We start from the raw sequence: 57,105 nt of genomic DNA, 5'->3' as shown, positions 1-57,105 counted from the left end.
GCGCGCGGCGTGGGCGCGCATGCGGGCGCGCAGAGCGAAGCCGTTGCGGCCGGGGGAGGGGAGTCGTCCGACGCATCTCTCGGCCAGCCGGGCCCACTGCTCCACCGATCCCGGGTCACCCATGGCGAGCGACGCCTGTGCCAGCGTGTCGCACCAGCGTGGCTGGCGCCAGGAGGTGAGCCTGGACAACTCGGCGCCGCCCGCGGCCTCCGTCAGAAGCCACCGGGCCCGCGCGGGATCCCCGGTACGCAGGACGAGCTCGGCGTGGAAGCAGCGGACGGCGACCGCCCACGCGGTCGGCGTGTCGCCGCAGACGGCCAGGGCGCGTGCGGCCGACGCCTCCGCCTCCTCCAGATCCCCCGCCCCGTCCCGCCAGAAGAGGATCTCGGCCCGCACCATGGCGCTGACGGCCTCCTCCGCCGGACTGACGACCCGGTCGCCACGGAGGGTGATCTGGGCAAGGGTGGCCAGCGCGCCGTCGAGGTTTCCGCAACGCAGCCGCGCGTTGGCGAGCACCGTGAGAATCTGCGGCTCGATGTACGTCTGCCGGGTCCGCCGGGACAGTACCGCGGCGCGCGTCAGGTGCCGGTCGGCGTCCAGCAGCCGTCCCAGCATCCCTTCGGTCATCCCCACCTGCACCGAGGCGTCCAGGTGGGTGAGCAAAGAGGTGTCGGAGGAGGAGTCGATGAGCTCGGCCGCGGCGGCCGCCCGTGCCTGCGCCGTGGTGACGTCACCTGTGAACAGGTAGCCGAGCGCAGCCTGTGCCAGGGCCCGCGCCTCACCGACGTGGTCGCGGTACCGGTGGGCGATCGCTGCGGCTGTGTCGGCGTGCTCGCGGCAGGTCTCGTACTCCTGGACGTCGTAGGCGTGGTCGGCCAGTTCGGCGTGCAGGGCGGCCGCGATCGCCGCGTCCTGGTCGGCCAGCACCGCGAGACCTGAGCGTGCCAGGGCACCTGCCTCGGTGTACCGGCCGAGGCGCCGTTCGATCCGGCTGGAGTCGACGAGCGCGGTCACCTCGCCGGGGCGGCCCGGCAGGGCCGACCGCAGGGCGTCGAGCAACTCCCTGCCCTCGGCCGCGTCTCCGGTCAGCAGGCGGGCGCGGGCGAGGAGGACCTGGGCCTCGTGCCAGTGCTCCTCGCCCTCGCGCAGCAGCGGCGATGCGGCCTTCAGGTAGCCGCTCGCGACCGCCGGCGAGCTGTACAGAATGCTGCGAGCGGCGGCGATCAGGATGGTCACGTGCTCCGGACGGTTCGGATCGGCGGCGCCGGCGACATGACGGACCCGCCTGGAGACGGGGGCGGCCTGCTCGGCCAGCGCGGCGTCGGCCCGGCGGTGCAGGTCGGTGCGCCGGCTGGGTGCGAGCCGTTCGTAGACGACCTCGCTCACCGCTCGGTGGCGCACCGCGAGGTGCGGGGCGGGCTCGGCGGACCGGACCAGGTCGAGACGGGTGAGGGTGTCCAGTACGCGCAGGGTGGCGGCCGTGTCCTGCCCGGCGACGGCGGCCAGCAGCTCCGGGTGGAACGGTTCGCCGAGGACCGCCGCGGCCTGGAGCAGGGCGAGGGCCCCGGGATCGAGACCGGCCAGCTCCCCGAGGACCGCCGTCACGGCCTCGGCACCGGTTAGGCCGTGCGCGCCGAGGATCTTCAGATACTGCGGATTGCCCATGGCCTCGCGGCAGATCTCGTCCGCGCTCGGATGATCCCCGAGCAGCTCCGCGGCCTGCTCTGGGGAGAGCGGCCCGAGGTCCCACACCTCCAGCAGACCGTCGGACGCCGCCCGCGAGGCCGTTTCCGCTGCCATGGCGGAGAGCTGGCGCTGCCGGTATGCCACGAGGCACAGCACCTGACCGCCGGCGGTCGCCTGGAGCAGTTGCTCGATGTACGGCAGTTGGCCGGGCGCGAGGAGGTGGACGTCATCCACCACGGCGAGCAGCGGGCCGCCCTCGGCCGCACGCGCGACCACCTCACGGAGATCCTGCGGGGCCGGAGCGCCGTCCTGCAAGGAAGCGGTGGCGGATCGTCCCCGGGCCGCGCGGACCGGTATCCCAGCGGCTCGTGCCTCGGCCGCGACCGCCCACATGAGAGCACTCTTGCCGATGCCCGGGTCCCCGACCAGCGCCACGGTCCGCCCCGGCCCCTTCTCAAGGCCGGTCAGGGCTGCCACCAGCTCCCCGACCTCGGTCTCACGCCCGGTCAACGGACGTGCGCCGCCGGACCCTCGGCGGGCGGGGGGCGGTATGGGACCCCGCAAGTCATCGGTCATGAAACGGCAGATTAATGGCTTCCTGTGACAGTGGGCCAAGCCGGGAAGCGCCGGGGGCGGTGCCGCTCGGGCTCGCTCGGATTCGACGGGTCCGTGATCGGCGGCCACGTGGGTGAGGAGCGCCGTACCGGCCTGGCCCGTCCACCTTCCCCCTGGCGGCCCGCTGCCGCCGCCCCGGGGGAACCGCTGGTGGGCGGTCCCGCGGGTCGTGCAGACGCTCTCACGGAACGAGGACCGTTATGCCCCGATAAGATAAATTCGTGATCAGGATTGGACGGCCTCGGCGCCACCGCCCTCCCCCCGGTGGCCGACGCGAGACCGTACTGCTGTCCCCCGTGCTTCTCACCGTCCTGATCACCGGCCTGGCCTTCGCCACCCCCAGGGAGATCGCCTTCAGCCGCCTCCTGCCCGCCGCGCCCGCCCTCGCCGCCGCGATGTGGCCCGTGCTCCCGACGATCCTGCTGGGGGCGTTCTGCCTGCTGGTCATGATCGGGCTCAGCCTCGTCTACACCGACCTGGGGACGCCCTACACGGCGGCCGCGATCGTCGCGGTCACTCTGGCGGCCGCCTATACGAGCCATCTCCGCATCCAGCGGGAGGAGACACTCTTCCAGGTCCGGCTCGTCGCCGACGCGGCGCAGCAGGTGCTGCTGCGTCCGCTGCCGCGCCGGGTCCAGGACGTCGACATCGAGTCGCTGTACCTGGCGGCCCAGGAGCAGGCCCGGATCGGAGGTGACTTCTACGAGGTGGCCGACACGCCGTACGGGGTTCGGCTGCTCATCGGTGACGTGCGCGGCAAGGGACTGCCGGCGGTGGGGGCCGCCTCGGCGGTGATCAACTGCTTCAGGGAGAACGCGTACGACCAGCCCGACCTGAGGGGCATCATCCATCGCCTGGAGACGAGCATGGGGCGCTACAGCCTCGCGATCCTCGACCCGGACCAACCCGAGCACTTCGCCACCGCTCTGATCGCCGAGATCCCGTACGGGAGTGGACATGCCAAAATTCTCAACTGCGGGCACCCTCCGCCCCTGCTGATGCGGAGCGGAGAGGTCTGCGTCCTGGAGCCCACCGTCCCCTCGCCGCCCCTCAACCTCGCGACGCTTCTCGGGGACGACTACAACGTCGACACCATCGCCTTCACCTCGGGTGACCAGATACTGCTCTACACCGACGGCGTAACGGAGACCCGGGACCGCACCGGCACGTTCTTCCCGCTGCCGGAGTGGATGCGGCGGCTCGGCCCGGCGGCCCCCCGTGAGCTGCTGGACCGGCTTCACCAGGACCTGCTCCACTACAGCGGCGGACGACTCGACGACGACATCGCGGCCGTCGCCGTCCGCTGCAGCCGTCCCGTGACTCAAGAGGGCTCCGAGTAGGCGCCTGAACGCGTCGCGCCCCGGGGGTGGACCCGGCTTTCGGTGTTCGTGCCGGCGCTGTCGGCACCGGTACGACCGACGCTGCCGACCGGCGGTTGCCGCAATCGGTACATTTGTGAATGAAGGATCACGACTGTCGGCATGCGACGGTCGCGCCCATGCTCGGGAACCACGGGCGAGGACAACATGATCGACTTGAGTGCGCCGATCATGGCCACCTTCCTTGTGTATGTGGCCATCATGATCGCAACGGGTATCTGGGCCTACAGCCGCACTCACACCTTCGCCGACTTCGCCCTGGGCGGCCGCAGGCTCAGCGCGTTCGTCGCAGCCCTGTCCGCGGGGGCCAGCGACATGTCCGGCTGGCTGTTCCTCGCCTTTCCCGGCGCGGTGTACGCGGCCGGTGTCGGTGCCAGCTGGATCGCGGCCGGTCTGGTGGTCGGTACGTACCTCAACTGGCTGTTCGTCGCGCCGAGGCTGCGCACCTACACCGAGCGCGCCGGGAACGCCGTCAGCCTCTCGGCCTATCTGGAGGAAAGGTTCGAGGACCGCACCCGGACGCTCCGGATGGTCTCGGCGGCGGTCACCCTCGTGTTCTTCACCGTCTACGTCGCCAGTGGGCTGGTAGCCGGTGGCCTGCTGTTCGGGCACATCTTCGGTGTCGGGTTCGGGCTCGGAGTGACCCTGACCGCCCTGGTGATCGTCGTCTACTCGTGCCTGGGCGGCTTCCTCGCCGTGAGCCTGACACACGTCCTGCAGGCCACGCTGATGTTCCTCGCCCTGCTCGTGCTCCCCGTCGTCGGCATCGGGGCGCTCGGTGGCTTCGGGGCGCTGCGCGACGCCCTCGACGGCAAGACCCCCAGCCTGCTCGACATGGGCGCCAAGGCCGACTACGCGGACGGGCGGTGGTCCGCGGGCGGCTCCCTCGGCGCCGTCGCGATCATCTCGCTGCTCGCCTGGGGGCTCGGGTATTTCGGTCAGCCCCACATCCTGGCCCGCTTCATGGGCATCCGCAGCACCAGTGCCATCCCCGCGGCGCGCCGCATCGAGACCGGGTGGGCCGTCGTCGTGCTCGCCGGAGCCACCCTCGTCGGCCTGGTGGGCATCGCCCGGGCCGGCACGTCACTGAACGACCCGCAGACGGTGTACATCAGTCTCAGCCGGACCCTGTTCAACCCCTGGGGCGCCGGCGTGATGCTGATCGCCGTGCTGGCCGCGATCATCTCGACCGCGGACAGCCAGCTCCTCGTGTCCTCGGTCAGCCTCACGGAGGACTTCTACCACGCGTTCCTCCACCGGCGTGCCTCGGACAGGACCCTGGTCTGGGTCGGTCGCGCCGCCGTCGTCATCGTGATCGCCGTGGCCTTCGTGATCGCGCTCAGGGGCGGGGGGCTGCTGGGCATCGTCGCCTACGCCTGGGCGGGCTTCGGATCCGCGTTCGGGCCGGTCGTCCTGCTCTCGCTGTACTGGCCCCGTATGACCTGGGCGGGGGCCATGGCCGGGATCGTGTCGGGCGCGCTCACGGTGCTGCTGTGGAAGAAGATCAATCCGCTGCTCGGTCCCTTCGAGTCGGGCATCTACGAAATGGTGCCGGGCGTCCTGGCCGCCACGGTGGCCGCACTGGTCTTCGGCAGATTCGTCGGCCGGCCCCCGAAACGGGCCTTCTGGAGGATGCCGGGCGGCGGGGTCAGCCAGCTGATGCTCACCCCCTTCCTCACCCACGCCCCCGTCGGCATCGCGGTCCTCGACACGGACCTGCGGTACGTCTGGGTGAACGAGTCACTGGACCGCCGCATCCCCCTGGAACGTCGGCTGGGCCGGCGGATGGCGGAAGTGCTGCCGATCGCGGAGGCCGCGGCCTTCGAGGAGAAGATGCGCGGAGTCCTGGAGACCGGCGCTCCGGTCATGGACTACGAATACCCCAGCCCCAGCCAGATGGACACCGACGCCGGCCGCGCGTTCTCCTCGTCGTTCTTCGTCATGAAGGACCGCCACGGTCAGAACGTCGGTGTCTGGTACATGGTCATCGACGTCACCGAACGCCGGCGGGCCCAGGAGCGCCTGGCCCTTCTCAACGACGCCGCCACCCGCATCGGCAGCACCCTGGACGTGACGCGGACGGCCCAGGAACTGGCCGACGACGCCGTGCCGGCCGTCGCCGACTTCGTCGCCGTGGACCTGCTGGACTCGGTCATGAGGGGCGAGGAACCGGCACCCGGGCCGGTCGGGATGTCGCCCGTCATCCGGCGCGCGGGGCAGCAGTCGGTACGCGAGGGCTGTCCCGAGGGGAGCCTGGCCGTGGGGGAGGCGGTCCGCCGTGCCGCCTCGTCGCCGGTGACCCGCTGCCTGATGGAAAGCAGGACCCTCGTCGAACGGACCCTGGACCGCACGGCCAGCCCGTGGGTGACCGAGGACGAGTCGCTCGGCGCATCCTTCCGTGACTACGACTTCCGCTCGGTCATGGTGGTCCCGGTGCGAGCGCGCGGTGTCACCCTGGGTGCGGCGACGTTCGCCCGGTCCGGTCGGCGGGGCCCGTTCGAGGAGGACGACGTACGTCTCGCCGAGGAACTCGTCTCCCGCGCGGCGGTGTGCATCGACAACGCGCGCCGTTTCACCCGCGAGCGCACCGCGGCCCGCTCCATGCAGCGCTATCTCCTGCCGCAGGAACTGACGGGAGGTTCCGCGCTCGCGGTGGCGTCCTGGTATCTCCCGGCGGACGCCCCCACCGGTGTGGGCGGCGACTGGTTCGACGTGATCCCGCTGTCCGGGGCACGGGTCGCGCTGGTGGTCGGGGACGTGGCCGGGCACGGCCTCAACGCCGCGGCGACGATGGGACGCCTGCGCACCGCGGTACGCACCCTCGCCAACCTGGATCTCTCCCCGGACGAACTGCTGGCCCATCTGGACGACCTGGTCATCGGCCTCATGGGGGCGGACGGCAGCGAGGCTTCGCCGGCGACCGAGGGCGAGGCCGCGGGCACCGCGTTCCTGGGCGCCACCTGCCTGTACGCCGTCTACGACCCGGTCAGCGGGCGGTGCACGCTGGCCCGCGCCGGTCACCTCCCGCCGGTGATCGTCTCTCCGGCCGGCGGCGCCGACGTCCTGGACATGCCTGCCGGACCACCACTCGGCCTCGGGTACCTGCCTTTCCAGGCCGTCGAACTGGAGCTGGCCGAGGGCAGCCTCATCGCGCTCTACACCGACGGCCTCATCGAATCCGTCGACAGGGACATCGGTGTCGGGCTGTCCCGACTGGGCGATGTCCTCGCCGCGCCCCGGCCGACTCTGGAGGAGACGGGCCGCGGAGTGATCGATGGTCTGCTGGCCGGTCAGCCCTCCGACGACGCGGCCCTGCTCCTCGCCCGGACCCGTGTCCTGGCCCGGGACCGGGTCGTCTCCTGGGACCTGCCCAGCGATCCGGCCGCCGTCGCGCGCGCCCGCTCACTCGCCGCCCAGCAGCTGGCGGAGTGGGGCGTACCCGATCTGACGTTCACCACGGAGCTCATCGTCAGCGAACTGGTCACCAACGCCATCCGTCATGCGACCGGACCGGTCTGTCTCCGCCTGATCAGGGACCGTGGCCTGATCTGCGAGGTCTCCGACGCCAGCAGCACCTCGCCGCGCCTGCGCCATGCCCGGACCACCGACGAGGGAGGGCGGGGCCTGCTGATCGTGGCCCAGCTCGCCCACCGGTGGGGTACCCGCTACACCACGAACGGCAAGATCATCTGGACGGAGCAGGTCGTTCCGGCGGACGCCGCCGTCGAGGACCCCCCTGGCCGCTGATCCAGCGGGTCGTGGCGGCTCGCCAGGCCCTTGCCGGCTGCCAGGTGCCCACCACCCGTCAACTGAGCTTCATGTCTTGTGTGTTGGCGCGCGGACCCCTACATTAACTGCGACATTAAATCCACTTAACTGAATACTTGAGCGAGGGTTGCCGTGCCGCACCGCGCAAGACCGCGTATGCGCTGGATCACCGCTGCCGGGACTGTCCTCGCCGCCGTGGCGGCGCTGGCAGGGGGAGTGAACTCAGGGTCGGCCGAGGCGGCTGCCCCACCGGTCCGCACTCAGCACGTCGAGTACTTCCCCGGACCCCGGGCCGAGCCACGCCAGGTGGCCGTCCCGGCGAGCGGCCGGGTCTCCCGCGACGGGCCGAGCCTGGCGGGCACCACCCCGGCGGTGAAGGCGCTCCAGCGCTCCGGACCGGTGTCCGGGCGGCTCGATCTGGTGGTGATGGGGGACGGCTACACGGCCGACGAACAGGGCGAGTTCGCCGCCGACGCCGAGGAGAAGCTGGACGCGATCTTCGATGTGGAGCCGTACCGGAGCTACCGCGGCCTGTTCAACATCTGGCTGGTGGACACCGTCTCCCACGATTCCGGCGTCTCCGGTGACCCGGGGGCCGACGCCGTGAAGGACACCGCGCTGGGCTCCTCCTTCTTCTGTGACGGCATCGAGCGCCTGCTGTGTGTCGACACCGACGAGGTCGCCCGGTACGCCGGCCTGGCCCCGGACGCCGACATCGTCTTCGTCATCGCCAACTCCGCGAAGTACGGCGGCGCGGGCTACTCCGCCGCCGACCTGCCGGCAGGCTCGGCCTTCCACGGGGTGGCGACGATGTCGTCCGACAACGACAGGTCGTACCTCATAGGCGCCCACGAACTGGGCCACTCCATAGGCCACTTGGCCGACGAGTACCAGTACACGGGCTACGGCACCTATCCCTCCGCCGAGGAACCGGCCGCCGCGAACCTCACCATCCACCGCGACGTCGGCGCGACGAAGTGGTACCGCTGGCTCGGTACCCAGGACCCGTCCGGGTCGGTCGTGGGCACGTACGAAGGCGGGGGGTACTACGAGGCGGGCATCTACCGGCCGACCGAGACATCCATCATGCGCTCCCTGGCCTCGACCGACTTCAACGTCGTCGGCCGGGAGGCGATGATCGCCGGCTTCTACGCCGACGCGGACGCGCTGACCTCCTCCCTCCCCACGACCCGGCCGATCGGGCAAGGGCGCCTGATCACGGTATGCCTGGCGCCGCTCACCGGCCTCGCCGACGTCGAACTGACCTGGTACGTCGACGACAGGCAGGTTCTCGCGGCGACGGGCGATCAGTCGGTGACGCCGCGCGAACTGGGCGTCCGGGGCCGCGGCCACAAGGTCACGGCGACCGTGACCGACCTCTCGACGGCCATCCGGGATCCCGCGGTCCGGGCAGCGGCGACCACCTCGCTGACCTGGGCGGTACGGTGACACCGTGGCCTTCACGGGCCTGCGTCCAGGGATTCCCGCCTGGTGGGGGACCCTGTGACGAGCGGAGTCCGTCCGGGTGTGGCGAACGTCACCCATCGTGACATACCTACTGGTCGGTACCCTGCTTCGAGGCTGTGAACGACAGGAGGCGCGATGTCCGTGACCAACCACCAGATCCGTCTGGCCGCCCGCCCCGTGGGCGAAGTGAAGCCGGAGGACTGGGAGCACTGCTCCGGGCCCGTCGAAGAGCCGGGCCCCGGTCTTTTCGCCGGCCGGACGCGCGTCATCTCGCTGGACCCGGCCATGCGGGGCTGGCTGGACGACCGCCCCTCGTACCTGCCGCCGGTGGGCATCGGAGAGGTGATGCGCGCCGGATCGGTCATCGAGGTCACCGCGTCCCAGCACCCCGACTTCCAGCCGGGCGACCACGTGGTCGGGACGTTCGGCGTCCAGGAGTACGTGGTCTCCGACGGCAGGGGTGCCATGAAGATCGACACTTCCCTCGCCCCGCCCTCCACCTACCTGGGCGCGCTGGGCATGCCCGGGATGACCGCCTACTTCGGCCTGCTGGAGGTAGGGGCACTGAAGGACGGCGAGACCGTCGTGGTGTCGGGGGCGGCCGGTGCCGTCGGCAGCATCGCGGGTCAGATCGCGAAGGCGAAGGGCTGCCGCGTCGTGGGCATCGCCGGAGGGCCGGAGAAGTGCGCGCTGCTCACCGGCGAACTGGGTTTCGACGCGGCGATCGACTACCGCGCCGAAGACGTCAGGAAGGCGCTGCGCCGCGAGGCTCCCGACGGCATCGACGTCTACTTCGACAACGTGGGAGGGGACATCCTCGACGCCGCCCTGACCCGGCTCGCCATGCACGCGCGCGTCGTGATCTGCGGTGCGATCAGCCAGTACAACAACGCCACGCCGGTCCAGGGTCCCTCCAACTACCTCTCGCTGCTGGTGCGCCGCGCCCGCATGGAGGGCTTCGTCGTCTTCGACTACGCCAAGCGCTACGCCGAGGCGGCGCAGGACATCTCCGCCTGGATCGGCGCCGGCCGCATCAAGGTCAAGGAACATGTGGTGCGGGGGAGCGTGGACGACTTCCCCGAGACGCTGCAGATGCTCTTCCGCGGGGACAACGTCGGCAAGCTCGTCCTGGATCTGGGATGACCGCGGTCACGCGTGGGGCAGCCGTGTCCGGGTGACACGGGCGGACGGCGTGGTGCTCCCGCCTCCCGGCACCGCGCCCCGACCGCGCGTCCGGGCCCGCTGACCGTTGCGCGCGAGGGCCTGGGCGGGGAACTCCCGCGCCCAGGCCCCGGCGCCAGGGCGGCGAGCCTCTTCGGTACGGCAGCGGCCGCGCGGACGGGGTCCGCCGGCCGCGCGCCCGCTCAAGGGGCGTGCTTCGCCCCCGTCGCCGTCTTCGAGTAGGCGTCGTGCCAGGCGGCCTTGGCTCCGGAGTCACCGATCCGGTAGACGTCCACGACCGCTCCCACCGCGACGGCCAGCGAGAGCACACCGACGACGATCCGCACGGGCAGGGCGGACCAGCGCGTGCCGCCCTTCCGGCCGGGCTCCGCCGGGGTGCGCCGCCCGGCCCACCACACGACGGCGGCCAGCGCGAACAGGCCCAAGGCCCAGGGCAGCAGCCCGTCGCCCAGTTCGGTGTGCCGGCGTACGAGGGCATCGTCGTCCACGTGCCGCTCCAGCCATTCGCCGGCGTGCGTGGTCAGCGGCACGCTGGCCAGGGCCGCGAGGGCGAGCACCGGCAGCAGTGCGCCGAGCCGCCGGGCGGCGCGCGGCCACAGCGCGGCCGTCACCAGGGCCAGCGCGGTGAGGGGTATCAACACGACGACCACATGGACGAACAGCACATGGGCGGGCAGACCGTTGATCAGGGTCATCCAGGAGCTCCTCAGGGGGTGTGGGCGCGCCAGCGTGGCACAGACACCTCTCAGTTACCTCTCAGCCGATGAGCTACGAGGTGGGTACCGGGGCCGCACGTTCGTCCGCCGCGGGGGCTCTCCCGCCCTTGAGGAGCGTCCCCACCGCGTACGCGCCGGGGCCGAGGCAGGCGATCAGCAGGAACGCCCAGCAGAACATGACAGCCGGCTCGCCGCCGTTGTCGATCGGGAACAGCGCGTTGGACTGATGGACGCTGAAGTAGGCGTAGGCCATGGACCCGGAGCAGATGACGGCTGCCGTCCGTGTGAGCAGGCCGAGCGCTACGAGAGCGCCCCCCACCAGTTCGATGACCGCGGCCCACCAGCCGGGCCACTGCAGGGCCGGGACCGTGCCGCCGCCGTGGGCGCCGCCCAGGACACCGAACAGGGACGCGGCGCCGTGACAGGCGAAGAGGAACCCGGTCAGCAGGCGGAAGACGGCCTGCACGACGGGCCGCATGCTGCGTAACGTCAGTGCCGGTGAGAAGTTCATGGGGGTTACTCCTCGGTCTCGGAAACCTGGCGGCGACAGGTTCAGGCATGTGCATGTCATGAATGGTGTAGCGCGGGACGCGGGCACGCACCAGTCGCCCGACGCTCCGGGTTTCCTCTGAAGCAGGCGGTCCGGCCCGGCCAGGCCTACCGGCGGAAGCCGAGGCTCCCGCCCGGCTCGCCACAGCGCCGCGCGGCAGGCGCGACGGGGCTCACCCGAGGCGTCACGCACGACGGCGGAGACGTACCGCCAGGGCCGGGCACTGGTTCACGGCGCGGCGGGCGTCGTGCTCCTGCCAGGGGGCGACCGGGACGCTGGTGGAGGCGGGGTAGCCGTGCGGGCCGAGGCGCATGAGGTCGGGGGCCAGCACGGCACACAGACCATGCCCCGCACAGCGCGACCAGTCCACCTCCAGCCGGGCGCCCTGCGCGGGCGGGAGGGGCAGGACGCCGCGCACCGGACGACCGCAGCCGGGGCCGGACAGGTGGGCGTCGACGTCCTCGGAGAAGACGTCCAGCGCGGTGAGCAGGAAGCGGGCCGTGCCGTCCGGGTGCGAGCAGGCTCCGCCGGCCTGGGCCGCGCCGAGGGCACGCCGGGCGTCCTCCAGCACCACCGGCTCGGCGGCACCGGCGGCCAGCAGGGCCAGGGCCTCGGCGGCAGCGGGCAGGCCGCGCCTGCACGGTCCGCACTGGCCGGCGGACTCGGCCGCCAGCCAGGCCGCGACCCGCGCGACCTCGCCGAGAGGGCAGGTGCCGCCGGGAATCGTCACGATCGCGCCCGCGCCGAGGGATGCGCCGAGTCCGGCGAGTCCGGCGCGGGAGAGCGGCGCGTCGATGGCGTCCGACGGGCGGAGCCAGGCGCCGTGGTAGCCGCCCACCAGCACTCCGGACCCCGGCTGGAGGCCGCAGGAGTCCAGTACCGCGCCCAGCCGGGTGCCGGTCGCAACCTCGACCACCAGTGGATCGGCGCCTGGCCGGTTGACGGTGAGCAGCATCGTGCCGGGTTCGGCGGCGGTGCCGACGGCGGCATAGGCGTCGGGCCCGAGCCGGGCCGCGACGGCGAGCTGGGCCCAGGTCTCGGCGTTGGAGAGCAGCGTCGGACGGCCACGCACCCCGCCCGTTCCGCCGTCGGTCGCGCGGGCCCTCAGCGATGGCGGTGCCACCGGAAGACCGTTGATGCCGCGGATCAGGGCCCCGGATTCGCCGGAGACGAAGCGCTCGGGCAGGCACATGGTCCGGGCTGGGCAGGGAAGATCACGCTCGGCGAGGGCAGCCGGCACCGATATCTCGCCGGGGCTGCCCGCGACGACGCCGATCACGATCTCCTCGGCGCCGAACGCGGCCGCGGCCAGGCAGGCGCCGTCCAGCACCAGGTGCGGTGCGCGGGCGAACAGCATCTTGTCCTTGGCGCTGGCGGGCTCGCCCTCCGCGCCGTTCACCACGATGACCGGCGGCGCCCCGGTGCGGTCTGCGGTGGCGAGCGCGGCCCGGGCCTTACGGGCGAACGGGAAGCCGGCGCCCCCGCGGCCGGACAGGCCGACGGCTTCCGCCAGGGTGAGCAGACCGTCCCGGTCCGGTGGGCGGAGCGGCGGGTGGACACGGGTGTGGGCGGCGAGGTCCAGGCGCTGGTGGCGGTCCAGACCGGAGGTCAGCCGGGCCGCGTCCAGCCGGCGCACCTCGGGCAGCTCCAGCGGGGCGTGCTTCACTCGCCGCTCCCCGGCTGGGCCAGGTGGAGCGGCCGGGGCCCCGGTCTCGCGGCGTGCTTCGGCCCGGGCAGGCCGGCACTGTGCACGGACCGGCGAGCCGCCGTCGTCGCTGCCGCGGGACGGGCGGCCCTGGCGATCGGGCGGGTGCCGGTGCCGGTGCCGGTGTCGGTGTCGGACAGGGCGGACAGCGCGGCCGGGCGGACAGCAGCGGGCCGGTACGCCTTGGCGCCGCGCCGGCGGCGACTCAGACTGCGGTGGCGGCCGACGTAGGACAGGGCACGCACCAGCAGGGCGAGCGCCACCAGGGCCGCGCACAGGCCGTAGCCCCAGAACACCCATGCGTGTGCCTTGCGCCCCGCCGTCAGTCCGTGCGCCAGTGAGACCGGCCAGCAGACGTACGCCAGCGAGTGCAGCACCCGCCATACCCAGGGACGGCGGCTGCCGGCGAACCGACCGCGGAGCACGCCGGTGGCCGTGATCAGGACGAGCAGGTCGGCGGCGAGGGTGCCCAGGCTCACCGCGAGGGCGGCGCCGCCGGTGAAGGGGACCACCGCGGTCTGCGTGGCGGCGTGCCGCTCGACGACCTTGACCGCGATGTGGGAGCCCAGGAAGCCGAGCGCCGCGACGGCGCTCGCCCGGTGCAGCGACTGCACGGCCACCCGCAGCCGGGGGGTCAGCATCAGGCGGTCGGTGGCGGCGAGCCCGCACGTCACCACGGCGGTCAGCGAGAGCAGGGTGAAGACACCGGCGAAGTAGTCCAGGAAAGCCATCACCCGGCCGACCGCTCCGGCCGACGCGGCGCCGACCGCAGGACGGGCCAGCAGGACGACGCTGGACATGGGGCACCTTCTTCCTCGTACTCGGGTCTCGGCCGGCCCGTGTACTCGGGTCACAGCCGGGCCGTCGCGGGCCGGATCCGCACGCCCACGACGGGAAGGCACCCACGGGGAGCGGGGCACCGGCGGTACCGCACGACAGGGGCCATCGTTAGCCCGTGCACCAGCCCGATGACAAAGGCGCTGATACGGCCGACGACCGTAGGAGGACCCGGTGGCGGCGCCGTTTTCTCGGGCCTGGGTGGCACTTGTGCACCACGATCGTGCGTAGTAGACGCCGGAAACGGGGTGACCAGGCTCACCAGCGCGCCCCGCCTCGCGCTCCGCGAGCGGATCGAGCGGTGGCCGGGGTGGACAGCGGTCGTCCCGCGCTCCGCGGAGCACGTTCTCGTCCGCCGGACGCAGGAGGTCCCGGGGCGGGAGCCCGTGCAGAGGGCCGTCCCCCTGGTGTCAGCAGGCCGACGGCCGCCCGGACCGCCTCCGCGCCGCGCCCTGGACCTGCCCCTCATGACGAGCGCGGGATGCTCCACCTCAAAGCGTCGCGGGTGATACGCGTGGCGGCGTATCCGGTCCCGGCGACAAAGCGCATCATCGGACCGAACACCGGAGCGGCCAGCGATCCGGTGAAGTACAGACCGCGGACGGCCGATTCGAAACTCCCGCTCAGCTGGGGGGCGTTCGAGCCCGGTACACGGACCAGGGCCCGGCGGAAGGCGAGGGACAGGAACGGCAGGGCGTCCAGGTCGATGCGGTAACCGGTGGCCGCGAGAACGTGGTCGACGGTGAGGGTGTCCGGGGACCCGCTGCCCGGCACGGCCAGTTCCAGGCGCACGGCCCGCTCGGGGGTCACCTCGGCACGAGCGACACGACAGGAGGTGTGGACCGGGACGACACCCTCGACCCGGTCCCTCAGCCACCAGCCCCCGGACGGGCCCAACGCCCGTCGGTGCAACAGCAGCCGGGCCGCCGCGGGAAGCCGTCGTACTCCGCCCGGAGCCCGGCAGACCGCTGCCAGGACCCAGCCGGTGCCGAGTGGCGAGGCGGGCTGGGCCAGCCGCCGCATCCGGGGTCGGGACAGGTCCGGTGTCACTCCCCACCGGACCTGCCCCTCGCGGACCAGCACGCGCACCTCGGCGCCTGCCTCGTGCAGCAGCGCGGCGCTCTCCAGCGCGGACTGGCCGCCGCCGATCACGGCGATCCGCCGGCCGGCGTACCGCGACAGGTCGGTGTGGTGGCTCGTGTGCGACACCGGGGATGCCTGTCCCGGCCCCTCAGGGGCGAGCCGCCGCAGTTCCTCCGGGATGTGGGCCAGGCCGTTCAGACCCGTCGCCACGACGACGGCTCCGGCCGCCAGAGCCTCCCCACCGGCCAGCCGGACGACGAACCCCGGGCCGTTGCCCGTACGGTCGACGCCTGTGACTCGGGTGGACTCCACCTCGCCGACGTACCGCTTCTGGAACCACTGCCCGTAGCGCACGAAGACGTCGCACGGGATCGGCGTCAGTTCGGTCAGTTCCGGCTCACCGTGCACACGGCGGAAGTCAGCCAGCCGTCCGCCCGGCTCGGGGGCGGAGAGATCGGTGGCGTCCGGTGTCGACTTCAGGAACATCCCGGTGGCCATGGCGTGCCGCCAACTGCCCATCACCTCACCGAAGATGCGCACGGGTACGCCGGCCGCCCGCAGATGGGCGGCCACCGACAGCCCGTACGGACCGGCCCCGATCACGACGACGGGCCGTCCGGCACGCCCGTTCGACTCCCCGTCCGTCACCAGGCGTTGGCCCGGAAACGACTGCGTCATGCGTCCCCCCACCGACTCCCGCGCGGACTTCCCCGAGTCGGCGCAGCACTTCGGGAAGCGCGCCGGCTGACAACCGCCGCACTCATTCCCCCACCCGGGCTCAGTGTGATCCCTCGGCGCGGTGTAGGGGCCCGATATCATCACACGTTGCCCGAAACATGGCTGAACCGTAGGCCGCGTATTGCCTCGCGACCGGCGCGTTGACGTCCGGTGCGGACGTGGCCCGGGACCGTCGTCCGGGGGCGTGGCGCGGTACCACCTCAGTGCTGCGGGCGCCATTCGAAGAGCAGGATGGTCAGGTCGTCCCGCAGCCGGTTGCGCTGGTGGTCGAGGATGGCGTGGATGAGCAGCCGCAGCACCTCGGCCGGGCGCTGTCCGGCGGCGGAGGAGCGGATGATGAAGTCGGTGAACCGGTCGAGGCCGAACTCCGCACCGGCCCCGTCGCGAGCCTCCACGGCACCGTCGGTGTAGAGCAGCACGCTGTCGCCCGGCTCCAGGGTCGTCTCGTGGACCTGCCGGGCTGCCGGGGCCAGCGGTCCGGCCAGGCCGATCGGCGGCTGCGGGGGACTGTCCAGCACGCCGGCGCGCACCCGCTCGGCACGGATCAGCAGCGGTGGGGGATGACCGCAGTTGACCCAGTGCAGCACCCCGGTCTCGGCGTCGAGCCGGCACAGCACGCCGGTGCAGAAGTGGTCGGGCACCCACTGGGCGAGCGCCCGATCGACGGAGCCGACGACATCGGCCAGGTCCCCACCGCCGCGGCGGGCGTTGCGCGCCGCCGCCATGGCGACCGACGTGGTCAGGCCGGCGGTCAGATCGTGACCCATCGAGTCGAGGATCATGGTGTGCAGCACGTTCTTGACCACCGAGTGGTCGAACGCGTCGCCGGCGATGTCGTACGCCGGTTCCAGGACCGCGGTCGACACGCACCTGCGGCTGCCGACGGTGTGGGGCGGCAGGAAGGCCCGCAGCATCTCGGCGGGCAACCCCATGGGCACCGTGCGGGTGCGGGCGGCGAGCCAGTCGCTGTAGGCGCGCTTGGAGGTGATCAGCATGGCGAAGAGATGGGCCAGCATCCGGCTGCGGCGCACGCGCACCTCGTCGAGCGAGGCGGTCCGCACCGCCAGCACGCCCAGCCGCTCCGCGCCGTCGACCAGAGGCATCCAGAGGACCAAGCCGTCGTCGGTCTCGGTCACCCGCGGGGAAACCGTGCGGTACGCCCTGCCGGCCGACGAGCGGTCCACCGGCAACGGGTCCAAGGTCTCTTCGAGGGGGACGAGCAGCCGTTGCTGCAGGTCGACGAGATAGATCAGCGCGGTGTCCAGGCCGAGGGAGGAGGCGCACCGGTTCGCCAGGGCCGGCAGTTCGACCGGCAGCGCGGTCTGAGCCTCGATGATCAGCTCTTCCAGCCGATTCTCGTCGACAGCGGTGTCGGGACCGGAGGACGCGTGCGGTGGGTCCGACACGGGGATCACCCCTTCCGTGCCCAGTCTCACACCGATCCCGGGCCCTCTCACGTCGGGCTGGCCCGCGGCGAGGGCCGCCAGGGCGGGCGGTACGGCAGAGGCAACCGCTGTCCGTTACAAGACAGGGACATATCGCCGATGAACGCCCGTCTCCAGGGTGACGTCACTTCTGATGACCGCACCAAACGGCATGTACAGCACCTTTGGTGCGAACGTTTCTCCTCTCACGGAAAGGGATGTATCAGTGATGGTCTCGAAGCGGCGCTCCCTGCGCATAGCCGTCGTCGGTGCCCTCGGCGCCGCCTCCCTCGCCCTCGCCGGCACCGCCATGGCGGCCACCCCGCAGGCGCACACCGCCTCCCCGGTCGCCGTTGCGCACAAGGCGCAGGCTCCCAAGGCCGGCATCACCGCCACGCCGTCGGCGACGTCCGTCCGCGCATGGCAGCTGTTCCGGGTCACCGGCAAGACGACCGGCCTCACGGCGGGCAGCAAGGTGACCCTGCAGCAGAAGCAGCACGGCACGTGGGTCAGCCTGCCCGCCACCACACCCGTCCTGCGCAACGGCTCCTACTCGCTGGGCGTCAAGCTCGGCCTGAAGGGCAAGAACGACCTGCGTGTCGTCAGCGGCACCACGGCCTCACCGGTCTTCACCGTGACGGTCCGCTGAGCCGCGGTCACCCCTGTCGGGCCGGCGCGCACCGTGCCAGGTGCGCGCCGGCCCTTCGGAGTGCGGGTCCCTCCCGAGCTCTTTGGCGTCCGCGGGGTGACGTGCGGGGTCAGGCGCCGGTCAGCGCTGCTGGTGCGTCGCCCGTCTCCCGGAGGGAGGCCGACAGGGCGCGGGCCTCGTGTTCGGTCATCCGGGGGTCTCGTACGACACGGCGTTGACCCAACGCTGAGTCAGCCAGGCGATCCGCTCGCCGTACCGCTCCGCGGTGACCAGGTCGCCGCGCGATCCGGCATCCTCCGCCCCGCGGTCAGCGTGGCTCTGGCTCATCAGACCCAGCCACGAGCCCAGCCGGTTCACGTCGTCGCGGTCGCCACCGCTCCAGTTGTTGCCCGGCATGTCGCCCACGCCGATCCACTGCATGCCCAACTGAGCGGCGAAAACCGCCAGTTGCTGCGGTACCGCCAGCTTGTCGCCGCTCTGCGAGGCGGACATGGTGAACCCTCCGGCCAGCTTGTCCTTCCACGCCTGCGTCGTGAACGGCGTGAACGCCGCCTCCATGAACGCCTTGAACACCGCCGACACGCTCCCCATCAGCGTCGGGCAGCCGAGCACGATCGCATCGGAACGCCCCAGCAGCGCCAGCACCCCCGCGTCGTGCCAACGGCCCGCGGTGACGTCCTCGGCCCGGATCTCCACGAGATGCACGCGGGCGCCCGGCACCAGCCGCGCCCCGTCGGCGAGGTGCTCGGCCAGGACCCGGGTGTGTCCGTGCACCGAGTGGTACCCGGAAGTGACGATCGTGCCGGAGGCCATGCCGACCACGGCCCAGCTCACCGCCCTGCGGGCGGAGACGATCGGGCTGGGCATCGGCTGGGCGACCGGCGACGTCACCGGCGTCCGCGCGAGGGTGCTGTCCACCGAGAGGTTCATGGCGCTCGTACCCGCGTCCCACCCCCTCGCCGGACACGCCGAGCTGAGCGCGTCCGAACTGTCCACCACCGGCCTGCTCACCTGGCCCCACCAGATCAACAGCGGTCTGTGCGACCGCCTCCTGTCCGCCTTCCACATCGGCGGAGCCGACCTGCGCATCATCAGAACCGCCGACAGCGTGCACGCCGTCGCCGCTCACGTCGCTGCGGGAACGGGGATCGGCATCACCGTCGAAGCCGCACTCGACCACCAGCCACCCGGCCTGCGTGTCATCCCTCTCACCGGCCCTTCGACCACCGTCGACCAGCTCGTCCTCACCCCCACCGAGCCGTCGGACACCGCCATGGCGCTGCGCGACCTGCTGCTGCACGCCTCGGCGGAGCCGTCCTCCGTCGATCGCTGAGGGGTGTGCTTCGCGCGACTACCAGGCTGCGACCCAACTTCCTGTTCTTCGTCGTGGAGGTACCGCCGTCGGCTGCGGGCGGCCGGCCTTCGCGGGCTGGGTTGCGGTGACCCGCCGGGTGTTCGCATATGGGTGGTGAGGCGCGGCACGGCCGAGCCGGCCATGCTCATGGCGACGGGAGGTGCGCATGTCCGTGCAGGACCCGGCGCGCAACGGGCCCGCGTCAGGGTTGGTGACGTGGTGGCGGGCGCACGACCCCGATCTCGCGGCGACCCGCCGGGCCGGGCGGACCGCACTCGTGATGCCGGCCCTGTTCGCGCTGTGCGGTCAGGTGCTGCACTCTCCGACGATGGCGAGCTTCGCCGCGTTCGGGTCGTTCTCGATGCTGCTGCTGGTCGATTTCAGCGGTCCGCTGGTGGAGCGGCTGCGGGCGCAGGCCGGCCTCGCGGTGGCCTGGGCGGTGCTGATCTGTGTGGGCACCGTCGTGGCGCACATGACCTGGCTCGCCGTCCTCACCACACTGGTGATCGGATTCGTGGTCCTCTTCTCCGGCGTCGTCAGCTCGGTCCTGGCCGGCAGCGCGACCGCGCTCCTGCTCGCCTTCGTCCTGCCGGTCAGCGCACCGGTACCGCTGTCCCAGCTCCCCGACCGCCTCGCGGGCGCGGGGCTGGCGGCAGCGGTGGCCCTGCCGGCGGTGTGCCTGCTGTGGCCGCGTCCCGTCGCCGATCCCCTCAGCGCGCCCGCCGCCCGGGTCTGCCGCGCCGCCGCCGCACATCTGCGCCTGGACGCGTCCGGCCTCGGTGCCTATGGCGTGACGCCCGATGCCACGCGGCGTCGGGCGGCGGCCGAACGCACCGCCGACGCGGCAGCGGACCTGCGCCGTGCCTTCGACACCGCCCCCTACCGCCCCACCGGCCTGTCCACGACCTCACGTGCCCTGGTCCGCCTGGTCGACGAGCTGACCTGGCTGACCGGCATCCTGGCCGACCGGCCGGCGTACACCGACGAGCCCCCGCCCTGCGACCCGGCCGCGCGAACGGTGCGCCTGGCCGCCGCCGACGTACTCGACCACGTCGCCGAGCTGCTCACGGATCCGCGCCGGGACGCGGCCCCGCTGCGCGCCCGCAGGGAGCGGCTGAGGGCGACCATGAGCGGGATGGAGCAGAGCTCCACGGTGCGCCTGCCCGCCGACCACCCGGTCGGCGGCAGTGCGGCGGAGATCTACGGCTTCCTGGCCACGCTCGATCTCTCCTTCGGCGCCCAGGAGGTCGGGTTCGCCGTGGTGCAGGTCGCCGGCAACGTCGAGCTGGCCGCCGCCGCATGGCAGCGCCCCTGGCCCGATCGGCTGCTCGGCCGCGAACCCGGTGCGCTGACCGAGCCGTTGGCATCCGCCCGCGAACGGGCCGCGGCGCATCTGGGACTCCGCTCGGTGTGGCTGCACAACAGCCTGCGCGGCGCCGCAGGGCTCGCGATCGCGGTGCTGCTCGCCGGCCTGACCGGCGTGGCGCACTCCTTCTGGGTGCTGCTGGGGACCCTGTCCGTGCTGCGGTCCAACGCGCTCAGCACGGGCCAGAACGCGTTGCGCGCCGTCGCCGGCACCGTGCTCGGCTCGGTCATCGGGGCCGGACTGCTGCAACTGATCGGGCAGCACGGCACCGCTCTGTGGTTCCTGCTGCCCGTCGCCGTACTGCTGGCCGGTATCGCTCCCGCCGTCATCTCCTTCGCCGCCGGGCAGGCCGCGTTCACCGTCACTCTCGCCGTGCTGTTCAACATCGGCCAGAACCCGGACTGGCACATCGTCCTGCTCCGGATCCAGGACATCGCCCTCGGCTGCGCGGTCAGCGTCGTGGTCGCGCTGTTCTTCTGGCCCCGGGGGGCCGCGGCGGCCGTGCGCAAGGCACTCGCGGACGCCTACCGCGACAGTGCCCGTTACCTGGCCGAGGCGGTCGCGTACGCGCTCGGCCACTGCACCCGAGCGGCCTCCGCCGCGGCCGGTGGCGAACCGGTGCAGCCGAGCCGCGAGGCGGCGGCGTCCGCCCGCCGACTGGACGACGCGTTCCGTACCTATCTGGCAGAGCGCGGCACCAAGCAGGTCTCCCTGGCCGACATGACCACCCTCGTCACCGGCGTCGTCGCCCTTCGCCTGGCCGCCGACGCCGTCGTCTCCCTGTGGCGGAGCGCCGGTCCGGCCAGCGGCGGCGCCGATCGGACCGAGGCACAGCGCGCCATCGTCGGCGCGGCCCACCACGTCACCGCCTGGTACGACGGCCTCGCCGAGAGCCTCGCCGAGAACACGCCCGTCCCGGACTCCGTCCGGCTCCGACCCGAGGCCCTCGCCCGCCTCGTCGAGTCCGTGCGCACCGACCTCGTCGACGGTGACGGCCAGGCCACCGCCATGGCGGTCCGCATCATCTGGACCGGCGACCACGTCGACGTCGCCCGCCGTCTCCAGCCGAGCCTCGCCGCGGCGGCGCAGGGAGACGGCCCTCGCTGACCTCCGAGGCCCACCGCCCCGGCACCGACCGCGGCCTTTCGACAGCTCACCGCTGGAGACCGCCCTTGGCCGACCGGTGCGCACCGCCCTCGCGTGCGGTGTCCCGGCAGCCGGTCCAGGTGTGTGCCTCCTCGGTTTGGGCCGACCATGGATGGAGACAGCACGCCCGCCGGTACGGCACAGGCCGAGGCGCCGAGCGGGAAGGAAAGTGAGACATGGGCACGACGGAGTCCTCCCGAGCAGGCGACGGCCGGTCAGCAGCGGGTCGTGCCGCGCCGCCCAGCGGCCTGCTCGATCTGCTCAGCGTCGCCGCGGTGGTGCTGAACTCCCAGGGCCAGGTGGTCTTCTGGAGCCCGAAGGCCGAGGAACTGTTCGGCTGGACCGCGGCGGAGGCACTGGGCCAGTACGCGGCTCCCCTGACGGTCCACGAGGAGCACCAGGACGAGGTGATCAAGCTGTTCGCCGAGGTCCTGGAATCCGGCGCGGACTGGGCCGGGGCCTTCCCGATCCGGCACAAGGACGGCAGCACCCGCCTCGTGGAGTTCCGCAACATGCGGCTGCTGGACGACCTCGGTGAGGCCTACGCCCTGGGTCTCGCCGCGGACCAGGCAGCCGTGGAGCGGGTCGAGCGGGATGCGGCCCTGGCCATGCGTCTGGTGTCCCAGTCCCCGGTCGGGCTCGCCATTCTGGATCCTGACCTGCGGTACCTGGCCGTGAATCCCGCGCTGGAACGCATCACCGGTCAGTCCGCCGCCGAGCGTCTGGGCCGGTCCGTCGGCGAGATCCTGACCTTCCTGGACACGGACCCCGAGGCGCGTCTGCGGCGCGTCCTGGAGACGGGCGAGTCGGTGGTGGACCGGGACATCATCTGCCGGCCACCCAACGATCCCGACCACGAGCACGCCTGGTCCGTCTCGTACTACCGGCTGGAGGACTCCGGCGGGCGGGTGCTGGGTCTGGCCTACTCCGTCATCGACGTCACCGAACGTCACCGAGCCGCTGCCGAGGCGGCACAGGCCCGGCAACGGCTGGCACTGATCGCCACGGCTTCCGGCTGCGTGGGCACCACCCTCGACGTGGAAACGACAGCGTGCGAGCTGGCCGACGTGGTGGTACCGGTCCTGGCCGATGTGGCCTGCGTGGACGTGCTCGACAGCGCCCTCGACGGCCGCACCGCCCCGAACGAGGGCCCGGCCGTATTCCGCGCCCTCGCCGTCAGCGCGGCCCACCCCGCAGAGGCGGTCCGCGCGGCCGACCTGCCCGGGGGACTCGCCCCCTATGACAGCGACCACCTGATCACCCGGTGCGTGCGCACCCGTGAACCGGTCCTGGTGCCCCACACCACCCGGCGGGACCTGGAGCGCATCGCCCTGCACGGCGAGGCCGCCTCCCGCCTCGCGGAGGCCGGCGTTCACTCCTACCTGGCCGTACCGCTCATGGCCCGGGGCGAAGTCCTCGGTGCCCTCGACCTCAAACGCACCCACAACCGCACACCCTTCGACGACGACGACGCCGTCCTCGCCTCGGAGCTGGCCGCCCGGGCCGCGGTCTCCATCGACAACGCCCGCGGATACCAGGCACAGCGCCGAGCGGCCCTCACCCTGCAGCGCAGCCTGCTGCCCGATCCCCCTTCGCGGCTGCCCGGCCTGGAGGTCGCCTGCCGCTACCAGCCCGCCGGCGCCGCGAGCGAGATCGGCGGCGACTGGTACGACGCCATACCCCTCCAGGGAGACAAGACCGCCCTGGTCGTGGGCGACGTCATGGGCAGCGGCATCAAAGCCGCCGCCACCATGGGCCAACTCCGCAGTGCCGCCCGCGCCTTCGCCGAACTCGACCTCGCCCCCGCCGAGGCCCTGCGTCACCTCGATCACCTGACCGAGGGCGCTGAGCAGGCCATCACCACCTGCATCTACTGCGTCTACGACCCTCACCAGGGCGAGTGCGAGATCTGCCTCGCCGGTCACCTGCCCCCGGCCCTGATGCGCCTCGGCCACGCAGCACAGCTGCTCGACCCGCCCACCGGCACACCGCTGGGCGTCGGCGGGGTCCCCTTCGAGGCCACCACCGTCGCCTTCCGCCCCGGCGACATGCTGGCTCTCTACACCGATGGCTTGGTGGAGACCCGGAGCGAACCCATCGACGCCCGCCTGAACACTCTCCTCGACGCCCTCACCGCGACCCGTGGCCACGATCTGGAAGACACCTGCGACCGCGTCCTGGACCTTCTGCGCTCGCCCGGCGGCGAGGACGACGTCGCGCTGCTCATCGCCCGAGCCCTGCCCTGAGCGTCGGCGAGGGCGGCCGGTGCCCTGCGCCGCCCCGGCCGCAGGGGAGCCCGGCAGCCGGATCGCTCGTAGATTGGTATCGGACAGTCGCGCTCGTCGGCTGAAGAGAGCGCGCCATGACAGCGGAAGTCAACTTCACGGCCTTCTTCGACGCCCTGCCGGAGAACCCCGGCGTACCCGGCGCCGCGGAACGGAACGTCAAGGCGTCACTGGACCGGGTGCTGGACACCGGGGCCCCGGACGCCCTGGTCCTGCAGCGGTACGACATCCCCGTCTCCGACCGGCAGGAAGGGTTCGAGGAACGGTGGTGGTCCGACATCCACACCCCGATCCCCGGACCGGACGGCAAGGTGAAATGGATCGTCCAACGATCCGAGGACGTCACCCCCTTCGTCCACTCACGCCGGGCACGCCGGCTCACCGAGGAGCTGACCGAACGGGAAAAGGGCCTGGCAGCGGAGCTGTACACGCGGGCCCGGGAGCTGTCCCGGCTGAACCAGGAACTGCGCCGGGCCCACGCGCGTGAACGCAGGGTCGCCGTCGCTCTGCAGGAGGCCATGCTCCAGGCTCCCGACCTGAACCAGCACAACGGCAGCATCGCCGTGCGGTACCTGCCGGCCACGAGGTCCCTCAACGTGTGCGGCGACTGGTACGACGTCGTCGACCTGCCACCCGACCGCTACGCCGCGGCGGTCGGCGACGTCGTCGGCCACGGCCTGCAGGCCGCGGCCGTCATGGGCATGCTCCGCAGCGCGCTGAGCGCGGCCATCCGGGCCATCCCCAGCCCGGCTCAGGCCCTGGAAGTCCTCGGCCTGTACGCCCGCTCCCTGGAAGGCGCCACGGCCGCCACCGCGGTGAAGGTACTCATCGACACCCGCAGCCGACTGATCGTCTACAGCAACGCAGGTCACCCACCCCCCGTCCTGCTCCACCCCGACAGGAGCTGCGAGCTGCTGGACCAGGCCACCGATCTGCCGCTCGGTGCCCGCCCGTACCACGTGCCCCGCCCCCAGGCTGGTCTGTCCTACACGCCGGGCGACACCCTCGTGCTCTACACCGACGGGCTCATCGAACGCCACGACGAGGACATCGACGTCAGCCTGGCCCGCCTGACCTCAGCCCTTGCCGGGGACAGCGCCCTCGGCCCCGACCACCTGGCGGACGCGTTGCTGGCCCGCCTCGGCGTCACCAGCGGTGCCCGCGACGACATCGCCCTGATCGTCATCCGCCTCTGACCCCCTCAGGTGCCCGTGGCCCGCAAGGCGCGGTGCGCGGTGGCGCGCAGGTGGGTGAGGACGTCCGGGTCGGCGTCCAGGGTGTGGTCGGTGTCGAGGCCGGCCAGGGTCTGGGCGATGCGGGGCAGGTGGTCGTCGGAGGCGTCGACGCGACAGGTGCGGTCGTCCATGGGCTGGAGGCGGGTGGCCAGACCGCGGGCGCGGACGTGGTCGGCGGAGGCGTGGACGGTGGCGATGGCGCGGGAGCGGGTCGGGGCGGCGGAGAGACGGGCCGCGACGAAGGCACCGGGGTCGTCGCCGGGGGTACGGGACGGGGCGGGACGCGCCGGCCGGTGGGACGGGTCTCCTCGATCCCGGCCAGGGCGCCGGCGGCGGTGCGCAGGGCGACGGCGAGGGCGACGGCCTCCTCGGCGTCGAGGAGGAGCGGCGGCAGGTCGCTGCCCGAGATGAGGCGGTAGCCGCCGGCGTGGCCGCGGGCGCTGCCGACGGGGTAGCCCAGTTCGCGGAGCCGGTCGCCGCGCAGCGCCGCGCCCGGCTCGTCCTCCGCCACAACGCCCGACCATCCGGTGGAACGGCCGCGTCATCGGCACCTGGGCCCAGCACGCGGACGGGCACATCAACCACCACCTCCTGACCGACCCCGCCAGCCAGGCCCGCACCGCCGTCGAGACCGAGATCCACCGCACCCTCGCCTTCCTCGACGGCACCCGTGTCACGCCCTGCTACCGCACCCCTTTGGAACGCAGCCTCGCCACCTGACAGCGGGAACATGCGCGGCCGGCGGCCGCCCGGCACGCCGCTGGGCTGGGGCGGGTTCCGGATCGCGCCCGGCCTGTCCGCCTACAGCGACGCGAGGTCGTCGGCCAGGTCGGCGAGGCCGAGCGAACCCTGGGTGAGCGCTTTCATGTGCCAGGTCCGCAGGTCGAACCCGGCGCCGAGGCGGCGGCGGGAGGCCTCACGCCCCTGCAGCCAGGCGCGCTCTCCCAGCTTGTAGCCGATGGCCTGGCCGGGCCAGCCGAGGTAGCGGTCGATCTCGCTGGTACGGCGGGCCGTGTCGCTGCCGTGGTGGGCGGCCATGAACGCCGTGGCGAGGCCGGGGGTCCAGCGTTCGCCGGGATGGAAGCCGGAGTCCGCAGGAATGGTGAGTTCCAGGTGCATGCCGATGTCGATGATCACCCGGATGATGCGGAGCATCTGCTTGTCGAGGTAGCCGAGGCGGCGGGCGGGGTCGGTCAGGAAGCCCAGCTCGTCCATCAGACGCTCGGCGTACAGGGCCCAGCCTTCCTTGTTGGCACTGACCGCGCCCAGGGTGATCTGGTAGCGGCTGAGGCGGTCCGCGGCGGCGGTCCACCGCGCGGTCTGCAGATGGTGCCCGGGGACACCCTCGTGGTACCAGGTGCTGACGAGCTCCCATGTGGGGAAGGACTGTTGGCCCAATGTGGGCAGGTAGGCGCGGCCGGGGCGGCTGAAGTCCAGGCTGGGACCGGTGTAGTAGGGGGCGCCGGAGCTGCCGGGCGGCGCGATCCTCGTCTCCACCCGGCGCAGGGGGCCCGAGATGTCGAAGTGGGTGCCGTCGAGGGCGTCGATCGCCTCGTCCGTGATCTGCTGGAGCCAGGCGCGGATGTTCTCCTCGCCCACGACGGTGTGTCCGTGCCGGTTGAGGTGGTCCATCGTCTCCCGGACGCCCCCGCCCGGGAGGATCCGGCCGGCCTCGGTCCGCATCTCGGCGACCGTCCGGTGGAACTCCTCCCAGGCCCAGGCGTACGCCTCGGCCGGGTCCACCCCCGCACCGTTGGCCCAGCGGGCCGAGCGGAGGTAGCGCTCACGCCCGACGGCGTCCGGGGTGCCGTCCGCGGCGGGCAGGTAGGTGTCGCGCAGCCAGTCGCGGAATCCCGCCACCGCGGTCGTGGCCCGGTCGGCGGCGGCGTCCAGTTCGGGCCTGAGCCCCTCCGGTCCACCGGCCACGAACGTGGCGAACCAGCTCGTGCCGCCGTTGTCCCGGCCGGTCCAGGCCGCGAGCTGCCCGATGACGGCCCGGGCCTGGCGGGGCGCGCACAGCAGCCCGCCGGCGATGCCCTCGGCCAGGGTCGTCCGGTAGCCGTCCAGCGCGCCGGGCAGGTTGCGCAGCCGCCCGGCGACCGTCGCCCAGTCCTCGTCCGTGTCGGTGGGCATCAGGGTGAAGATGCCCCGCACCTTGTGCAGGGGCGAGTTGACGTTGCGCAGCTCGCGGAAGTGGTCACCCGCCTCGTGCAGGGCCAGTTCCGCGGTCAGCCGTTCGCGCAGCAGACGCGCGCAGTTCCGCTCGACGTCCTCGAACACCACGCCGTCCTTCTCGGCGTTCCGCTCGACGGCGTCGAGCGCGGACAGTGTTCGCCGGGCCAGTTCGGCGAGCGCCTCGAAGCCCTGCGGAGACAGGTCCGGCTGCCGGCCGTCCCCAGGAGACAGGCCGAGTCGGGTCGCGATCATGGGGTCGAGGGCGGCGACCTGCGCGACGTGGTCGTCGGCGATCCGGCGCGGGGTGCTCAGCTTCTCGGACATGCCGCTCATGCTGACGTATCGTCGCCGACGGCGTCAGCCACGCGCCGTCGGCTTTCGGCCGCTGGGCGCGCGGCACGGAAACCACGATGCGGCCGGCGGCGGGGAGGGATGTCCGCTCTCCGGTGTGGGGCGACGAGGCCGGTCGCACCGGTGAACGCGCAGCCTCTCAGGTGGCGGCGGGCGGGATGTTCTGGTTGGCGTGGAAGAAGTTGTCGGGGTCGTAGGTGCGCTTGATCGCGGCCAGACGGTCGTAGTGGTCGCGGTACGTGCCCCGGACGCGGTCGGTGCTCTCCTGTTCGCCCAGGAAGTTGATGTAGGCGCCGCCCATGGAATGCGGGTGCAGGTCGGTCCAGTAGTCGACGCACCACTGGCGGATCAGACCGGCGTTGGCGGGCTCGGGGTCGATGCCGGCGATGACACCGGACCACACGGCGTGCCGGTAGGCCCAGGCCGTGTCGCCGGGCTCGACACGGCGGGTCGCCCCGTCCACCGGGTACATGTGCATCGTGGACAGGCCGGTGGGCAGGTTCTGTCCGTACTTCTCGTGCACGGCGACGGCGTCGTCGGAGATGGCGTCGAAGAAGTCGCCGCGCCAGTACCACTGCAGGCCCCGGGGGATGATCTCGTCGAACATGGTCTGCAGGGCGGGGTAGGGCATGGGCGTGGTGAGGTGGAAGGCGGGCGGACCCGGCGCGTTCACGACGGTGAGCACCTTCTCCAGGCGGTCCCCGTCCAGGTCGCCGGTGTAGCACCACACGACCCCGCACATCTTCTGCCCGTGGATCGGCTCGGGGAAGGGCGGCCCGGCCGGAATGGTCAGCAGGGCGAAGAAGCCGCTGAGGTCCTCGGGAGCGGCGGGCAGGAACTCCCGGTACCACTGCAGCACTTCTCGGGTGCGGTCCACGGGCCAGACGGTCACGGCGACGCCGACGGCGTCCACGGGGTGCAGCCGGAACGTGAAGGACGTGACCACGCCGAAGTTGCCGCCGCCGCCCCGTAGCGCCCAGAAGAGGTCCGGGTGGTCGTTCTCCGACGCGGTGACGAACGTGCCGTCGGCGAGGACGACGTCGGCGGCCAGCAGGTTGTCGATGGTCAGACCGTACCTGCGGGTCAGGTGCCCGTGCCCGCCACCGAGGGTGAGACCGCCGACCCCGGTGGTCGACATGATCCCGGCCGGCGTGGCGAGACCGAAGGTGTGGGCCGCATGGTCGAGGTCACCCAGCCGGCTTCCGCCACCCATCCGCGCGGTCCCCGCCTCCGGGTCGACGTGCACCCAGCGCATCGGCGACAGGTCGAGGGTCAGCGCGTCGTCGACCAGGCACAGCCCCGGACCGCTGTGGCCGCCTCCCCGCACCGCCAGCTCCACCCCCGTGTCCTGGGCGAAGGAGAGCACGGTCCGTACGTCCGTCACGTCGACGCACCCGGCGATCGCGGCCGGTCGCCGGTCGATCATGGCGTTGTAGATGCTGCGGGCTTCGTCGTATCCGGGATCTCCCGGCGCGAGAACGGGACCCCGCAGCGCCTCACGCAGACTTTCAAGAGCTGGTCCGTTGATACCGCCCATGGTTGACACCCCTGCTCACGCGCGTGACACGCGAACGGACGGGAGCGCGACGTCCGGGCAGGCAGCGAGGGCGTGAAACGCGGATCCGTGCGCGCCTGTGATGAGGACCGGCAGGGTGCCGCACCCGTCAGCGGCAGCATGCAGCATCCCGTCGGCAGCCATTGTCCGCCCGGCCGCATCCCGCCGCACGCCGGAACCGCGGCCCGGCACGGTGCCCCCGCCGTCCGCCAGAGGCGGGGCCAGCTCTCCGGGGCGTCACGGATACCGGCCCGCCTACGGGTCGGGGCGCCTCTCGTCGGCGTACTCGTCCGCGTATTCGCCGGTGACCAGGTAGACCATGCGCCGGGCGACCGAGACGGCGTGGTCGGCGAAGCGTTCGTAGTAGCGGCCGACCAGCGTGACGTCGACGGCGGTCTCCACACCGTGCTGCCAGCGGTCGTCCATCAGGTGAGGGAAGATCATGCGGTGCAGTTCGTCCATGCGGTCGTCGTCCTGCTCCAGCTGCAGCGCCGCGTCGACGTCCTTGGTGAGGAGCACCTCGGCGGTCTGCGCCATCAGGCGCTGCGCGAGCTGACCCATTTCCAGAACCGTCCGGTGCAGGTCGTCGGGCACCACGTGCTCCGGGTAGCGCAGCCGGGCGAGCTGGGCCACGTGCCGGGCCAGATCCCCGCACCGTTCCAGGTCCGCACTCATCCTGAGGGAGGCCACCACGGTGCGCAGGTCGGTGGCGACGGGTTGCTGCCTGGCCAGCAGGGCGATCGCCCGGTCCTCCAGGTCCCGCTGGAGGTCGTCGATCTTCACGTCGGCCGCGATGACGCCCTCGGCGACCTGCAGGTCGGCGTCGAGCAGAGCGGTGGAGGCGCGGCCGATCGCGGACCCGGCCAGCCGGGCCATCTCCACCAGTCCGTCGCTGAGCGCGGTCAGCTCCTCGTGGTACGCCTTACGCATCGCATGACCTCCTTGCTGCATGTGCGCTGCGCCCGGGCCCGTGCCGGACGCGCGTACGTCGCTGCGCCTCGGCGGCGGCACGGGGCGGCTCAGCCAGGGGCCGATCTGGCGCCGTGCCCGAACCCACCGACATGAAGTCCCGTCCCAGGCCGATGGGAGCGATGGGGCCGGTGCCCGTCAGGTGTCCGGCACAGCGCGATCAGCGCGGCGTCGTCGTCCAGACGTCCGTCGACGTGATCGATCAGATCGCGGCGGATGTGGTGCAACAGCTTCTCCGGGCTGGCCCCGGCCCACTGGACGGCCCGTTCCGTGAGCGGGTAGAAGACGCCGTCGGCATCCCGCGCCTCGATGACACCGTCGGTGTAGAGCAGGAGGGTGTCGCCGGGCTGGAAGGAGAACACATCGACGGTGTAGTCCCCGGGTGCCGTCCCGTGGACCCCGAGAGGGGGCGCCGGGTGCACCGGAACGGTGACGGCGCTGCCGGGACTGAGCAGAAGGGGCGGGGGGTGGCCGCAGCTGAGGATCCGGGTGACGTGGCCCTCGTCGGAGATCTCCACCAGCATCACGGTGGCGAACCGCTCGCCCAGTTCTTCCTCCGTTTCGAGCTCGGGCAGATTGCGGGCCACACTTCGTTCCAGGGCGGCGGCCAGCGTGGGCAGCGAGGTGTGGTGGTGGGCCGCTTCCCGGAAGGCGCCGATGAGGAGCGCGGCCTCACCGATGGCGGACAGGCCCTTGCCGCGGACGTCCCCGATCATGACCCGCAGGCCGTTGTCGACGGGCGTCGCGGCGTACAGGTCACCGCCGATCTGTGCCTCGGCCTCGGCGGCCAGGTACAGACAAGCGATCTTCATGGAGCCGATCTGTTCCGGCAGTGGCCACAGCAGAACGTGCTGCGCGGCCTCCGCGATCATGCGCACCTGTGCCAGCTGGCGCATGCGGCGCTCGCGCATGACGCAGTAGATCACGGTCAGGGCCGACAGGACGGTGAGGGCGAGGAGTTGCACCAGCACGTTGCGCGAGAACAGCACCCCGAAGTGCCAGCCGATGTACGCCTGCGCCCCTACGGTCAGGAAGCCGACCAACCCGGTCAGCCACGGTCCCGCGAACGAGACAGTGATCGCGGGGGCGATCACCAGCAGCGGACCGAGATGGATGTCGGCCGGGACCAGCTGGTCCACCACCGTGATGATGACGATGAGCACGATGGGAATCACCAGCAGCACATGACTCGACTGCCATGGTTGTCGCACACCGGCAGCGTCTCGCCGGACATTCACGCCTTCCACAGTGCACCATCGGGGCACCGCTGACGAGCGCGCCCCCGGTCCGCCGCCTCTCCGGCGCCGGCTCTCCGGGCTGTGGTGGCTGTCGTAGGCCCAGCACGCACGACTTGCCGTTGACCTTCTTCGTGTACTCCATGTACTTGGCGGCGCCGCCGGTGATGTGGATCTCCTTCCAGCCGGAGCACCCGTCGGCCGCGGTCTCCACGTTTTCGGCGGACCGGGCGGACCGGGCGGACGGCGTGGCCGGTGCGGGAGCGACGGCGGTTTCGGGCCGCCGAAACTCACTGACGAAGAACTGTTATCCGGGGCGCCTCCAGCGGTCTCCCAGGTATCGGACACAATCGTTCGGCCTCGGAGATGGGAAGCACTTGTTATGAGCACGCAGGACGCGATGGAGACGGCGGTACTGGTCACGGCCGCCCGAGAGGGCGATACGCGGGCTCAGGACGCCCTGGTCAACGCGTACCTCCCGCTGGTCTACAACATCGTCGGCCGGGCTCTGAACGGCTCGGTGGACGTCGACGATGTGGTCCAGGAGACCATGCTGCGGGCCCTGGACGGGCTGGGCGGACTGCGGACGCCCGAGCGCTTCCGTTCCTGGCTGGTGGCGATCGCGATGAACCAGGTCCGGGCGCACTGGGAGAACCGGCGTTCCGCCCCGGGTGCGGTGGAGGAGGCCGAGGACCTGGCCGATCCCGGTGCTGACTTCGTCGACCTGACCGTGGTCCAGCTGCAGCTCGCGGGACAGCGCCAGGAGACGGCGCAGGCGACGCGCTGGCTGGAGCCCGACGACCGGGGACTCCTGTCACTGTGGTGGCTGGAGTGCGCCGGCGAGCTCACCCGGGCCGAGGTCGCCGCGGCCCTGGACCTGTCGCCCGAGCACACAGCGGTCCGGGTCCAGCGGATGAAGGCGCAGCTGGAGGCGGCCCGGGTGGTGGTACGAGCGCTCGACGCACGGCCCCTGTGCGAGGAACTCCGGACTGTCCTGGCTGCCTGGGACGGCAGGCCCTCGGCTCTGTGGCGCAAGCGAATAGCCCGGCACGCGCGCGGCTGCCCCCGCTGCAGCGGACTGTGGAGCGGACTGATGCCCGCGGAAGGGCTGCTGGCCGGTCTGGCGCTGGTGGCGGTGTCCTCCGCGCTGGTGGCCCGGGAGTTCTCCGCTTCGGGGACGCTTGTCCAGGCCGGTTCCGCCGCACCGATGGAGGGCGCCGACGGCGCCACCCGACCGCGCCCGGGCGCCGCACGACGCGGTGGTGGCCGCGACGCGGGCGCCGGCTCGCGCAGCCAGTCCCGTCGGCGTCGGCGCACGCGGCGCCGCGCCGTCGGCGGCGCCGTCGTTGCGGCCTGCGTCGCGGGAGGCGGATGGTGGTACTTCGGTACGGACTCCGGCACCGGCGGCGACCGGACGCAGGCCGAACGAAGCGCGGCCGCCCCCGTCCTGGACCTCTCCACACCCAGCGCCGACGCTGTGTCGCCGTCGGCCTCGCCCTCCCCGTCCCCGTCCGCGTCGAAGACGAAGAAGCCGCGCGCTGCCAAGACGACGAGCCCCGCCAAGAAGAGCGGGCCCACTGCCCGGCAGTCCACCCGGCCGGCCCCGGTCCCGGCGAACACACCGCAGGCCGCTTCGACCCCCTCCGACACGGTGGACCAGGTGGTCGCGCTGGTGAACAAGGAGCGGGCCACTGCCGGCTGTGGTCCGCTCGCCGAGGACCCGCAACTGCAAAGAGCCGCCCAGGCCCATTCCGACGACATGGCCGCTCGGCACTTCTTCGACCACACCAACCCGGACGGCGCCGACCCCGGACAGCGGATCACCGCCGCCGGCTACCGCTGGTCCACGTACGGGGAGAACATAGCTCAGGGTCAGCAGACCGCCGCTTCTGTCATGAACTCCTGGATGAACAGCCCGGGCCACCGGGCGAACATCCTCAACTGCTCCTTCAAGGACATAGGCGTGGGCGTCCACCGGGGCACGGGAGGCCCTTGGTGGACCCAGGACTTCGGCGCCAAGCAGTGACGCACCGCCCCACCTCGGGTGCCGTTCCGACGCGGTCCGGCCGGTCGGGGATGGGGCGGCGTGCCGCTGCGGGGAACGGATCGCGCGGGAGACAAGCGCCGCTCCCCGCAGCGGAGTTCTGAGGTGCTCACGTCCGTCAGCCCAGGGCGGTGGCGGAGGGGACGACGACTCCGTACAGGTCGGCGACGGTCGCGAGGGCGCTGTGATGGAGCTGCTCGGCGGACACCTCGGCCACGTCCGTCCTCAGCGAGCGCGTGGCGGTGGCGTCGGCCACCACGGTGGGCCGGTTGCCGCGCAGGAACGCGCCCTGGGCGGTGAACGCCACGCACATGTGCGTCATGAAGCCGGCCAGCACCAGGTCGCTGTTCCCGGCCTCGTCGACCAGGTCGCCGAGGTTGGTGCCGTGGAACGCGTCCGGTGCCTGCTTCGTGACGACCGGCTCACCCGCAAGGGGCGCGACCCTCTTGTGGATCTGCCCGATCTCGGCGTTCAGGTCGTACGGGCTGCCCTCGCCGCCGTCGTGCTGGACGTGGATGACCTTGGCGCCGGCCGCGCGGGCCGTCTCCAGCAGTTCCGCCGCGCGGTTGAGAGCCGCCTCCCAGCCCTCCAGCTCCATGACGCCCTGGGTGTAGGTGTTCTGGAGGTCGATCAGGATCACCGTCGACTGCCCGATCCGGGCCGGGGTCTGGTCGAGGGCACTGAGGTCACGCAGGGTTTTCGAAGACACAACTGCCCTTTCTCGCAAGGAGTTCCGCACGTCGCGGCCAGGTGAGGCGGCCGAGACGACCGTACGGTCCGGCCCGGTCGGAGGCAATGTGAAAACGTGTGGAAAAGACATGCGGGAGTCACGCCCCGGCATGATCTTCGACGGCGCGCCGATCGGCTCGGTCACGATCCTGCGGCGGAGGGATCACGAGCCGCCTCCCGGTGGTGGCCCAGTGCCGGGGTGCGTCGTTGACCGGGTATGAGCGCTGTGACGGAGGACGGAGACAGTGTGGTCTTCGCTCAGCTGACCGACGCCACCCGCCTGGACGACCAGGTGGGGGACTGCCGCTGGTGCCGGGCTCTGTTCGGCCACGGCGACCAGCGGAACGGGTCGGTCCGGGCGGGCCATGACCTCACCGGTCGGCTGGTTCAGCTGCGCGTGGTCATACTGCCGGTCGCCGTACTCACGGTCGTCGCCGCGGTACTGGCGGAGATGCTCGGCTGAGCCGTGCCCGGCGTTCCGGCCGTGAGGGCGGCGAACGACGCGCTTACGGCGGTGGCCTCGCCCGGCCTGCCCAGGAGCCCGTGCCGGGCGAACGCGCGGCTCAGCGTCGACGCCGCGGAAACAGCGCGCTGAGCGTCGCGCACACGAGGGCCCCGAGCAGCAACCCGCTCCACGGCACCCCGTCCGAACCGTGCGAGACCGCCGCGTAGGCGAACGCGCCGAGGGCGCCGCCTGCCACGAAGAACACGAAGGCGCGCAGCGCCAACCACCGCCGGGGGCGACCTGTCTCCGAAGTCATGCCGGGCATTATCCACGCCGCCGACAGGCCACCGTACGGCCGGTGGGTACCTCGTCAGGAGATGCGGTTCGGGCCGTGTGGAAGGACGGCTGAAGCCGGCCGGTCAGTGCCAGGAAGGCGACGAACACGCCCGTGACCGTCCAGCCGGGCCAGCCGGCCATGCCCATGTGCAGGGGATCCAGAGCCGCTTGGGGATCGGCGAACTCCTTGACCATGTCGACACTCATCGAACTCACGAACGCATGGCCGATGACGGCGGGGACGACCGAGCCGGAGCGCAGCCGCAGCCAGGTGAAGACCGGCAGGATGAGGAGGCAACTCACCAGCATGGCCGGGACCGACACGTACCAGGGCCGCCCCGGGTACTGTCCGCCCAACAGCAGCGTGGGCACGTGCCACAGGGCGAAGGCCGTGCCGGTGGCCACGTACGCCCGGACGAGGCTCCGGAGGTCACCGTCCCGGGCGAGGCGCGGGAAGAGGTAGCCCTGCCAGCCCAGTTCCTCGCCGAAGAAGAGCGGAACCCAAACCAGCATGTTCAGCACGGCTCCGGCCACCCGAGCGCCGAGCCCGTACCAGTGCACACCGCCGAACGGATAGCGGCCGGCGGCGGCGCCGATGACAAGAGCAGCCGTGGTGAGGCCGGCGGGGACGGCGAAGGCCATCAGGCACGCCCGCACAGCACGCCCCCACGGTTTCGGCCAGCGCAGGGCGAGGGCGTCCCGCACCCGGCCGCTGCGCTCGATACAGCGGACCACGAGGAGGGCGGCGAGGGCGGGGACCGCCATCGCGGCCGCGATACACAGCTGCTCCAGCGCACCGGTCGCCTCGCGTGCGCTGCCGCGCCGGTAGCCGTTGGCCAGGAGCGGTGACATGGCCGCCCACATGCCGGTGTAGGCGACGCCGAGGTAGACGATCACTCCGCGTCGCCGGTTCGTCCGCGGTAAGGACTCCGTCGAGAGCTTCATGAGGTGGACGCTACGGGCCGGCGTGACGGCGAAGAACCTGGCTGGGTCACGTATCGGAGGTGGCCCTGAAGCCACTTCCTGGGTGAGGATTTCCCCACCTGCCGAGCGGCGGTGCCGATCGTGCGTACAGGTTCTTCGCCACCGGGGCGGTGCGTCAGTAGCGGCGCGCGAGGACGCGTAGCGTCCTGCCCAGCGGCGGACTGGCAGATCCCCGCAGCACCTCGGCCCCTCGTGCCAACACCGCCTCCGCGGTGAGGAGTTCGATCTCCACCAGCGCACCGGCGAGCCGTCGGCCGGGTGCCGAGGTCAGCGCCGGCAGTTCCCTGGCGGCGAGCAAGGCGGTACGCGCGACGGCGACCTGCTCCGCCACCAGCTCCTCAAGGGCCGTGCCGCCGACGCCGGCCGCCAGGCCGTCCACGGTGACCGAGAAGCGTTTCATCATGTCGTCCGGGATGCCTACGCGTCCTTCCGGCAGGTCCTCGGCGAGGTCGTTGACGAAGTCGAGCCGCTGGCTGCCGTCGATGAAGGTCCGGCACGCGGCCCGGTACCGCGCGTCGTCGCCCTCCGGCGCGAGAAGTCCCGCGACGAGCATGAACGCCGGGTACGAGTAGGCGTCCACATAGTCCTGGTAGTCGGACTCGGTGGCGAAGCCCGCGAAGCGCAGTTCGGCCGTCGCGGTCGCCAGGTAGGTCTCCACGGTCTCGCGCATCCGGGGGTGGGCGGACACGGTGTGTACGAGCGCACGGAGCAGCGGGGTGTCACCCGCCCCCGTCCGCAAGGCCTCCCGCACCCGCCGTTCCCAGGACGCCCACGCCGTCTCGCGCTCCGCGAGGGCCCCGGTGTCCAGCAGATTGTCCCCGTGGTGCATCACAGCGGTCGCCGCCACCACATGCGGGAGCAACTGCGGTGGCAGCAGCAGTCTGGCCGCCAGGTACGCGGTGCGCCGGAAGCGTCGCACGAGCTGCCGTTGGCGGTCGTAGTCCGCACGCAATCCCGGCTCGCGGACGCCGGCTGCGTCCAGGCTCTTGGTCCACCCTCGCATGGGCCGATCCTAGACCGGGGCACCTTACCCGTTTGCACGGCAGTACGCCCCGCTCCCGATCCTGCCGGGGCGGGGCGGTGGTCAGCGGGTCGGTCACCGGACGGCGATCACGTTCGTCGCCTTGTGGCCGACGACCTCGAAGACCACCCGCTGACCCTCACGGGTGGTTTGCGTTTCCATGCCGGAGAAGGGACGGCTCTTTCCGTCCTCGTCCGTGATGACACCCACGCCGTCCGCCCTGTTGTACACGGCGATTGTTCCGAGAGGCATCGTCTTTTCCTCCGTGGGTCGGTGGCAACTGATCTCCCCCGGTGAGCAGAGCATCACCCGGCGTGACCAGCGGAGGGAAGAGTGCCTCGGCGCGTCGGCCAGTGTTTGACCGGAAGTCAGTCGTCGTCCCCGTACGTGACGGGTTTCAGGGAGGTCCCGCTAATCTCCGGGCTTGATGCGTCCGCGCCACGCGCCGGACTCGTCCCCGCGCTGTTCGATGTACTGCTTGAAGCGCTTCATGTCACCCTTGACGCGCCGGTCGAGCGTTCCGAGCAGGTCCGCCACCTTCTCGGCGGCTCCGCTGGGTTCGACGTCCATGACGAGTTCCACCCTGGTGTGCATGTCGTCCATGCGCTGGAAGCGGACCGTGCCCCTCTGGGTGGTGTCGCCTGTGGTGGTGCGCCAGGTGATGCGCTCGTCGGGAAGCTGGTCGACGATCTCGGTGTCGAACTCCCGCCGGATTCCGCCGATCTTGGTCGTCCAGTGGTTGTGCCGGTCGTCCAGTTGCCTGACCTCTTCCACACCTTCCATGAAGTCCGGGAACGTCTCGAACTGCGTCCACTGGTTGTAGGCGGTGTGGAGCGGAACCTCGACTTCTACCGATTCCTTGACTGTGCTCATCAGTGCGCCTCCGTTGCGTCGGTCTGCTGCTGGAGCCGAGTACCCATGGATCCCCGGCCGCCACCCCCGACCTCGCGCATCCCCGTTGGATCGCCGCCGCCGTGAACGTACGGATCGGCATCCCGCGTCTACGGCGAGCGGTGCTCGCCACCGCGGCCAGACGCGAGCCCACTTCTGAGGAGATGGAGCGCGCCCGCGGCACCGTGCCGCGGGCCAGGCTCGCGGTGCCGCGGCTTCAGTGCTTTCCCGCGCAGTCGTACAGGGCGAAGCTGCCCCTCGTACGCCACCCGTAGGCGCGGGAGCGGATACGTGTGCAGTGAGACTTCACCCACGTGGTGGCCGGGGTCGCCGGCCGCCGGGGGGTGAGCAGCACGTAGCGCAGCTGGTGCGTGGTGACGAGGTCGCCGAGCTGCTGGGAGGTGGGGAAGGGGGTCTTGCCGGTGAAACCGCCCATGACCAGCGTGGGCTGGGAATCGGCGCGCAGAAGGCGCTCCGCGGGGTAGGCGGCCTGGGTGGCCAGCAGGTACTTCTCGCCGTGGCGGTGCGAGACGAGGTAGTCGAGCAGGGCGGTGTCGCGGTCGCTGGGCTGGTCGAGACCCACCTGGCGGAGCGCGGACCGGTCGTGGAGGGCCTTGTGGTAGACCTTGCCGACCGGTCCGGCCGTCGGCGAGGTGGAGGCGCCCGCGTACAGCGGATCGAGGCTGGAGGCGGCCCAGCCGAGTGGTACGAGCAGGGTGGCCACGATTCCGGCGGCCAGAGACCCTTGGAGCAGCAGGTGGGAGGCGCGCGGCCCACAGATCCACAGGCCCAGCGCACCGCCCACGGCCAGGGGCACGGCGAGCACCAGCAGCCAGGACACGAACAAGGTCGGCCAGTCGAGCACCAGCGCCCAGGCCACCGTCAGCACGATGGCCGACGGCAGCGCCACGCGTCGCCGCGTGCCCGCCTCGTACTCGGACCGGAAGAGGGCGAGCCCCCCACCGGTCAGCGCTGCGAGCGCCGGGGCGATGACGGCGGTGTAGTAAGGGTGGTTGCCGTTGGAGGTGCTGAACACCATCGCGTGAACGGCCAGCCAGCCGCCCCACAGCAGGAAACCGGCACGCAGCAGGTCGGTTCGCGGCTCTCGGGCGCGCCAGACGAGGCCCAGCACGGCGGCGAGTACGGCGAGCGGCAGGAACCAGGCGACCTGCGGGCCGATCGTGTGGTTGATCAGCATTCCCCAGCCGGTGTTCCCGTCGGTCCGGCTGGCCGAGGTGCCCGCGACGGCACCGAACGCGGTGGGATCGTCGCTGAAGCGGCTCATGCCGTTGTAGCCGAAGACCTGGCTGAAGGGGTTGTTGTTGGAGGTGCCGTCCACGTACGGGCGGTCGGCGGCGGGCGTCATCCAGGCGAGCAGCACCCATGCGCAGGAGACGACCAGGGCGGTCGTGCCGCCCAGCAGCAGGCGCAGAACCCGCTTCAACGGCGTGCCCGGGGCGGCGACTTGGTAGACGACGGCGAACACCGGCAGCACCAGCCACGCCTGCAGCATCTTCGTCTGGAAGGCGAGCCCGACCCAGACGCCGCAGGTGATCAGCGGCAGCAGCCGCTCGGTCCGCACCGCCTTCTGCAGGGCCCCCGCGGCTGCCACCAGCAGCAGGGTGAGTGCCGTGTCCGGGATGGTGGCCCGGTTGAGGACCACGGTGACCGGCGTGAAGGTGAGCGTCAACGCGGCGATCAGTGCGGCGAACGGCCCCGCCCACTCCCGGACGATCCGGTGGAGCAGCCACACCGTGAGCACGCCCTCGACGACCTGCGGCAGCGCGGCCGCCCACGTGTGCGGGCCGAAGAGCCAGACGGTGGCGGCCTCGGGCCAGAAGGCGCCGGGCAGTTTGTCCAGGGTGATGGAACCGCTGGGGTCGAGACCGCCGAAGAAGAAGGCGCGCCAGCTGGTGGCCATCGACCGTATCGCCGCGCTGTAGTAGGGGTGGATCGCGGCGCGGTCCAGGCCCCAGGCGTACAGCACGGTGGCGACCAGCAGGACCGCGGCGAGCGCCGGGCGCTCCCAGCGCAACGGAGCTGCCGGCCCTCCCCCCGGCAGGGGCGATGCCCGGGGTCGGCGGGGGTGGCCGGTGGGCTGGTCGGTGGAGGTGCTGGCCATGGGTGGTCCTCGGATCAGTGGTCAGGCGGTGCGGTGGTGGTACGGGCGGCGGTCGGCTGGGAATCCGCAGGCCTGGCCGGCGGATTGCCGTAGTGCGCGGTGGGGGAGACGCGGTCGTCCGGACGTCGGCCGTGATGCCCTCCGGCAGCCGGATTCCCGGGGCGGTCCGCTGCTCCGCGGTCGGCGAGGCCTGCGGAAGGCCCGCGGAACCGGGGCTGCCCAGGCCGGTCACGGTGAGCGCCGGCACATCCGGCGACAGCATGACGAGCGGGGCCCTCGGCGGGCGCACCCCCGCCGGAGGGCGGAACGGTCGGACGGAGGGTGCGGTGTCGGCGCGGCGCCCGGGAAGCGGTGGGCAGGGCAGCGGATCCTTTCTCAACCGGCGACGAGCGCTCGAATGTTCGACAATCGCACACTTTATCCCCAGGGGGTCACGCGCCCCGGTACCCCCGTGTACCTACGGCATGCCCCTGGGGCGTGTCCTCGTCAAGCCAGGGCAGCCAGAGTCGTGGGCCGTAGGACGGATACTCGTGCGAGGCCCGTCCCACGGACGTCCGGTCAACGGACGAAGGAGATCTCCGGGTAGGTCCTGGAGGGTCCGTCCATCAGGGGGCTGTGCTGGTGACGCAGCTCCTGGTCGAAGTAGGCGGCGAGGTACACGCGCTGGACCTTGATCGCCCGGTCGGGGTCGATCGTGCCGTACTGCTGCCGCACCTGGTCCGGCGAAAGCCCGAGCAGGGGCGCAACCTGCGGCACGAGCCACTCGTTGTCGCTGAACGACAGGTGCCTCGAACCGTGGAGCTGGATGTCGACCCGGTATCCCTTGAGATGCGGCCACAGCTTGCGCCACGACGAGTCGTTGTTGCGGTTGTGCGTGCCGGAACTGAAGAGCATGAACGGGCGGCTCAGGTCCTTGCCCGGCGCCGTGCCGAAGAACTGGCCGTCCAGGTTGGCCCCGGCGTCGATGCGGTGGTCGAGCTGCATGGCGGTGTCCACCGCGGCGCCGCCCAGCGACCAGCCGAACATCCCGACGCGGGACGTGTCCACGACCTTCGACAGACCGGAGGGGAGCTTCGCGTGGTCGAAGTCCGGGTTGCCGCCCTTGGCGATGGTGCCGAGCTGGTTGATGACGAAGCGGATGTCGGCAGCGCGCACGTTGAGCGTGTCGGAGGAGTGCGCGCCGGCCGGCATGGTGTTGACCTCCAGCCGTCCGCCCGGGAACTCCACTTCGTTGGCGTCGTGCGTGTGATCGACGGCGATGACGATGTAGCCACGGCTGGCGAGATCCTCGGCCAGGGCGGTGCCCATCGCGCGGTCCGAGTGCAGCCCGGTCGAGTACAGGAGCACGGGCAGCTTGCCGAGCTTGGTGGTGACCGGTGCCAGGACGTGGCTGGCGGTCTGCGGCAGCGTGACCTGCTGCGGCGACAGGCCGCGCGAGGCGAGGAAGTGGGAGCCCGAGATCGACGGCATCCACGGTGCCGACGCGTGTCCGGACGTGGAGGACGCCGGATACCAGTACGTCACCATCACCTCGCGCGCCCGGTTGCCGGTTACGTACGGGTCAGTGCGGGACTTGTCGACGAGGTGCTGGCTGAACGTGCCGACCTGGTAGCGCCCGCTCGGCGCGGGAAGTCTGAGCTGGACGGCGGAGGCCCGGCCGCTGCTGAGCGAGGCGGACGGGTGGGCGCCCTTGGGCGGGACCGCACTGTCGTTCTCGGGCGCCCAGTTCGGGGTTCCCTGGACGGACGACGACCCGCCGGCTGTGGGCTTGGGGGTGGCCTTCCCGGCGGCCATCGACGGCGTCACCCCGGCACTCAGGGCGACGGCGAGCACACCTGCGGTACCGACCGCTCGGGCTATGAGTCTGCGGCGGTGGCGCGGTCTGCGGTGTTGCATGGAACTCCCCTGGTGATCACAGGCCATCGGCCCGGCGATTGTCAGGGGCACACCGTACCGTTGCTCCCATCGCCCAGCCGACGACTCACGCACGTAGCCGTCCCGGACTGGCGCACCACCCTGCACGGCGTCAACACCAGCGTCGGCTGTCGACTATTGACGCAGAACACGGGCTCGCAGTTCCAGAAGGTCCACGCACGCGGGCAGGCTCGGTCTCGGCGGTCCGGCGAGTTCGAGCATCGCCGCGATCGCCGGTATATGACGACCGGCGGCGATCAGACCGTCAACCTCCGCTCGCGCCTCCGGCGCCAGACGGCTCCACAAAGATTCGTCCACGCGGCCATTGAACACGGAGACCGACCCCTACGGCGTTCCCGTTTCGGGGCACGGGGAGCGCGGGATCACCCGGCCTTCATGTCACCGTGACCAGCGCAACCCGCCCGCATGGTTCCGATAACATGATCGAACCCATGAACGATCGCCCTGAAATCTGACAAATCGGCTGAAAAATTGATATCCAAAGCGTCGCGGGCATTCTCGCGGAAAAGCTACAGAGCCCTTTTCGCCGTGTGGCGTCAACCACGGGCGATCCTGTGGGCTGCGGTAGGCGTGATGGCCCTCGGGTTCCTCGTCACGCTGGAGATCGCCGCTCGTCGTTACGGCCTGCCGGGGCCGATCACCAACCAGGCGCGAGAGGTGATCTTCGCCCCGAAGTCGGGGCCGCTGCTGTATGCCGGCATGGCGTTGATGATGGTCGTGCTCACCTGGCGGCAACGGTTCATCGCGGCTGGCGTCGCGGTCGGCATCGACGTCGTCTTCGCGCTGGGGCGGTGGGCGGTCGGCGCCAAGGTGACCGACGGACACCCCTTTGGAAACGGTGCATTGTGGGTGATTCTTGGCTATGCGGTCATCGCCCTCACGCGTCGCACCGGCTCCGAACGCGTCCTGCTGCTGAAGGGCGTCGGGCTGGGCCTGCTGCTCGTGGCCGGCCGCAAGACCGGCGACACCTGGCTGCTCATCACCTCCAAGACGCGCCCGACGGTACTCGACCAGTACGTGGCCACCGCCGATCACGCGTTGGGCAACCCGTCGTGGCTGGTCGGCCGATTCGTCGCGGCCACCGGCCCGATCGGCGCCCATGTTCTCGACTACGTCTACGTCCAGCTCGCGGTGGCCGCGGTCGTCGTCGCGCTGTACCAGCTGCGCAACGTGGCGGCCGAGCGCCGCTTCCCGAGCCATCACCTGGTGCGCACCTTCCTGGTGATCGGCCTCCTCGGGCCGGGCATCTACATGATCTTCCCAGTGGTCGGACCGGTCTTCGCCTACGGCCCGGGCGCCTTCGGCACCGGAGGCGAGCACTGGGCGATCGCCAGTCTGTGGCCCCACACGCCACCGCCGATCCACCCGCACGCGATGTCGTTCGACGCGCTCACCCCCCGCAACTGCATGCCCAGTCTGCACACAGCCTGGGCCACCGCGATCTTCATCCACACCCGTAAGGGCCCACGGGTTCTTCGTTGGGCAGGCACGTTCTGGCTGATCGCCACGCTCGGGGCGACGCTCGGATTCGGCTACCACTACGGTGTGGACCTCGTTGCCGGCGCGGTGTTCTCGGTCACGCTCGAGGCAGCGCTGCGCTCGCTCGACCGCGGCTGGGACCGGTCGGGGACCCTGTTGGTCACTTACGGGACAGTCGTCTTCGCCGCGCTCTTGACGTCTTATCGCTTTCTGCCGGTGGAGATGGCCGAACATCCGTGGCTATACGGGCCACTTCTCATTCTGGCGATGGCATCGGTCGTCTACGGCTTCGTGCGCACCACCAAAAGATGGGAAACGCACACCGGAACGGTCCAGCAACCGGAGCCGCAACCCGCACTGGCATGAGGCATGTCGCACCAGGTGCGCGCCGGGCGCTGCCGCCGGCGTACGTCGCGCACGACTGGTCGGATCGACGCCGCCGCCGGGCACGGCACGGCTCTACCAGATCAGGCACCAATAGCCTCCGGAGTTCCCGATGCCGATGCGCGTGCCTTGCGGGACGAGGCTCGGGTCGGGACGGCCCACGGCGGCCAGCGAGCACGCGGGGTCCCCGACCGCCCCGGCGGCGGCCATGCGCTGCGCGGCGGCGACCGCCGCGGGGGAGGTGTACCAGGTCGTGGTCGGCGGCCCGGCGCCATGGGCCGTCGGCGTGGAGGTGGGAGTGGGGGACGGCCTGGAGGTCGGCGGCCGCGACTGTGTCGGCGTGGGGGACGTCGGGGGCCGTGAGGGCGGTGCCGGGGGCGGGGCCGCGGTGGACCGGGCCGGTGCCGGTGTCGCTTGCGGCGGACGGGGAGTGGGCGTTCGTACGGCCGGCGGGGGAGCGGTCGTCCGGCGGTGGGTCGGCCGGCTGGTCGGTGCCACCGGGTGCGGGGGCGTCGCCGTCGGAGTCGGTGTCGGCCTGGGCACGGCCGTGCCGGTCTGCTTCGGTGCGGGGCTGGACGTTTCCGGCGCGGGTGTCTTGGAAGGCAGCGGACGCGACGTCGGCGGGGTCAGGGTCCCCGAGGCCGACGGGTGTGGCCGGGGCGTTCCGCCCTCCGGCATCGCCAGCCATATGCCGAGGCCGCCGAGGATGAGCACGGCAGCACCGGCCGCGATCCACGGGGCCCTCCTGGGAGGGCGCCGGTGACGGCTCATGTCTCCCACTGTCAGCCAGCTCGTCGGGGACTTCAACCGGGGCGCGGACCCCGCGCCTCGGCGGGCCTCTGGTTCGCGGCTGCCCCACGGGCGCGCCGGGTGAGCGCAGCCGCATCCAGCCAGGTCATCGTCACGATCGCCGACACCGCCACGCTGACCTGCGAGAAGGACGGCCGAGTCCCGGCCGGCCGTGATCGAGTTCAGACCGGCCTGAAGATCACGGGTCTCCGCCGATATCTCCGCGACTCGGCCCCCGTAGCCGTGGCAACCTGCCGCCATGCCAGCTGAGCTGCGAGAACATGCGGGGCGTCACTACGCCGTCCAGTTCCACTACGCCTTGCCCGACGACGCGTGGGCCGTGGAACTGAGCGAGGCCGAGCCGGCGCCCGCAGCGTGGGCCGAGATCCCCGGCACGGAGAAGTACCTGCCGGGCGCCGCCTTTCTGGTGGCGTATGTCCCCGACGAGGATCCGGATCTGGAACCGACCGTTCACATCCACAGCCACGACGAACATGTCGTCCCGTACGAGATCATGCGCTGGTTCATGGAGCAGGTGACCGAGCAGGTGGAACGCTGCCGCAGTGTGCGGCGGCCCTCGCCGTAGGTGCCGAGATCCTGTAGGCGCCCCGGCTCAGCCGACGAAACGAGCTTGCGTGTCCTTCAGCGTCACGCCAGGAGGGCGGCGCCGGCCGCGACCCTGACGTCCCACCGGAACCGTCGCCGCTGCACGAGCCCACCCACCGCCTCTCCCCGCCCCTGGTCGAGGAGTTGGGCCGCGCCCTGGCCGGCTACCAGGGCGCGGTCGCCGTCACCCACGACCGCCGCATGCGGACCCGCTTCACCGGCAGGCACCTGGAACCGAACGCCGGCCGTGTCGCGCAGATCGAGACCTCGGCCGGACGAGCCCGCGGAGCGTCGTCGTGTCTCATCCGGCACAGGTCGGCCTGGCAGCAGACCGGCGTTCGCCGCGGGGCTCCCCATCAGCACCGTGTGGTTGAGCTGGTTTCACATCAGCGGCGCCGACGGGCGTTGAGCCGGGCGGCCTGGCGCGTCAGGTGGTCGCGCTCGGCGAGGCTGGGGGCGTCGTGGGCCGCCTCGGCGTACAGCCGTGCCGCTGTGGCCAGGTCGCCGTCGCGCTCGTGCAGGTAGGCCGCCACCGCGGCGTGGCGGGGCAGCGAGGCGTCCAGGGCCCCGAGTGCGGCGAGGCCGGCGCGCGGTCCGTCGGCCTCGCCGACGGCCACGGCGCGGTTGAGCCGGACGACCGGGTTGTCGGTCAGACGCGTGAGCTCGTCGTACCACTCCACGATCTGCACCCAGTCCGTCTCCCCGGCGCTGGGCGCGTCGGCGTGGAGGGCCGCGATGGCGGCCTGGGCCTGGAACTCGCCCAGCCGATCACGGGCGAGGGCCGCCTGCAGGATGGTGACGCCCTCGGCGATCAACCGGGTGTCCCACCGGCCGCGGTCCTGCTCCGCGAGCGGCACCAGGCTGCCGTCGGGCGCGGTCCGGGTGGCGCGCCGGGCGTGGTGGAGCAACATGAGGGCGAGCAGCCCCGCCACCTCGGGGTGGTCGACCGCGGCCGCGAGCTGCCGGGTGAGCCGGATCGCCTCGGCGGCGAGGTCGACATCGCCGGAATAGCCCTCGTTGAAGACCAGGTAGAGGACGCGCAGCACGGTGGCGACATCGCCGGGCTGGTCGAACCGCACGCCGGAGACGGTGCGCTTGGCCCGGCTGATGCGCTGCGCCATGGTCGCCTCAGGCACCAGGTAGGCCTGGGCGATCTGGCGGGTGGTGAGCCCGCCGACGGCGCGCAGCGTGAGCGCGACCGCCGACGACGGCGTCAGTGAGGGATGGGCGCACAGGAAGTACAACTGCAGTGTGTCGTCCCCCGCGGGCGTGGGCCCGGGCGCCGGCTCCTTGTCGACGAGGTCCTCACGCCGGCGGCGGGCGACGTCTGCCCGGGTCGCGTCGAGGAACTTGCGCCAGGCAACGGTGACCAGCCAGCCCTTCGGGTCGCGCGGCGGGTCGGCGGGCCAGACGCGGACCGCCTCGAGAAGGGCTTCCTGCACGGCGTCCTCGGCCGCCGCGAAGTCGGCTCCGCGGCGGACGAGGATGGCGAGCACGCCCGGCGTCAGGCTCCTGAGCAGGGCCTCGTTCATCTGCGAGGTCACTCCGTGATGGTGGGCGGCGCGGCCAGGAACGGGCGTACCTCAAGCCACTCGTGGATCGGCTTCCCGCCCGCCCCCGGGGCGGCCGACAGTTCCCCGGCCAGCTCGACGGCGCGCTCGTAGCTGTCGACGTCGATCACCATCCAGCCGGCGATGAGGTCCTTCGTCTCGGCGAACGGGCCGTCGGTGACCGGCGGTCGCCCCTCGCCGTCGTACCGGACCCACGCGCCTTCGGGGGCGAGTGCCTGACCGTCCACGAACTCGCCGGTCTTCTCGAGCCGGGCCGCGAAGTCGTTCATGTACTGCATGTGCGCCGAGATCTCCTCCGGCGTCCACTGGTCCATGGGCACGTCGTTGACCGGGGACGGGGCGCCACGGTAGTGCTTGAGCAGAAGGTACTTGGCCATCGTGTTACTCCTGGGTGCTGGTGCGACCCATTGTGGTCGCGTTCACCGCGGGGACGGAGCCCGCCACGGATTCTCGACATCACCGTCCGATTTTTTTCGGGCTCTCGTCCGATGAGCTCGTGGCCGGGGTGGTCGGCACCACGAGGGCTTTCTCAAGCAGCGTGAACGACTTGGTGGTGCCGCCCGGCTGGGGCTTGCCTTCCACGCGGCCCACGACCTGATAGCCGGCGTCCAGGTAGTACGCGGTCAGACGATCGTTGCCCGCCAGGCAGTCGAGGCGGGTCAGGGTACGGCCCGTCTCGGCCACGCGACGCTCGGCGGCCCGCAGAAGCCGCCGTCCCGTTCCCGGCGGTGCGGCGGCACGGTCCACCATCAGGCGATGCACGTAACCCGCCGTCGGGGGCTGCCGGCCCCAGGCGTCCGGGTCCTCCCACCACAGTTCCCAGGCCCCGACCGTACGGCCGTCGGCCTCCGCGACCCAGACCTCCGCGTCCGCCATGATCCGGTGGAAGTGGTCTTCCCCGAGTTCGCCTGGCTGCCACTGCCCGGTGATGCCCTGGGAGTGCATCCACCGGGCGGCATCGTCACGCAGCCGCACGAGGTGGGAGAGATCGGCACCGCTGGCCGGGCGGAAGCGTAGATCGTCCATCCACCGATCCTCACATGACAGCCCGGTGCTGTCGGCGACTGCCGCGAAGATCACATAGGCTTCAGTCGAATATCGATCAACTGTTGCAGTGGCCCGCCAAATTGGAGATTTCTCCACGCTTCAGACCAAGGGCGACCGCACAGGGGGGAAGGAAGAAAGTCATGAAGTCAACCAGCGTACGGCGACGCCTTGCCGGGACTGCGGCCACCGCCCTGATGGTCGGTGCGGGTGTCCTCGCGGCCGCCCCCATGGCCGCGGCGAAGGCCAACGTGCTGACCATCGACAAGGTGTCGTTCCACAAGCCGGACGTACAGGTGAAGGTCACCTATTCCTGCGATCCGGGCATGGACCACGAGCTCGTGGCCAACGCCAGGACGCTCGGCACGGGTTCCCATCGTGAGGGGAACGCCGCCGGCACGATCAAGAAGGACAAGCTCGTCTGCGACGCCGGCGACCACACCGCCCAGGTGACCATGCGCCCGGCGCAGGGCTCGTACTTCGTCAAGGGAGACAAGGTCAAGGTCAGCGTCTTCTACTTCGACGACGACGGGTTCAGCTACGCCCGCGAGGCGACCGTCGTCGTTCTGTAAGCAGGTCCGCGCCCGGCGACGCGGCCCCTGAGTCACCCGGGTGACCTGGGCGGCGTGGGGTCTGCCCCCCCCGTTCCGGGGGCTCTTCCTTTCCCACCACCACCTGGGTCTGGGCATGGGAGGCATGGAGCGGGTCGCGGTATTCCCCCTTCTGACAGGGACGCTGGCCGTCGGCGCGCGCGGAATGGTCCGCAGGCCACCCCGTAAGCAGGACGCGGGCGGTTCGACGGTGCTCGGGAGCCCCGTACTCACACCGCGTGACCAGGGCGCGCATCGTGTCGTGATCAACAGGTCGTCCGGACGAGGCGGTTGAGCCGGACGATCGAGGCTGCGGGCTGGTGGTCAGGGCGGGTGCTGCGCACGGTGTACGAGGAGGCTGCCCAGGGGGGTGCGATGGTGGACGACGGCGCGCCCCGCTCGGCACGTGGTGATCAGACCGGCGCCGCGCAGGGCGGTGGCGTGGGTCGAGGCGGTGGCGTTGCTGACGCCGAGCCGCCGGGCCAGGTCGGTGGTGGAGTGCTCGTGATCCAGGAGCACGAGCATCGCGAAGCGCGTGCGGCCGAGCACCTCGGGCAGCGAGTTCTCACCAACGGACGGGAGCGGCAGGCCGGGGCCGGCCGGACAGGTCACGGCCACGGGGTGGCCGGGCAAGTCGGAGATGAGGGGGTGGCCGGTCCAGTGGAAGGTGGGCAGGAGCAGCAGACCACGGCCGTCCGGCCGGATGTCGAGGCTGCCCGTCGCGTCCAGCTCCCAGACGCCGCCGAGCAGCCGGGAGCCGGGGACGAGGTCGGTGAGGGCGGCGCCGATGCCGTGTTCGGCGACGGTCACGGCGTGGCGGGTGAACTCCGCTTGATGCAGGTCCTGTACCGCCGTCCAGACCGGTCGCAGCACGGCCTCGAAGGCGGCATGCTGCGCGCGGCTGAGGATCCGCCAGGCGTCCGCGTCCCCCCGGTGCAGGTCGCGGACCCAGGGCGGGGGCGGAGACGAGCTCGGGGTGTCGGCGTACACGCGCTCGAGTTCGGCGCGGACCAGCTCCGGGCGCCAGGACCGGGCGGCGTCGAGCCCGTCTTGCAGCGTGTCGCGGAATACGTCCAAGAAGCCGGGAGCCTGCCCGGCAGGCACGAGGTCCCTCAATGGAAGCGCCGCGTCGGGCAGGGAGCGCAGCAGCCGCCCTCTCCAGTTGCCGAAGAGCAGATCCCTGTCGCGACCGCACGCCATGGACAGGGCGGCGTTCAGTTCCTGCAGCGGTGCGGGCCGGGGCGCGAACCGGATACGGGCGGTGTCGGCGACGGTGAGGTGGATCCGGATCACTACTCCTCCTGCCACGCCGCCGCCATGGTTTCGGACCGAGCCTAAACGATCGCCCCTGCGCGACGCCGGGCGCGAGCATCCGGGGCATGACGCCTTCCTCTACGTCAAGAACCATGTGCCGCCGGATGGTTGCCACGTCCGCTCTGGCGGGCGGCGCGCTGCTGCTTACGGGCGGCGGCATCGCGCGAGGTGCCGTACGGGTGCCGGCGCGGGAACAGGCGGCGGACGCGGTGGCCCTGCGGCTGCCCGTCCCGACCGGGCCGCACCCGGTCGGGGCGACCACGCTCTACCTCGTGGATCCCAGCAGGCGCGATCCGTGGGACCCGTCGATGCCTGTCCGCGAGGTGATGGTGACGGTGCTCTATCCCGCCGCGCAGGTGGATGGCGGCCGCCATCCGATCGCGCCACAGATGTCCCCGAGGACAGCGGCGGATTTCGCCCGGATCGCACCTCGGGCCAACCCGCAGCTGCCGACCGCCGGGGTGGACTGGGCCGCCACCATGACCCACGCGCACGCGGGCGCGCCCGCTCAGACCGTACGCCGGCCTGTCGTGCTCTACAGTCCCGGCGGTGGCGACCCGCGCACACTCGGCACCTACGTCGCCGAGGAGTTGGCGAGCCAGGGCTACGTGGTGGTGTCGATCGACCACCCCGGAGACGCCAGCGTCGTACAGTTCCCCGTCACGACCAGCTATCGGCCCAGGCACATCCGCACGACGGTGTTCCGGGGAAACCCCCGCACCCGGCCGGACGTCTACCACACGATGATCGCTGCTCGCCTAGCCGACATCCGGTTCGTCCTGAACCAGCTTGAGCGCCTGGCGGCCGGGCACACTCCCGACGCCGTCGGGCGCCCGCTGCCCCGACACCTCCCGCGAGCGCTGGATCTGGCACGGGTGGGCGTGTACGGGCACTCGGCGGGCGGCACAGCGGCTGCCCAGACCGCGTACGAGGACCGCCGGATCCTCGCGGCGGTCAACCTGGAAGGCTACCTGGACTATCCGCCGGACCAGCCCGGCGAGCCGGCGCCGCTGTTGCCCGTGGCCCGGTACGGAATGAACCGGCCGATGCTCCTGCTGGGCACCGACGGCTTCCGCGACGCGGACATCGAGCGCTCCTGGTCGGCCATGCTCGACCACCCGGGACGGCGCACCCGCCGGAGGCAGATCGACGACGCGATGCACTGGGTGTTCAGCGACTTCGCCGCCATGGTGCCCCAGCTCCAGGCGGCCGGGCTGATGACCGCCGAAGGCCGCGACCGGATGGTGGGCGCGATCGACCCGGCGCGCTCGGTACCCATGCTGCGCGACCACGTCCTCACGTTCTTCGAGCGCAATCTGTCCGGCACGTGGGGACCCGTGCACCACGGCACCTGATGCACCGAGCGCTTCACTCCGTCGCTCGTCGCCGGGTGAAGTGCTCAGTCACCATGGATCACGGCTCGGTACGCGCCCGGATCGCGGTTTCCAAGGACGGCCGCTCGGACCCATGATGTGGCCATGAAGATTCCCGACCGGCGGATCGAACTGTTCACCGGCACCGGCAGCGAGCACCGGTTCAGCGGCCCCGCGACCGGTGACGAACGGACCATGCTCGTGGCCATGTTGGCCGCCCAGCGCGCCACGCTGGAGCTGAAGTGCGCGGGTCTGAGGCCGGAGTTGGCCCTGCGGTCCGTGTCTCCGTCTTCGCTCTCCCTGCTCGGCCTCGTCCGGCACCTCGCCGATGTGGAACGCCGCTGGTTCCGTGCCGTGCTCGCCGGGCACGACGTCGAGCTGCGCTTCTCCTCCACGGACGTCCCCGAGGGCGACTTCGACGGCGCCGCCTCCGACCCCGAGGTCGGCGCCGCGGCCTGGGCGGCCTGGCACGCCGAAGTCGCCTTCGCGGAAGCGTTCGTCGCCGAGGCATCGCATCTCGACATCGAGGGCCGCGACCCCTGGCGCGGCACGGTCTCCCTGCGCTGGGTGCTCCTCCACATGATCGAGGAGTACGCCCGTCACAACGGACACGCCGATCTGATCCGCGAGCGCATCGACGGAGCGGTCGGGGTGTGACCCGGGCCGCTTCCACGAGCGCCGTATGAGCGACCAGAGTCCGGCAGGCCAAGTGTCAGCCAGGCCTAGAACACCCCCTCGTCGCGGATACCGGAGCCCTGGCGTCGCAGCTCCTGGCGCAGCCGGGCGAGCGCACGGTGCAGCGTGCTCTTGACCGTGCCGGCCGCCATCCCGAGGGCGGCAGCCGTTTCCTCCGTGGACATCTGCTCACAGGCCCGCAGCACGACGACGCTGCGCTGGGTGGGCGTGAGTCTTCGGAGAGCTTCCAGGAGCAGGGCACGGTCGGCGTGCCGCTCGGTGGTGTCCTCGACCCGCGTGTCCGGGAGCTGGTCAGTGGGGAGTTCCCGCAGCTTTCGGGCCCGCCACCACTCGGTACGGGTGTTGATCATCACGCGCCGCAGGTAGGCGTCCGCGAGCCGCTTGTCGCTGATGCGCTCCCACCGCCTGTAGGTGCGTACGAGTGCGGTCTGCAGCAGATCCTGGGCGTCGAGCGGGTCGGCGACCAGGCACCGTGCGCTCCGCAGCAGGTAGTCATGCCGCGTACGGACGTACTCCTCGAATTCCAGCGCCTGGGCACCGTGCCGGTGGGCGTTCACGACCGGGCTCCTCGTGCGACCGCGGTGCCCAGCAGGTCGCGCTCTTGCGGCACCAGGGTGTCGGGGGCGTTGCATGGGATGCCCCCTGTGCCGTCAAGGCAGGTGAGAGCCCCGGTGACGGTGGCCTTCCCGGGATCCTGGCGGGTGCCGGTGACGGCGAGAGTGCAGGCGCTCGGGTGCCAGGCGGCACCGCAGCGCGCCAACCCGTCCCGTGCCATCGACAGCGGGTTTCGGGGCGGGGCCGTGTAGTCGGCGGCGAACGTCATGACGCTCGTCGCTTGGTCCAAGCCCTTCTCGTACGTCATGAGGCCCCACAGGGTCGGGTGGCGGGCGAGGGCGAGCCATCGCAGGGCGCCGTGCGGTTGAGAGTGCCGCCGGTTGGCTGGGACGGCTGACGAGGAGGCTCTGGCCGCGCCGCGGTCGGCCTCGCCGCGCAGCCGGCGCACGCCAGGGATGTCGAGAGTGTGAGAGCGGACAGAACGCGCGTGCGTATGGTGCTGCGTATTTTCATGATGTCCCCTGGTGGCCCGGGGACGCGGTGGCGCGCCCCCGGGGCTATCAGTCAGCAGAAGCGTGCCGTCGCCTGAGGCCGCGGTGGAGGAAGACGTGCGCGGCAGGCCGGTGATGTCCCGCCGGCCGGCCCGCAGAACCAGATTTCGCGCCCCACGATTGATTGGGCAGCCGTCTTGGCCACCCTGAACAATGGCGGCGGTGCAGGTCACTGGGGACGGTGGCATGGCGCTGACCAAAGAGCGCCGTCAACACCGGCCCGGATCACGATCGCCGGACGTGGTGGGGTGAACCGGAGTCGCGGCGGACTTCCGGAGCGGGCGTCCGGCACCTGCTCCGGTCAGCGTCATCGGAGGGTCTGGCCCAGCCTTCAGCAAGCTTGGCCGACGCCGTCTCGGTAGGTCCAACGGCTCTGTGCGGACGGTTGGTTCCCCATCGGGATGTGAGGTTTCGCCCAGCCCGTCTCCCTGTCGCTGCACACCCCGGCCGCCCCATACTCCAGGACCTGACGGGCCGGCGGACGAGGGAGCACGGTGAGCGCAGCGGCATCAGCAGGGACCTGGAAGCTCGGGGACCTGGAGGTGAATCGCATCGGCTACGGCGCGATGCGACTGACGGGCAACGGCATGATGGGGAACTCCGACGGCACGCCGATCGACCGCGAAGTCGCCGTCGGCCTGCTCCACAGCGCGTTCGAGCAGGGCGTCAACCACATCGACACGGCCGCCTTCTACTTTTCGCCACTGCGGTCCGCGAACGAGCTCATCAACCGCGCCCTCTCCACCTGGCACGGCGACGTGGTCGTAGCGACCAAAGTCGGTCCGGGGCGCGATCCTTCCGGCGAGTGGCTCCCCATGGCCCGCCCCGACCAACTGCGCGGCCAGGTCGAGGAGAACCTGCGCCAGCTCGGCCGGGACCACCTGGACGTGGTGAACCTGCGTCGCAACGGCCCCGGTACGGCCTCGTTCACCGAGTACTTCGGCGCCCTCGCCGAGTTGCGCGAGGCGGGTCTGATCCGGCACCTCGGGCTGTCGAACGTCCGCCCGGAGCACGTGGCCGAGGCCCTGACGATCGCGCCCGTGGTCTGCGTGCAGAACTCCTACGGCCTGGACTGGCGCCGCGCCGACGAGAGCGGGCTGGTGGACCTGTGCCGGGAGCGGGGCATCGCCTTCGTCCCGTTCTTCGCCGTCTCCGGGCTGCGGCGCGAGGCGGCCGCAGTCCAGGAGCACGACACGCGCGTCCATTCCGTGGCACGCGCCCACGATGCGACGCCGGCCCAGGTACGACTTGCGTGGACGCTCCACCGTGGTCCGCACGTGCTGGCCATTCCCGGCACCACGAACCCGGCACACCTCGCGGAGAACATCGCCGCGGGAACCCTGCGCCTGACCGAGGAGGAGTTGGCCGTCCTCGACAAGCCGGGAGAGGACACCGCCGGGGCCCCTGCCGGGGATGCTCGATGAAATCCCCCATCCCGTCGAACACCTGACGCGAAGGTCCCGTCCACCGAGGGCGGGGCCGCGCGGGCGAAGCGCAAGCGGAGGGACTTGTACGGGTAGTGCGGATGATCTTTCGTTGAGTAGTGTGAACCATCGGATACCGGGCAGCCACCCGCGCCGCTGCCGCTGAAACTCCCCGCTTGACCGCGTGGCGCCTGCCACGCCCGAAGACGTCCCCGCGGCGAGGGCGCGCAGCACGACGGCTCGGTCCACGGTCGAGAGGTGGCCTGTGGTGGCCGGAACGACGCTGCGCGTGCCGACGCCCGGGGCAAGAAAGCGAGTCAGAACACATGCAACCGACCTTCGTACTGGTTCATGGAGCCTTCGCGAACTCGTTCTCCTTCGCGCCGCTCCAGGCCGAACTCGGCCTCCTCGGACACCGTTCGGTCGCCGTCGACCTGCCCGGCCACGGATTCGGGGCGACCTACCCGCGTGCCTACCAGGCGCCGCAGGACCTCGAAGGGCTCGCCACCGCGCCCGGCTCGATCAAGGGCGTCACGCTCGCCGACAACGCCGCGCATCTGATCGGGATCCTGGAGCGGGCAAAGCAGAACGGGCCGGTGATCCTCGTCTCGCACAGCCGCGGCGGCATCACGGCCACCGCCGCGGCCAACGCCCGGCCGGACCTGATCGACCGCATCGTCTACGTCTCGGCCTGGTGCCCGGTCGATCTCGACGTCAGCGCCTACTACGCCGAGCCGGAGATGGCCACGGTCGACGCCGCTTCCCTGGCGAAGGCGATGGCCGGGAGCCCGGCCGAACTCGGCCTGCTGCGCGTCAACTTCCGCACCGCGGACCCGGACGCTCTGGCCGCGTTCAAGTCGGCCTTCCTCGCCGACGGCACCGACGAGGAGTTCCTGGCCTTCCTGAACACCTTCCAGCCTGACGAGAACCTGGACGCCGGCAGCTCCGCCGACCGGGCGCAGGCCGCGACCTGGGGCCGCATCCCGAAGACCTTCGTGCGTCTGGCCGACGACGCGAGCCTGCCGCTCGCCATACAGGACCGGCTGATCCGCGAGGGCAACGCACTGACGCCGGAGAACCCGTACGACGTGCGCACCATCGAGGGCAGTCACCTGAAGTGGCTGATCGCCCCGGCACCGGCGGCCCGAGTCCTGGGTGAACTCGCCGATCTCATGACCCGGTCCGTCTGATCACGGTCGGAGCCGGACGGTGAGGGCGGCGGGGTGACGGTGCCGAGGCAGACGTACCCGCGCTCGTCATGCCGGGTGGTCCGGCCCGGTGGTCGTGTCGTCACCATCGGCTCCGTCCCCCGCTCCGGGAAGACGGAGCCCGCGGAGCAGCCAAGGCGGCCCCAACGGCCTGGAAGGACACGTCTGCCCAGCAGTTGGGGCCCCGCGGCGCGATCCGGCCCGCACTCAGGGCTCCACGCCCCAGCGTGGCGCGGTTGCCGCAAGGCGTTCGAGTTCACGGCGCGCCTTCGCCGGGTGAGCGAGGCCGGGGTACGCGCCGCGGGCCTTGGCGATCCGCGCGCGAACGAGACGGTCGGTTAAATGGGTTGGGGCGGTCGATGCCCCGCTGGTACCGTCTGGGCAGCCGTGAGAGAACGCGAGGAGGTGAGACCCATGAAGGCTGTATCCGAGTGGGTGCTCCCCCTTTTCGTCACGGTGGGCGGTTGACGTCGGTGTCGCCGGGAGCGCCTCAGAGACAAGGCACTCCTGAAAGGCAACACCTATGAACTCTGCGCACTTCACTTCGAGCACGGGCAATCACGCGGTCGTGGTCACGCGGGTTTCGGACACACAGTGGCACGCCCTGGAGGACGACCTGGTGGTCGGCCGCGGCGACGCTTCGCGTCGGCCCGACGGACGGCTGTTCATCAGCATCGACGCCTGGCACGGCGCGGTCTTCGATCGCATCGCCGACGCGATGCTGACGGACCTGCCGACACCCCTGTACACCGTGGCCGACGAGGCCGACCAGGACTCGACGTCCGCCTGGGAGCGGGCCGGCTTCACCGCCGTACGCCGCGAGTGGGGCTATCGCGTGCCCACCGATCCGAAGGTCACCGGGCTCGGCTCGGTGCGGCCCCCGTCGGGCGTGACGATCGTGCCCGCCGGTGAGGCGGAGGAGGGCCCGCTGCGCGCCCTGGACAGCATCGTCCGCGACGAGGTCGAGGCCGCGGTCGGATGGCAGACGATGCCGGCCGAGGTGCTGCCCCGACCCGCGGGGACCAGCGTGCTCGACCCGTCGAAGTACACGGTGGCGCGGCACCTGGACCGGTACGTGGGACTGGTCCGGGTGGCGCCGCTGACCCGGCAGCCGAGGATCGGGCTGATCGCCGTCCGGGCCGACAGGCACCGTCGCGGCATCGCCCGGGCGCTGCTGGCCCACGCGCTGGGCTCGCTGCACCGCTGCGGGACCGCTGCGGCATGGGCCGAGGTGAACGAGTCCAACGCGGCGGCCACCGCCCTGTTCGAGGGTATCGGCGCCCGTCGGGCGGGCAGCACGGTGGAGTTCGTACGCCGCTGACGCCCCGACACACCGCACCGAGCTCACAGCCGGCTGGCTGCGGCCGCCATCAGGAGGCGGCCGCGTCCGACCGCGCACCGCATGCATTCCTGTGCGACTACACCGTCACAAGGACGGAGAAACGAGAGACCATGACGAAAACTTCAGGTGGCGTGGAAGTCGAGGGCACCGTCATCGAGTGCCTGCGCAATGCCACCTTCAAGGTGGAGCTCCAGAACGGGCA

General features: G+C 71.6%; 48 protein-coding genes and 2 pseudogenes (2 of these 50 cut by a window edge). 22 read left to right on the top strand and 28 right to left on the bottom strand.

Features of this window, described 5'->3' with window-relative positions:
* Window positions 1–2,163: the 5' portion of a helix-turn-helix domain-containing protein gene (locus IE244_RS27020; RefSeq protein WP_191876176.1), read on the bottom strand. Its footprint begins 474 nt before the window's first position; 2,163 of the gene's 2,637 nt are visible here — the first part of the coding sequence; the start codon lies at window positions 2,161–2,163; its stop codon lies off the left edge, out of view.
* A 434-nt stretch (window positions 2,164–2,597) separates the two neighbouring features.
* On the opposite strand from IE244_RS27020, the gene IE244_RS27015 reads away from it, so the two are divergent.
* The 4 genes from IE244_RS27015 (at window position 2,598) to IE244_RS27000 (ending at window position 10,058) form a co-directional block, all read left to right on the top strand.
* Window positions 2,598–3,641, top strand: coding sequence for a PP2C family protein-serine/threonine phosphatase (locus tag IE244_RS27015; protein ID WP_229854348.1), 1,044 nt, complete (start codon window positions 2,598–2,600; stop codon window positions 3,639–3,641).
* A 186-nt stretch (window positions 3,642–3,827) separates the two neighbouring features.
* Window positions 3,828–7,427: a sodium/proline symporter PutP gene (gene putP, locus IE244_RS27010; protein ID WP_191876174.1), complete on the top strand. Its 3,600-nt coding sequence runs from the start codon at window positions 3,828–3,830 to the stop codon at window positions 7,425–7,427.
* Window positions 7,428–7,604: 177 nt separating this feature from the next.
* Entirely contained in the window at window positions 7,605–8,897 is a 1,293-nt protein-coding gene (locus tag IE244_RS27005; RefSeq protein WP_191876173.1) for a M64 family metallopeptidase, read from the top strand.
* Window positions 8,898–9,050: 153 nt separating this feature from the next.
* Entirely contained in the window at window positions 9,051–10,058 is a 1,008-nt protein-coding gene (locus tag IE244_RS27000) for an NADP-dependent oxidoreductase (RefSeq protein ID WP_191876172.1), read from the top strand.
* A gap of 221 nt (window positions 10,059–10,279) precedes the next feature.
* Here the strand turns inward: IE244_RS27000 and IE244_RS26995 are convergent, their stop codons facing one another.
* From IE244_RS26995 to IE244_RS26975, 6 genes are all read right to left on the bottom strand, one after another.
* Window positions 10,280–10,792, bottom strand: a complete 513-nt coding sequence (locus IE244_RS26995; protein ID WP_191876171.1) for a DUF2231 domain-containing protein — start codon at window positions 10,790–10,792, stop codon at window positions 10,280–10,282.
* Window positions 10,793–10,865: 73 nt separating this feature from the next.
* Window positions 10,866–11,324 carry a DoxX family protein gene (locus IE244_RS26990; RefSeq protein WP_191876170.1) on the bottom strand — a complete coding sequence of 153 codons (459 nt, stop codon included), beginning with the start codon at window positions 11,322–11,324 and terminating at the stop codon, window positions 10,866–10,868.
* Window positions 11,325–11,547: 223 nt separating this feature from the next.
* Entirely contained in the window at window positions 11,548–13,029 is a 1,482-nt protein-coding gene (locus IE244_RS26985) for an NADH-ubiquinone oxidoreductase-F iron-sulfur binding region domain-containing protein (protein ID WP_229854347.1), read from the bottom strand.
* Complete coding sequence (locus IE244_RS42220) at window positions 13,026–13,868, bottom strand: hypothetical protein (RefSeq protein WP_229854346.1); 843 nt, start codon at window positions 13,866–13,868, stop codon at window positions 13,026–13,028. The genes IE244_RS26985 and IE244_RS42220 overlap by 4 nt, the downstream gene beginning before the upstream one ends.
* A gap of 502 nt (window positions 13,869–14,370) precedes the next feature.
* Window positions 14,371–15,666, bottom strand: a complete 1,296-nt coding sequence (locus IE244_RS26980; RefSeq protein ID WP_191876168.1) for an FAD-dependent oxidoreductase — start codon at window positions 15,664–15,666, stop codon at window positions 14,371–14,373.
* Between the two features lie 260 nt (window positions 15,667–15,926).
* A complete protein-coding gene (locus IE244_RS26975; protein WP_373305780.1) occupies window positions 15,927–17,141 on the bottom strand; it encodes a PP2C family protein-serine/threonine phosphatase in 1,215 nt (404 codons plus the stop codon).
* Between the two features lie 238 nt (window positions 17,142–17,379).
* On the opposite strand from IE244_RS26975, the gene IE244_RS26970 reads away from it, so the two are divergent.
* Window positions 17,380–17,799, top strand: a complete 420-nt coding sequence (locus IE244_RS26970; protein ID WP_191876166.1) for a hypothetical protein — start codon at window positions 17,380–17,382, stop codon at window positions 17,797–17,799.
* Window positions 17,800–17,985: 186 nt separating this feature from the next.
* Here IE244_RS26970 and IE244_RS26965 read toward each other — a convergent pair whose 3' ends face one another.
* A complete protein-coding gene (locus IE244_RS26965) occupies window positions 17,986–18,612 on the bottom strand; it encodes a flavodoxin family protein (RefSeq protein WP_191876165.1) in 627 nt (208 codons plus the stop codon).
* Between IE244_RS26965 and IE244_RS26960 the strand changes: the two genes are divergently transcribed.
* From IE244_RS26960 to IE244_RS26945, 4 genes are all read left to right on the top strand, one after another.
* Window positions 18,611–19,132, top strand: a complete 522-nt coding sequence (locus IE244_RS26960; protein ID WP_191876164.1) for a LysR family substrate-binding domain-containing protein — start codon at window positions 18,611–18,613, stop codon at window positions 19,130–19,132. The two genes, IE244_RS26965 and IE244_RS26960, sit on opposite strands and share 2 nt — an antisense overlap.
* A 187-nt stretch (window positions 19,133–19,319) precedes the next feature.
* Window positions 19,320–21,626 (top strand): FUSC family protein, encoded by a 2,307-nt coding sequence (locus IE244_RS26955; protein ID WP_191876163.1) that lies wholly within the window; start codon window positions 19,320–19,322, stop codon window positions 21,624–21,626.
* 215 nt (window positions 21,627–21,841) lie between these two features.
* Window positions 21,842–23,911, top strand: a complete 2,070-nt coding sequence (locus IE244_RS26950) for a SpoIIE family protein phosphatase (protein WP_191876162.1) — start codon at window positions 21,842–21,844, stop codon at window positions 23,909–23,911.
* A gap of 116 nt (window positions 23,912–24,027) precedes the next feature.
* A complete protein-coding gene (locus IE244_RS26945; RefSeq protein WP_191876161.1) occupies window positions 24,028–25,146 on the top strand; it encodes a PP2C family protein-serine/threonine phosphatase in 1,119 nt (372 codons plus the stop codon).
* A gap of 5 nt (window positions 25,147–25,151) precedes the next feature.
* On the opposite strand, the gene IE244_RS42215 is transcribed toward IE244_RS26945, so the two are convergent.
* The 6 genes and pseudogenes from IE244_RS42215 to IE244_RS26920 all read right to left on the bottom strand — a co-directional run bounded on the left by IE244_RS42215 (window position 25,152) and on the right by IE244_RS26920 (window position 31,446).
* A complete protein-coding gene (locus IE244_RS42215; RefSeq protein ID WP_229854344.1) occupies window positions 25,152–25,316 on the bottom strand; it encodes a hypothetical protein in 165 nt (54 codons plus the stop codon).
* Window positions 25,317–25,482: 166 nt separating this feature from the next.
* Window positions 25,483–25,660, bottom strand: a pseudogene (locus IE244_RS43400) (DNA-binding transcriptional regulator); the annotation flags it as partial.
* A 326-nt stretch (window positions 25,661–25,986) separates the two neighbouring features.
* On the bottom strand, window positions 25,987–27,684 hold the full coding sequence (locus IE244_RS26935; protein ID WP_191876160.1) for a DUF885 domain-containing protein: 1,698 nt from the start codon (window positions 27,682–27,684) through the stop codon (window positions 25,987–25,989).
* A gap of 166 nt (window positions 27,685–27,850) precedes the next feature.
* Window positions 27,851–29,248, bottom strand: a complete 1,398-nt coding sequence (locus IE244_RS26930) for an FAD-binding oxidoreductase (RefSeq protein ID WP_191876159.1) — start codon at window positions 29,246–29,248, stop codon at window positions 27,851–27,853.
* A 273-nt stretch (window positions 29,249–29,521) separates the two neighbouring features.
* Window positions 29,522–30,196 carry a phosphate signaling complex protein PhoU gene (gene phoU, locus IE244_RS26925; protein ID WP_191876158.1) on the bottom strand — a complete coding sequence of 225 codons (675 nt, stop codon included), beginning with the start codon at window positions 30,194–30,196 and terminating at the stop codon, window positions 29,522–29,524.
* 89 nt (window positions 30,197–30,285) lie between these two features.
* The gene (locus tag IE244_RS26920; RefSeq protein ID WP_191876157.1) at window positions 30,286–31,446 is read right to left on the bottom strand and encodes a PP2C family protein-serine/threonine phosphatase; all 1,161 of its coding nucleotides are present in this window, start codon (window positions 31,444–31,446) and stop codon (window positions 30,286–30,288) included.
* A 406-nt stretch (window positions 31,447–31,852) separates the two neighbouring features.
* Here IE244_RS26920 and IE244_RS26915 point away from each other — a divergent pair, with 406 nt between their 5' ends.
* Window positions 31,853–33,496, top strand: coding sequence for a sigma-70 family RNA polymerase sigma factor (locus IE244_RS26915; protein ID WP_191876156.1), 1,644 nt, complete (start codon window positions 31,853–31,855; stop codon window positions 33,494–33,496).
* Between the two features lie 136 nt (window positions 33,497–33,632).
* Here IE244_RS26915 and IE244_RS26910 read toward each other — a convergent pair whose 3' ends face one another.
* Window positions 33,633–34,223 (bottom strand): cysteine hydrolase family protein, encoded by a 591-nt coding sequence (locus IE244_RS26910; RefSeq protein WP_191876155.1) that lies wholly within the window; start codon window positions 34,221–34,223, stop codon window positions 33,633–33,635.
* Window positions 34,224–34,460: 237 nt separating this feature from the next.
* Between IE244_RS26910 and IE244_RS26905 the strand changes: the two genes are divergently transcribed.
* Window positions 34,461–34,706, top strand: coding sequence for a hypothetical protein (locus IE244_RS26905; RefSeq protein WP_191876154.1), 246 nt, complete (start codon window positions 34,461–34,463; stop codon window positions 34,704–34,706).
* Between the two features lie 100 nt (window positions 34,707–34,806).
* Here the strand turns inward: IE244_RS26905 and IE244_RS26900 are convergent, their stop codons facing one another.
* The 7 genes from IE244_RS26900 to IE244_RS26870 form a co-directional block, all read right to left on the bottom strand.
* Complete coding sequence (locus IE244_RS26900) at window positions 34,807–35,004, bottom strand: hypothetical protein (protein ID WP_191876153.1); 198 nt, start codon at window positions 35,002–35,004, stop codon at window positions 34,807–34,809.
* Window positions 35,005–35,012: 8 nt separating this feature from the next.
* Window positions 35,013–35,969, bottom strand: coding sequence for a CPBP family intramembrane glutamic endopeptidase (locus IE244_RS26895; RefSeq protein ID WP_229854343.1), 957 nt, complete (start codon window positions 35,967–35,969; stop codon window positions 35,013–35,015).
* A gap of 154 nt (window positions 35,970–36,123) precedes the next feature.
* Window positions 36,124–37,011: a phytoene/squalene synthase family protein gene (locus tag IE244_RS26890; RefSeq protein ID WP_191876152.1), complete on the bottom strand. Its 888-nt coding sequence runs from the start codon at window positions 37,009–37,011 to the stop codon at window positions 36,124–36,126.
* Window positions 37,012–37,104: 93 nt separating this feature from the next.
* Entirely contained in the window at window positions 37,105–37,281 is a 177-nt protein-coding gene (locus tag IE244_RS26885; RefSeq protein WP_191876151.1) for a S1 domain-containing protein, read from the bottom strand.
* Between the two features lie 159 nt (window positions 37,282–37,440).
* The gene (locus IE244_RS26880; protein WP_191876150.1) at window positions 37,441–37,902 is read right to left on the bottom strand and encodes an SRPBCC family protein; all 462 of its coding nucleotides are present in this window, start codon (window positions 37,900–37,902) and stop codon (window positions 37,441–37,443) included.
* A gap of 235 nt (window positions 37,903–38,137) precedes the next feature.
* On the bottom strand, window positions 38,138–40,042 hold the full coding sequence (locus IE244_RS26875) for an ArnT family glycosyltransferase (RefSeq protein WP_191876149.1): 1,905 nt from the start codon (window positions 40,040–40,042) through the stop codon (window positions 38,138–38,140).
* Window positions 40,043–40,600: 558 nt separating this feature from the next.
* Window positions 40,601–41,938 carry an alpha/beta hydrolase family protein gene (locus tag IE244_RS26870; protein ID WP_229854342.1) on the bottom strand — a complete coding sequence of 446 codons (1,338 nt, stop codon included), beginning with the start codon at window positions 41,936–41,938 and terminating at the stop codon, window positions 40,601–40,603.
* Between the two features lie 612 nt (window positions 41,939–42,550).
* Between IE244_RS26870 and IE244_RS26865 the strand changes: the two genes are divergently transcribed.
* From IE244_RS26865 to IE244_RS42210, 4 genes and pseudogenes are all read left to right on the top strand, one after another.
* A complete protein-coding gene (locus IE244_RS26865) occupies window positions 42,551–43,822 on the top strand; it encodes a phosphatase PAP2 family protein (RefSeq protein WP_191876148.1) in 1,272 nt (423 codons plus the stop codon).
* A 130-nt stretch (window positions 43,823–43,952) separates the two neighbouring features.
* A complete protein-coding gene (locus IE244_RS26860; RefSeq protein ID WP_191876147.1) occupies window positions 43,953–44,603 on the top strand; it encodes a hypothetical protein in 651 nt (216 codons plus the stop codon).
* Window positions 44,604–44,888: 285 nt separating this feature from the next.
* Entirely contained in the window at window positions 44,889–45,215 is a 327-nt protein-coding gene (locus IE244_RS26855) for a hypothetical protein (RefSeq protein WP_191876146.1), read from the top strand.
* A 119-nt stretch (window positions 45,216–45,334) separates the two neighbouring features.
* A pseudogene (locus tag IE244_RS42210) lies at window positions 45,335–45,511 on the top strand (tylosin resistance protein TlrC); the annotation flags it as partial.
* A 110-nt stretch (window positions 45,512–45,621) separates the two neighbouring features.
* Here IE244_RS42210 and IE244_RS26845 read toward each other — a convergent pair.
* From IE244_RS26845 to IE244_RS26835, 3 genes are all read right to left on the bottom strand, one after another.
* Window positions 45,622–46,767, bottom strand: a complete 1,146-nt coding sequence (locus tag IE244_RS26845) for an RNA polymerase sigma factor (RefSeq protein WP_191876291.1) — start codon at window positions 46,765–46,767, stop codon at window positions 45,622–45,624.
* Window positions 46,768–46,775: 8 nt separating this feature from the next.
* Entirely contained in the window at window positions 46,776–47,183 is a 408-nt protein-coding gene (locus IE244_RS26840) for a YciI family protein (protein WP_191876144.1), read from the bottom strand.
* A 79-nt stretch (window positions 47,184–47,262) separates the two neighbouring features.
* Window positions 47,263–47,832 carry a GNAT family N-acetyltransferase gene (locus tag IE244_RS26835; RefSeq protein WP_191876143.1) on the bottom strand — a complete coding sequence of 190 codons (570 nt, stop codon included), beginning with the start codon at window positions 47,830–47,832 and terminating at the stop codon, window positions 47,263–47,265.
* Window positions 47,833–47,993: 161 nt separating this feature from the next.
* Between IE244_RS26835 and IE244_RS26830 the strand changes: the two genes are divergently transcribed.
* A complete protein-coding gene (locus tag IE244_RS26830; protein WP_191876142.1) occupies window positions 47,994–48,422 on the top strand; it encodes a hypothetical protein in 429 nt (142 codons plus the stop codon).
* Window positions 48,423–48,764: 342 nt separating this feature from the next.
* Here the strand turns inward: IE244_RS26830 and IE244_RS26825 are convergent, their stop codons facing one another.
* Complete coding sequence (locus tag IE244_RS26825) at window positions 48,765–49,733, bottom strand: ArsR/SmtB family transcription factor (protein WP_191876290.1); 969 nt, start codon at window positions 49,731–49,733, stop codon at window positions 48,765–48,767.
* 125 nt (window positions 49,734–49,858) lie between these two features.
* Here IE244_RS26825 and IE244_RS26820 point away from each other — a divergent pair, with 125 nt between their 5' ends.
* Window positions 49,859–51,109, top strand: a complete 1,251-nt coding sequence (locus tag IE244_RS26820; RefSeq protein ID WP_191876141.1) for an alpha/beta hydrolase family protein — start codon at window positions 49,859–49,861, stop codon at window positions 51,107–51,109.
* Between the two features lie 123 nt (window positions 51,110–51,232).
* Window positions 51,233–51,784 (top strand): mycothiol transferase, encoded by a 552-nt coding sequence (locus tag IE244_RS26815; protein WP_191876140.1) that lies wholly within the window; start codon window positions 51,233–51,235, stop codon window positions 51,782–51,784.
* Between the two features lie 65 nt (window positions 51,785–51,849).
* Here the strand turns inward: IE244_RS26815 and IE244_RS26810 are convergent, their stop codons facing one another.
* Window positions 51,850–52,380 carry a SigE family RNA polymerase sigma factor gene (locus tag IE244_RS26810; protein ID WP_229854341.1) on the bottom strand — a complete coding sequence of 177 codons (531 nt, stop codon included), beginning with the start codon at window positions 52,378–52,380 and terminating at the stop codon, window positions 51,850–51,852.
* Window positions 52,377–52,685 carry a hypothetical protein gene (locus tag IE244_RS26805; RefSeq protein WP_191876303.1) on the bottom strand — a complete coding sequence of 103 codons (309 nt, stop codon included), beginning with the start codon at window positions 52,683–52,685 and terminating at the stop codon, window positions 52,377–52,379. The genes IE244_RS26810 and IE244_RS26805 overlap by 4 nt, the downstream gene beginning before the upstream one ends.
* Before the next feature lie 738 nt (window positions 52,686–53,423).
* Here IE244_RS26805 and IE244_RS26800 point away from each other — a divergent pair.
* The 4 genes from IE244_RS26800 to infA all read left to right on the top strand — a co-directional run.
* The gene (locus IE244_RS26800) at window positions 53,424–54,353 is read left to right on the top strand and encodes an oxidoreductase (RefSeq protein WP_191876138.1); all 930 of its coding nucleotides are present in this window, start codon (window positions 53,424–53,426) and stop codon (window positions 54,351–54,353) included.
* 326 nt (window positions 54,354–54,679) lie between these two features.
* Window positions 54,680–55,543 (top strand): alpha/beta fold hydrolase, encoded by an 864-nt coding sequence (locus IE244_RS26795; protein WP_191876137.1) that lies wholly within the window; start codon window positions 54,680–54,682, stop codon window positions 55,541–55,543.
* Between the two features lie 541 nt (window positions 55,544–56,084).
* Window positions 56,085–56,882 carry a GNAT family N-acetyltransferase gene (locus IE244_RS26790; protein ID WP_191876136.1) on the top strand — a complete coding sequence of 266 codons (798 nt, stop codon included), beginning with the start codon at window positions 56,085–56,087 and terminating at the stop codon, window positions 56,880–56,882.
* A 131-nt stretch (window positions 56,883–57,013) separates the two neighbouring features.
* Window positions 57,014–57,105, top strand: partial view of a translation initiation factor IF-1 gene (gene infA, locus IE244_RS26785; RefSeq protein WP_191876135.1) — the 5' end (the start) only. The gene runs 133 nt beyond the window's last position; 92 of the gene's 225 nt are visible here — the first part of the coding sequence; the start codon lies at window positions 57,014–57,016; the stop codon falls past the right edge of the window.

Origin of the sequence: Streptomyces filipinensis, from assembly GCF_014649495.1 — a bacterium.
GTDB lineage: Bacteria > Actinomycetota > Actinomycetes > Streptomycetales > Streptomycetaceae > Streptomyces > Streptomyces filipinensis.
This window is presented reverse-complemented; position numbering and strand designations above follow the sequence as displayed.

What these genes read in the sequence shown, in the direction of transcription:
- IE244_RS27005 (WP_191876173.1), top strand. Translation starts at nt 7,605, where the DNA reads ATGCGCTGGATCACCGCTGCCGGGACTGTCCTCGCCGCCGTGGCGGCG.
- IE244_RS26870 (WP_229854342.1), bottom strand. Translation starts at nt 41,938, where the DNA reads ATGCAACACCGCAGACCGCGCCACCGCCGCAGACTCATAGCCCGAGCG.
- IE244_RS26875 (WP_191876149.1), bottom strand. Translation starts at nt 40,042, where the DNA reads ATGGCCAGCACCTCCACCGACCAGCCCACCGGCCACCCCCGCCGACCC.
- IE244_RS26820 (WP_191876141.1), top strand. Translation starts at nt 49,859, where the DNA reads ATGGTTGCCACGTCCGCTCTGGCGGGCGGCGCGCTGCTGCTTACGGGC.
- IE244_RS26900 (WP_191876153.1), bottom strand. Translation starts at nt 35,004, where the DNA reads ATGACTTCGGAGACAGGTCGCCCCCGGCGGTGGTTGGCGCTGCGCGCC.
- IE244_RS26955 (WP_191876163.1), top strand. Translation starts at nt 19,320, where the DNA reads ATGTCCGTGCAGGACCCGGCGCGCAACGGGCCCGCGTCAGGGTTGGTG.
- IE244_RS42220 (WP_229854346.1), bottom strand. Translation starts at nt 13,868, where the DNA reads ATGTCCAGCGTCGTCCTGCTGGCCCGTCCTGCGGTCGGCGCCGCGTCG.
- IE244_RS26905 (WP_191876154.1), top strand. Translation starts at nt 34,461, where the DNA reads ATGAGCGCTGTGACGGAGGACGGAGACAGTGTGGTCTTCGCTCAGCTG.
- IE244_RS26830 (WP_191876142.1), top strand. Translation starts at nt 47,994, where the DNA reads ATGAAGTCAACCAGCGTACGGCGACGCCTTGCCGGGACTGCGGCCACC.
- IE244_RS26995 (WP_191876171.1), bottom strand. Translation starts at nt 10,792, where the DNA reads ATGACCCTGATCAACGGTCTGCCCGCCCATGTGCTGTTCGTCCATGTG.
- IE244_RS26790 (WP_191876136.1), top strand. Translation starts at nt 56,085, where the DNA reads ATGAACTCTGCGCACTTCACTTCGAGCACGGGCAATCACGCGGTCGTG.
- IE244_RS26845 (WP_191876291.1), bottom strand. Translation starts at nt 46,767, where the DNA reads ATGAACGAGGCCCTGCTCAGGAGCCTGACGCCGGGCGTGCTCGCCATC.
- IE244_RS26840 (WP_191876144.1), bottom strand. Translation starts at nt 47,183, where the DNA reads ATGGCCAAGTACCTTCTGCTCAAGCACTACCGTGGCGCCCCGTCCCCG.
- IE244_RS27000 (WP_191876172.1), top strand. Translation starts at nt 9,051, where the DNA reads ATGTCCGTGACCAACCACCAGATCCGTCTGGCCGCCCGCCCCGTGGGC.
- IE244_RS26945 (WP_191876161.1), top strand. Translation starts at nt 24,028, where the DNA reads ATGACAGCGGAAGTCAACTTCACGGCCTTCTTCGACGCCCTGCCGGAG.
- IE244_RS26890 (WP_191876152.1), bottom strand. Translation starts at nt 37,011, where the DNA reads ATGCGAGGGTGGACCAAGAGCCTGGACGCAGCCGGCGTCCGCGAGCCG.
- IE244_RS26855 (WP_191876146.1), top strand. Translation starts at nt 44,889, where the DNA reads ATGCCAGCTGAGCTGCGAGAACATGCGGGGCGTCACTACGCCGTCCAG.
- IE244_RS26835 (WP_191876143.1), bottom strand. Translation starts at nt 47,832, where the DNA reads ATGGACGATCTACGCTTCCGCCCGGCCAGCGGTGCCGATCTCTCCCAC.
- IE244_RS26960 (WP_191876164.1), top strand. Translation starts at nt 18,611, where the DNA reads ATGCCGACCACGGCCCAGCTCACCGCCCTGCGGGCGGAGACGATCGGG.
- IE244_RS26935 (WP_191876160.1), bottom strand. Translation starts at nt 27,684, where the DNA reads ATGTCCGAGAAGCTGAGCACCCCGCGCCGGATCGCCGACGACCACGTC.
- IE244_RS26915 (WP_191876156.1), top strand. Translation starts at nt 31,853, where the DNA reads ATGAGCACGCAGGACGCGATGGAGACGGCGGTACTGGTCACGGCCGCC.
- IE244_RS26880 (WP_191876150.1), bottom strand. Translation starts at nt 37,902, where the DNA reads ATGAGCACAGTCAAGGAATCGGTAGAAGTCGAGGTTCCGCTCCACACC.
- IE244_RS26980 (WP_191876168.1), bottom strand. Translation starts at nt 15,666, where the DNA reads ATGACGCAGTCGTTTCCGGGCCAACGCCTGGTGACGGACGGGGAGTCG.
- IE244_RS26885 (WP_191876151.1), bottom strand. Translation starts at nt 37,281, where the DNA reads ATGCCTCTCGGAACAATCGCCGTGTACAACAGGGCGGACGGCGTGGGT.
- IE244_RS26950 (WP_191876162.1), top strand. Translation starts at nt 21,842, where the DNA reads ATGGGCACGACGGAGTCCTCCCGAGCAGGCGACGGCCGGTCAGCAGCG.
- IE244_RS26895 (WP_229854343.1), bottom strand. Translation starts at nt 35,969, where the DNA reads ATGAAGCTCTCGACGGAGTCCTTACCGCGGACGAACCGGCGACGCGGA.
- putP (WP_191876174.1), top strand. Translation starts at nt 3,828, where the DNA reads ATGATCGACTTGAGTGCGCCGATCATGGCCACCTTCCTTGTGTATGTG.
- IE244_RS26990 (WP_191876170.1), bottom strand. Translation starts at nt 11,324, where the DNA reads ATGAACTTCTCACCGGCACTGACGTTACGCAGCATGCGGCCCGTCGTG.
- IE244_RS26970 (WP_191876166.1), top strand. Translation starts at nt 17,380, where the DNA reads ATGGTCTCGAAGCGGCGCTCCCTGCGCATAGCCGTCGTCGGTGCCCTC.
- IE244_RS26795 (WP_191876137.1), top strand. Translation starts at nt 54,680, where the DNA reads ATGCAACCGACCTTCGTACTGGTTCATGGAGCCTTCGCGAACTCGTTC.
- IE244_RS26965 (WP_191876165.1), bottom strand. Translation starts at nt 18,612, where the DNA reads ATGGCCTCCGGCACGATCGTCACTTCCGGGTACCACTCGGTGCACGGA.
- IE244_RS26815 (WP_191876140.1), top strand. Translation starts at nt 51,233, where the DNA reads ATGAAGATTCCCGACCGGCGGATCGAACTGTTCACCGGCACCGGCAGC.
- IE244_RS26930 (WP_191876159.1), bottom strand. Translation starts at nt 29,248, where the DNA reads ATGGGCGGTATCAACGGACCAGCTCTTGAAAGTCTGCGTGAGGCGCTG.
- IE244_RS42215 (WP_229854344.1), bottom strand. Translation starts at nt 25,316, where the DNA reads ATGGACGACCGCACCTGTCGCGTCGACGCCTCCGACGACCACCTGCCC.
- IE244_RS26865 (WP_191876148.1), top strand. Translation starts at nt 42,551, where the DNA reads ATGGCCCTCGGGTTCCTCGTCACGCTGGAGATCGCCGCTCGTCGTTAC.
- phoU (WP_191876158.1), bottom strand. Translation starts at nt 30,196, where the DNA reads ATGCGTAAGGCGTACCACGAGGAGCTGACCGCGCTCAGCGACGGACTG.
- IE244_RS26860 (WP_191876147.1), top strand. Translation starts at nt 43,953, where the DNA reads ATGCCGATGCGCGTGCCTTGCGGGACGAGGCTCGGGTCGGGACGGCCC.
- IE244_RS26805 (WP_191876303.1), bottom strand. Translation starts at nt 52,685, where the DNA reads ATGACGTACGAGAAGGGCTTGGACCAAGCGACGAGCGTCATGACGTTC.